Genomic DNA, 49,962 nt, shown 5'->3' on the forward strand with positions numbered 1-49,962 from the left:
ACCCGGGTCGGGGCCGCGATGGGGGCGACGGGCGCCGGCGCCGCGCCGATGACACGGCGCTTCACCGTCTCGACCACGACCTGCTTCGAGCGGCCATGGGAGAAGCTCTGGCGCACGGTCCCCTGTTCGATCGGACGCTTCAAGGAAAGCGGCTTCGCAGGGGTCTTGCTCAGAGTCTTGTCGCCCGGATTATTCGTGTCGCTCATTCAGCCTGAACCCTGAGGGTTTCCATCGTCGCGTGAACCGGCAACCCGCGGAGCGCCGGCCTGATCCGTCACGGCATCGTCTTGCAGAGGGGGAGCATCCCCGCCGTATCCGGCGGATCCGCGCTCCTCGATCGCCGCGGCGACGCCCTCGAAGGAGCGTAGCCGACGCCAACGCGCCAGGCAGCCGGCGGCCCCGACTCCTGCGACGAGCGCAGCGTGTATCACATGATCCCGACCTAAGGCCATGTCCAATTCGTCTTCGGACAAGTCGTCAACGATCGGTATGCGGGATATGGCATCGCCGTGGCGCCTGTGCAATGCCGCCGCGATCTTGCGGCGGCCGTCGGCGGCGGCGTCGGACGCATGGATCACGGCCGCGACCCGCGGCTGCGCGCCGATCGCGGCCTCGACCTTGGTGAAGCCGGTGACGATGCAGCCGGCCTTGTTGGCCAGAGCGATCGCCTGCCGCAGGTCGGCCCGCAGGCCTTCGGTGATCCGGTCAGGGAGGTCGGCGGCGGCGGTCGCGCCTTGCGTCTTGAACGCCCGGTTGAACGCCCGCTTCTTCACGGCCGTCGCGACGTCCTCGCGGCGCGCGCTGACCCAGGCGCCGCGGCCGGGAAGGCGCGCGCGCAGGTCCGGCACGACGGCGCCGTCCGGCCCGAGGACGAACCGGATCATCGCGTCCGGCGCCTGCGCGGTCCGGGTGACGATGCAGGTGCGCAGCGTACCCTGACGGCCGCGATTCGGCCCGGCGTCGAGGGCGATCTCATCGACGCCCTCGTCAGCCGTCGGCTGCGCGGCCTGGATCATGTCGCCGGACGCGGCCTGGATCATGTCGCCGGACCTCGCGCCTTCAGTTCGCTTCGGCCTCGGCGGGCTCCGCCTCGCCTTCGGCCGTCTCGGGCTCGGGCAGGGCGTCGATCCAGCCGGCATGCAGGCGCGCGGCCATAATCATGCCTTCCGCCTCGGTGCGGGAGACCTCGAAGCCGTCGAGGTAGCCGGCGTGGCGCTTGGCCTCCGGGCCGCGGCCTTCGGTGTAGCCGACGAGGTCGTCGGTGGCGCAGCCGGCCAAGTCCTCGATCGTCTTCACGTCGTTCTCGCCGAGCGAGACCAGCATCGGCGTGGTCAGGCCGTCGATCTCGCGCAGCTCGTCCTGGACGCCGAGCTCGATGCGGCGGTCGTCGTGCTCCTGCTCAATGCGGGCGAGGTGGTCCTGCGCGCGCGCCTGGATTTCGGCGCCGGTCTCCTCGTCGAGGCCTTGGATCGAGGACAGCTCCTGGATGTCGACGTAGGCGATCTCTTCCACGTTGCGGAAGCCTTCCGCGGCCAGCAGCTGGCCCACGGTCTCGTCCACATCCAGCGCCCCCATGAACACGGTGGTGCGCTCGGCGAACTCCTTCTGGCGGCGCTCGCTCTCCTCGGCCTCGGTGAGGATGTCGATGTCCCAGCCGGTCAGCTGCGAGGCCAGGCGCACGTTCTGGCCGCGGCGGCCGATGGCCAGCGAAAGCTGGTCGTCGGGTACCACCACCTCGATGCGGTCGGCCTCCTCGTCGAGCACCACCTTGACGACTTCCGCCGGCTGCAGCGCGTTGACGATGAAGGTGGCCTGGTCCTCCGACCACGGGATGATGTCGATCTTCTCGCCCTGGAGCTCGCCGACCACCGCCTGGACGCGGGAGCCGCGCATGCCGACGCAGGCGCCGACCGGGTCGATCGAGCCGTCGCGCGAGATCACCGCGATCTTGGCGCGCGAGCCCGGGTCGCGGGCGACCGCCTTCACCTCGACGATGCCGTCGTAGATCTCCGGCACTTCCTGGCCGAAGAGCTTTGCCATGAACTGCGGGTGCGAGCGCGAGAGGAAGATCTGCGGCCCGCGCACCTCGCGGCGCACGTCGAACAGGTAGGAGCGGATGCGGTCGCCGGGGCGGAAGGTCTCGCGCGGGATCATCTCGTCGCGCCGGACGATGCCCTCGCCGCGGCCGAGGTCGACGATGACGTTGCCGTACTCGACGCGCTTGACGAGGCCGTTCACGATCTCGCCAATGCGGTCCTTGTACTCGTCGAACTGGCGGTCGCGCTCGGCGTCGCGGACCTTCTGGACGATGACCTGCTTGGCCGACTGCGCGGCGACGCGCCCGAAGTCGAAGGGCGGCAGGGTGTCGGAGATCACGTCGCCGACGAGCGCGCCCGGATTGTAGCGCCGGGCCTGGTCTAGGGTGATCTCGCGGGCGTCGTTCTCGACAAGGTCGACCACGAGCAGGTGGCGGGAGAGCCGCAGCGCCCCGGTCTTGTTGTCGATCTCGGCGTGCACGTCGGTCTCGGCGCCGTAGCGGGAGCGCGCGGCCTTGGCGATCGCCTCCTCCATCGCGTCGATGACGATGGAGCGATCGATCACCTTCTCGCGGGCGACCGCGTCGGCGATCTGCAGGAGTTCGAGCCGGTTGGCGCTGACGACGGCCATCTGTGTCGGTCCTTCTCTTGGGGTGCCGCTCCGGCGCGCCGCTTTGCGGGCGGGCTGGGCTGCGATGCTCTAGTGAAGCGAGTCGCGGTCCTTGAGGCGGGCCGCCTTGGTGGTCACGGGCTTCTTCGGCGCGTCCGAGGCTGGCTTCGCCTTGACCGGCTTGGCGGCCTTCGGCTTGGCGGAGGCCTTCTGCCGCTTCGGGAACGGGGCGGGCGGCAGGGGCGCCTCCTCCCCGTCGTCCGCGTCGGACTCGCCGTCGAAATCCGCGTCGAGATCTTCCGGGGTTCCGCCGCCGCGCCGGAGCGATTCCCGGATCAGGTCGTCGGTCAGGACGAGGTGCGCCTCGGACAGGTCGCGCAGAGGCACCGAGACCCGGCTCGGAAAACCTTCCTTCACGTCGGGCAGGTCGACCGGAACGGTGAGGGTCGCCGCATCCGGCTCGCCGATGATCCCGCGGAAGCGCTTGCGCCCGTCGAGGGGCACGGACAGCTCGATCTTGGCCTCGTAGCCGGCCCACCGGGCGAAGTCCGAGACCCGGACCAGGGGCCGGTCGATGCCGGGAGAGGACATCTCGAGGTAGTAGGCGATGCCCACGGGGTCATCGAGGTCGAGGATCGGCGAGATCGCGCGGCTCACGGTCTCGCAGTCGTCGATGGACATCGAGCCGTCCGGGCGCTCGGCCATGATCTGCACGGTGCAGCCGTTGGCGCTCGACACCTTGACCCGCACGAGACGGAATCCAAGGCCCTCGATCGGCCCCTCGATCACCTGCGCCACGCGCGCGGCGACGCCGGTCTCGCGGACGAGACGCTTCTCGGTCGGCTCGGGCGAGGGGACGGCGGACGGCTCGGACATGACTGCGCTCAGGGTCGGGCTCGCTGACGGGGCGGCGTTCCGGCCGGGGGCGACCAAGGCTTGCGGCAATAAAAAAGAGCGGACCCGGTGGGGCCCACTCCCGAACCGCAGCCTCACGACTGCAACCAGAACTGATAACGAACGCTCTAGCGGGTGAACGCGCAGAATTCAAGCGTCTTCATGCTCCGCATCGCCTCGGCCCGACGCAGGCGGACGCCCCGAGAACGAGCCACGGAGCGATCCCGGACCGCAGATGGGCGCCTGCGGGGTCGGATCGACGGTCGCTCAGGTCAGCCCCTGCTCGATGGGAAAAGGCGTCGGCTCCCACCAGCGCTCGACATCGTGGAAGCGCGCCGCCTCGGCCTCCCAGCGGTGGAGGATCGCCGCGATGGCCACGCGGTCGTCGGCGCGCAGCGGTTCGACGATCTCGAGGATGCGGCGGCGGCGGCGCCGGTAGTCGGTGCAGCGGCCGGCCTTCTCCCAAGCCTCGATGGCGCGCTGCGTGCGCGCGCCGCGCTTGGGATAGTCGAGGACCTCCGGCGGCTCGTAATCACCGTAGGTGTCGCTCTCGTACCACCGCCAGATCCGGGCGAGGTATTCGCGCGCCTCGTCCAGTGCGCCCGCCGCGAGGGCGATCGCCATGCGCTGCTGGTCGTAAAGGCCGAGGCTCGGGACGATATGGCTGCGATAGAAGTCGAGGTAGGCATGGTGGTCCAAGGCCATCGGGCACAGCAGCGGTAGGACCTGCTCCTCGACCGCACGCGTGAAGATGCGGCCGATCTCGGGATCGGCCCACGCGAAGTCCCCGACCGTGGCCGCCCACGCGGCGAGCTTGGGAAATTCCGGCCTCTGCTGGTAATCGGGCTGGAGAAAGTAGTCCCGCGTGAAGGGGGCCGGTCGGGGCTCGCGTCGAAATCCCTCGGAAAAACTTCCGATATCCCAATCCCAGGTCGCGCCACCCCAGTACAAGGGCGTGATACTGTACCTGGGCCAAAACACATCCGCAGAGCTGCTGCGATGGATGAAGATCTGTGCGATGGCATGACGGATCGGGCGGATCCAGATCGCATGCGGGTTCACTTGGACGAAATCCGGATTGTGCTTCACCACGTCCCGGAAAAGCCGAGCCAACTGCTTCTTGGTCGTCATCGCGACTCCCGCATCTGTATGACGATGATCCGCTGCGTTGCCGGAAAATACGTCTTCGATCTGGTGGCGTAGCGCACCCAATCGGACCAGCTGAGGCCGCGAAGTCCCGTCTTATAGTCATAGACGCAGGCGACGTTCGGCTGAGGAAGATGGTACTGGTCGAGGCGGCTCGTGCCGGATTGACCATACGTGCCTTCCTTTCCATTTTTAAGGATCGATAGCTCCGATTTGAAATTTTCGATGTCTTGGGCTTTTGCCCAACGATCCATCCGCACGTGAATCGCGGTGCCGACGGCTTGCGGCGTTCGATACGCACCACTTTGTCGAACCGCCGCGGCGACCGCGTCGAGCTGGGTCTGGATCTCACCGGTCTTCGGGCAAGCGGCGTCGAGGGATGCCTGGTCGAGCGGGCCGACCCAGATCGCCGGCATGTGCTCGAAGTCTTCGGCGCCACGGAACTCGTGCGCCGTGGTGCCGAGGACGGTGCCGTAGCGACCCCGCTGCGCCGAAAGCGTCGCGAAGAGCGTACCGGCGAGTTCGAGCGTCCGCAGGACCCGAATGGCCGCCAGGGCGAGCGGAACCGCCGGCAGGAAGGCGGGCTGCACCGTCGCGTCCGGCTCGACCCCGTTTGCCGTGAAGGTGCTGCGGCCCAGGATCTCGCCGGAGACGCCGTCGCGGATCGTCTGCGTCGCGCCGAGGGTCTCGAAGACCCGGCTCTCGCCGTCCGGCGCGGTGACCGTATGCTGCTCGTCGAAGTCGCGCCGGCCCGCGCGGATGCGGATCGAGAGGACGCGGGTGCCGTCGTCCAAACGGGTGTCTTCGCGGCTCTGAGCGGGCTCGGCCACGGGCATCTGCGCCCATTGCGGCCTAACCAGCCGCAGCACGTCCGGATCGACGGTACCGCCACTTCCGCCGCCGTCGCCGACCCATTGCCCGCCGTTCGGTTGCCCGGCCGGCGCGCGTGGCTGCTCGGACCAGTCCTTCCGCCGCAAAACCTGCTCCAGGCGGAGCAGCTTCGTGTCGAGGGACAGCCCGGCCAGAAGCCCCTTCAGCTGCTGGACCTCGTCACCAATCCTCGGTTGTCTCGCCATGGCATCGATCCGAATCGGCTACGATTAGGAACAATTACCAGAACAAAACAGGTTTTTCCATCTTATTTTCCTATCCATTGCGTGCCTTGAGACGCCGTGCCGCGAACGGAACGGCGTTCGAAGTGCGCACCCGAAAGCCGGTGCGGGCCGGACGCCGACCCGGCTTTCGCGCGAGCCTCTCATGTCGCCGCGATGCGACCAAAGGCATTTGGCGCCCGAATCGGAAGCCGGTCGGCGCGAACTCCATGGGCGTCGTCTCAGCGCGAGGCCGCCGCGTAGGATACCACCGGTGGGGTCGGCGAGGGCGCGCGCTCGGTTCGCGCGACGGCGACCGCCCAGGCCACCAGCACGATCGCGACCGCGACGTCGCGCGGACGCGGCGGACGGGGTGCGCTTGGCGAATCAGGCATCGGATCGAGGCTCCTCGAAGGGGAGCGGCATCCTGCAACGGGGATGTTGCCGGATTATGTGGGAAATTCACCCACGAACTGCGGCGACGGCCGCATCAGCGCTCGGGCAGGGCGAAGACGGTCAGCTGGCCGCCGAGCGCAGTGTAGTCCGAGAGCGCCGCATAGCCACCGACCGCGCCAGCCCCGTCCGCCGGGTCGGTGAGGCCGGCGGCCAGGCCGATGCCGGCCCAGCCGCCGACGCCGGAGAGCACCGCCACGTATTGGCGGCCGCGATGGCGGTAGGTCATCACGTTGCCGACGACGCCGGACGGGGTCTTGAACCGGTAGAGTTCCCGGCCGGTCGCCGCGTCGACCGCCTTCAGGTAGCCCTCGAGCGTGCCGTAGAAGACCACGCCGCCGGCGGTGGCGAGCGCGCCCGACCAGACCGAGAACGGCTCGGGGTTCGACCAAGCGATCCGACCCGCGACGCCGTCCCAGGCGACGAACGCGCCGGTGCGGGTCTCGCCCGGCGGCGGCTGCAGCCCGACGGTGGCGCCGACGAAGGGCACGCCGGTCGTGTAGGTGACGTGGAACGGCTCGTAGCTCATGCAGATGTGGTTGGTCGGCACGTAGAACAGCCGCGTCTCGTGCGAATAGGCCGCCGGCTGCTGGTTCTTCGCCCCGATCGCGCCGGGACAGATGCCGGCGGTGGTCTCGTCCTCGCCGGTCCGCTCGGGCGAGTAGGCCTCGGCGACCAGCGGCCGGCCGTAGGTCTTGGAGCCCTTGTCCATGTCGACTTTGGAGGCCCAATTGACGACCGGGTCGAACTTCTCGGCGACGAGGAGTTCGCCGGTGGCGCGGTTCAGGGTGTAGCCGAAGCCGTTACGGTCGAAGTGGGTCAGCAGCGGGGTGTCCTTGCCGCCGACCTTCTGGTCGGTGAGGATCATCTCGTTGATGCCGTCGTAGTCCCACTCGTCGTGCGGGGTCATCTGGTAGACCCACTTGGCCACGCCGGTGTCGGGGTTACGCGCCCACACCGTCATCGACCAGCGGTTGTCGCCCGGGCGCTGCTTGGGGTTCCAGGTCGAGGGGTTGCCCGAGCCGTAGTACATCAGGTCGAGCTTGGGGTCGTAGGAGAACCAGCCCCAGGTGCAACCGCCGCCGGTCTTCCACTGGTCGCCTTCCCAGGTCTTGGTCGAGCTATCCTTGCCGACCGGCTTGCCGAGGTGGGTGGTCTTCTCCGGGTCGACCAGCATCTGGTCGTCCGGGCCGATCGAGTAGCCGCGCCAGACCTTCTTGCCGGTCTTGGCGTCGTAGGCGGTCACGTGGCACTGCACGCCGAACTCGCCGCCCGAGATGCCGACGATGATCTTGTCCTTCACCGGCAGGACCGTGGCGGTGTTGGTCTCGCCCTTCTTCGGGTCGCCGTTCACCACCGACCAGTTCACCTTGCCGGACTTCGCGTCGAGCGACACGACCGTGGTGTCGGCCTGGTGCAGGATGATGGCGTTGTCGGAGTAGGCCAGGCCACGGTTGACCGTGTCGCAGCACATCACCGGGATCACCGACGGGTCCTGCTTGGGCTCGTACTTCCACACGATCTTGGCCTCGTGGTCGAGGTCGAGCGCGTAGACGATGTTCGGGAACGGCGTGTGGACGTACATCATGTTGCCGACGACGAGCGGCGAGCCCTCGTGGCCGCGCAGCACGCCGGTCGAGAAGGTCCAGGCGACCTGGAGGTTCTTGACGTTGCCGGCGTTGATCTGGTCGAGCTTGGAATAGCGCGTGTTGGCGTAGTCGACCGTCTGAAGAACCTGCTCGGCGGGGTTCGCCAGATGCGTCATCAGGTCTTCAGCCAAGGCCGGGGTGGCAACCGCCAGACCAGCGCCGAGTGCGAGTAGATGGATTTTCATCGGGCTCGTTCTATCGATCGGATCGCGTGGCGGCAGCCCCCCCTCTGTCGACGGGCAAAGGCCATGATCTGTCGGCCACGAAAAAGCGCAGCCTCCCTGCGGAGACTGCGCTCGATCGAACAGCGATACAGCGACGCGTGAAGAAGCCCTCAGGCCGCCTTCTTGTCCCGCCCGATCAGCTTGCGGTTGATCAGGAGCTCGGCGATCTGGACCGTGTTCAGGGCGGCGCCCTTGCGCAGGTTGTCCGAGACGCACCAAAAGTTCAGGCCGTTCTCCACAGTCGCGTCCTCGCGGATGCGGGAGATGTAGGTGGCGTCCTCGCCCGCCGCCTCGTGTGGGGTCATGTAGCCGCCGTTCTCGCGCTTATCGATCACCAGGATGCCGGGCGCCGAGCGCAGAATCGCGGTCGCCTCTTCGGGCGAAATCGGGCGCTCGAACTCGACGTTGACGGCTTCCGCGTGGCCGATGAACACAGGCACGCGCACGGCGGTGGCCGTGAGCTTGATCTTGGGATCGAGCATCTTCTTGGTCTCTGCGACCAGCTTCCACTCTTCCTTGGTGTAGCCGTCCTCCATGAACACGTCGATGTGCGGGATGACGTTGAAGGCGATGCGCTTGGTGAACTTCTCCTGCTTCACCTCGCCGGCCGTGAACACGGCGCGGGTCTGGTTGAACAGCTCGTCCATCGCGTCCTTGCCGGCTCCGGAGACCGACTGGTAGGTCGAGATCACCACCCGCTTGATCGTCGCCGCGTCGTGCAGCGGCTTCAGGGCCACGACGAGCTGGGCCGTCGAGCAGTTCGGGTTTGCGATGATGTTGCGCTTGGAAAAGCCGACCACCGCGTCGGCGTTCACCTCGGGCACGATCAGCGGTACGTCCGAATCGTAGCGGAACGCCGAGGAATTATCGATCACGACGCAGCCCTGCGCGCCGATGCGGGGCGACCACTCCTTCGAGGTCTCGCCGCCGGCCGACATCAGGCAGATGTCGGTGTCGGAGAAGTCGTAGGTGTCGAGCGCTTTGACCTTGAGGATCTTGTCGCCGAAGGAGACCTCCTGGCCCTGGCTGCGGCGCGAGGCCAGCGCCACGACCTCGTCGGCGGGGAAGGCCCGCTCGGCGAGGATGTCCAGCATCTCGCGGCCCACGTTGCCCGTGGCGCCGACGATGGCGACCTTGTAACCCATCTCGAAGACTCCGCTTGCCGTGCAGCGATCCCGGCCTCCGCCGGCCGCATCGGCCCATGACCCGTAGGCCCCGCGACGTCGCAAGGCAGGACCTTCGGAAGGCAGGAGCAAGGCTCCGGGGTCGCGCGCCTGTCAAGGGCGGTCGCGTCATGCCTCGGCCCGTCCGCCATGCTTCTCCCTGCGCGACCAAGCCCGTCGGCCGCGACAAGGATCGATTCACCGCGTGACGAGAAACGCCGCCGCGGAGGCCGGCTTGGAAAGGTGGGGGGAGGGGATCGAGGCGGATGGTGCCGGCGCTTTCCCGAGGCGCGACCGCATCCGATGGCCCCAGACGAGACGTTCCCCGACCTCGCCCCCGCGGCACCCGCGCCGCGGCGGTGGCGGCTCGTCGCCTTCACCGGCCGGGCCGTCGGCGCCGTGCTCGTCATCGGCGCCTTGAGCCTGTTCTCGCGCGAGACCAAGCGGCCCGCCGATCCGCCCGCTCCGGCCCCGGCATCCGTCACGACGACCGATCTCGGCATCGCCTTCGTCCCGGCCATGACGCTGAACGCCCGCCCGGTCGCCCCGGCCGCCGGCACCGGGCGCCTGCGCCTCGACCGGGCCGGCGAGCCGGTCCGGATCGAACCGCCGCGCAACCCGCAGGAGCAGACGCTGGCAAGCGGCGACTTTTCGGCGATCGAGGAGACGCACCTGCGCCTCACCCTGACGCGGGACGCCGCCGAGCCGCAGCCCGGCCTGTTCGTGACGCTAGCCCGGCGCGCGGCGGAGGGTCCGAACCTCGCGGTGGTCCGCACTGGCGCCCGCGGGCGGGTCGCCACCAAGTTCGGCGCGGTCGAGACGCTGGAGGCGACCTTGTCCGGCGACCGGCGCCGGATCTGCACCGGCTTCGTCACCCTGGAGGCCCGGCCGGTTCGGGTGGACGGCTGGCTGTGCGCGCCTCTGGGACAACCGCCCGAGCCGCGCGCGCTCGCCTGCGCCCTCGACGGCCTCGCGCTGGACGGGCGCGCGGACCCCGCCATCGACGCCGTCTTCACTGAGGCCGAGGCGCGTCGCGATCCGGCCTGCGATCCGATCCGGGCGCTCTCGGCGCAGGACCTGGCGGGTCGCACCGGCTCGATCGCGCCGCGCCGCACGACGCCTCCGCCGAAGCGGCCCCGTGCGTGATTGGGGCAACATTGCGGCAAAACACGTAAGCTCGGCCGTTTTTCCGGAACCACGGCCGCGCTCGGGCGTCTACTGCGCAACAGGCACCGGATTCTTAATCTCTCGGCGCCATACCAGACCCGCATTCAAACAAGGTGCGTCATGCGCTCGATCAAGATCGCCCTGCTGGGCGCCCTCGCCGTCACCAGCCTCGGCTTCACCGCTCCGGCCCAGGCGCAGGACGGGTTCGGCCCAGGCTACCGCGTCAGTCGCCCGCTGCCGATCCGCATCCGCCCGCGCAGCTGGCTCGACGCCGGCAACGTGGTCGAGCCCGGCAACGGCTCGGTGAGCAACCCGGCCACCAACCCGGTGCTGATCGCACAGTCGAACCAGCTTAACCCGGTCTACGGCCGCAACGACGGCTACGGCGGTGGCATCCTGCCCGATCCGATCACCAACGGCCCGTTCATCGGCGCCCGGTCGAGCGCGATCCGCAACGTCGACTTCTCGGCCGTCGACGCGATCGATCCGACCTCCTACGTCTCGCGCTACGGCAACCCGTACTAAGCCGGGCCGAAACTCACCTGTACCGATCGGGGGCGCGCAGCGAGGGCTGCGCGCCCTTTCTCGTTCTTATCCGCTTGCGTTCTTGGCTACTCAGGCCGCGCGGGTGCGAAGCTCAGCCGCGATCGTCTCGGCCATGGCGCGCGTGCCGAGGACCTTCGACCCCTCGCCGGCGATGTCGGCCGTGCGCGCGCCGCCGGCGAGCGCCGCGGTGATCGCGCCGTCCACGAGGTCGGCCGCCTCGCCGAGGCCGAACGAGTAGCGCAGGCACATGGCGAGCGAGCCGATCATCGCGATCGGGTTCGCCTTGTCCTGTCCGGCGATGTCGGGGGCGGAGCCGTGCACCGGCTCGTACAGCGCCTTGCGGGTGCCGCGGGCGTCCACCGCGCCGAGCGAGGCCGAGGGCAGCATCCCGAGGGAGCCGGTCAGCATCGCCGCGACGTCCGAGAGCACGTCGCCGAACAGGTTGTCGGTCACCAGCACGTCGAACTGCTTCGGGCGCCGCACCAGCTGCATCGCGCAGTTGTCGGCGAGCACGTGCTCGAGCTCGATGCCGGCGTGGTGGCGGGCATGCACCTCGGTGACGACCTCCTTCCACAGGACGCCGGACTTCATCACGTTGTGCTTCTCCGCCGACGCGACGCGCCCAGAGCGCTTGGCCGCCAGGTCGAAGGCGACGTGGGCGATCCGCTCGATCTCGGCCGTGGTGTAGACCTGCGTGTCCACCGCCCGCTTCGAGCCGTCGGGCAGGGTGGTGATCTCTTTCGGCTCGCCGAAATACACGCCGCCGGTCAATTCGCGGACGATCATGATGTCGAGGCCCTCGACCAGCTCGCGCTTGAGCGCCGAGGCGTCGGCGAGCGCCGGGTAGCAGATCGCCGGGCGCAGGTTCGCGAAGAGGCCGAGATCCTTGCGCAGGCGCAGCAGGCCGGCCTCGGGGCGGATCTCGTAGGCCACGCCGTTCCATTTCGGGCCGCCGACGGCCCCGAGCAGGATCGCGTCGGCCGCATCCGCCTTGGCCAGCGTCGCGTCCGAAAGCGGCTTGCCGTGGGCGTCGATGGCGCAGCCGCCGACGAGGTCGGCCTCGGTCTCGAAGTGGGCGAGCCCGGTCTCGGCGAGCGCCGCCAGCACCGTCTGGACGCCGGCCATCACCTCGGGGCCGATCCCGTCGCCGGGCAGGAGCAGGAGCTTGTAGGTGGCCATGATCTGATCGTTCCGGAGGGCGGAGGGTCGGCGGGGTGTAGCGAGGGGTCGCGGCGCTTGGCAAGGTTTCGGGCCGAGCGCCTCGGACACCGCCCGCGGCCTGATCTGATACGACAGCAAGAAACGGGGTGCGGGGCGAGCACCAATCGCGTCCGGTAGGGGCCTAAGGAGCCCCCGATGAAAGCCTTCCGCTGTATCCCGATGAAGACTGAGACCGCGGAGCGCTTCCGATGCTCAGGTCATGACGACTTCGGCAACGCGCTGCACCGGGTGGTTGCCGAGCCTCACAAGGGATTCCCATGCCGGCACTGCCTGCGCCTCGCCGAACCCGGCGAAACCATGCTGCTCGGCTCTTAGAGCTAGGGACAAAACCGTTTGGCCTGAGTTCGGCAGATGAGGGCGCAGGCGAGGGTGGTGAAGGCGAGGTGGAGGTCAGCGCGTCGCTCGTAGCGGATGGTCAGCCGGCGGAAGCGAGCCAACCACGCCAGCGTGCGTTCGACGATCCAATGATAGCGGCCGAGGTGCTGGCTGCTCTCGATGCCGCGCCGGGCGATGCGCGGCGTGATGCTGCGCGCCCGGCACTCACCTCGACACCGGCGATGATCGTAGCCCTTGTCAGCGTGCAACTTGTCCGGTCTGCGCCGAGGGCGACCCCGACGCCCTGTGCGCACGCCCGGCACCGCATCAAGGGTGGCGGCCAGCATGCGGCTGTCGTGGCAGTTGGCTCCGGTGAGCGTCAGGCCGAGCGGCGTGCCGTTGGCGTCCACGACGAGGTGGCGCTTCGTCCCCGGCTTGCCTCGATCCGTCGGGTTCGGCCCCGTCGCAGAGCCCCTTTTTTCGCCGGCAGGCTCGCACTGTCGAGGGCGGCCCGTGACCAATCGAGCGCGTCTGCATCCTGAAGCTGCTCCAGCATCACGCGATGCAGAGCGGCCCAGACGCCAGCTGCCTGCCACACGCCCAGCCGCCGCCAACTCGTCTTGCCGCTGCAGCCGACATCGGAGCGCGGCAGATGCTTCCACTGCATGCCCGTGCGCAGAACTAGAATGATGCCCGCCAGTGCCGCCCGATCCGAAGAGCGCGGCCGACCACCCTTCGGCTTCTCCGGCTCGGATGGAAGAAGCGGCTCGATCACCGCCCAGAGGTCGTCCGGTACAAGAGCGTCCATGCCCGCCTAACCCGCTCAACGCGGTTTTGTCCCGCGCTCTTATGCGCTGCCGCAGCCGCGGGGCATCTACTGGACGCCGAGCCCGATCTTCCTGCACGCCGACGCCTGTCCGCACTTCGCAGCCGACGATACGCTCGCGCCGACGGTCGCCGCGAACCCGCTCGTCTCGGTGCGGGCCTACGATGCCGAGGATTTCTGCCTGTACGATCTCGGCCACGTCTGCGCGGGCGCCGAGGTCGAGGGACCTTTGCGACGCGCGCTCGCCGATCCGCGCAGCGTTTTCGTCAACATCCATACGGCCAAGCCCGGCTGCTGGCTGGCCCGTGTCGAGCGCGCGGCGTGAGGCTTCGCCTCAGGCCTTCCGCGCCACCGTGAACCGCGCCGCCTCGCGCAGCGTCTGCGCCCGGTCGCCCCAGCGCGAGACCGCCTCCTCGCAGACGCCGACCAGCCGGTCGCATTCGGCCCGCGCGCCGTCGAGGCCGAGGCGGTCGACCAGCGTCGCCTTGCCGGCGTCCTTGTCCTTGCCCGTGGCCTTGCCCATCGCTTCCGGCGAGGCCTCGCGGTCGAGGATGTCGTCGGCGATCTGGAAGGCCTGGCCGAGCGCGAGGCCGTAGCGCAAGAGCGCGGCGCGCTCGTCCGTCGTGGCGCCGCCGACCATCGCGCCGGCCTCCACCGAGAAGGCGAGGATCGCGCCGGTCTTCATCGCCTGCATCCGCAAGGTGTCGTCCACGTCGAGGGAGACCGGGCCGAAACGGCCTTCCGCGGTCAGGTCGAGGAGCTGGCCGCCGACCATGCCGCCGAGGCCCGAGGCGCGGGCGAGGCCGAGCACGAGGTCGGCACGGATCGACGCGTCCGGCTGCCAGGTCGGGTCGGCCACGATCTCGAAGGCTAGGGTCTGCAGCGCGTCGCCGACCAGGATCGCGGTCGCCTCGTCGTAGGCCTTGTGCACGGTGGGCTTGCCGCGGCGCATGTCGTCGTCGTCCATCGCCGGCATGTCGTCGTGGACCAGCGAATAGCAGTGCACCAGCTCGACGCCGGCGCCGGCGGCCAGCGCCGCCGCCTCCGCGCCGCCGAGCATCCGCGCGGTCTCGACCGCGAGGAAGGGGCGCAGGCGCTTGCCGCCGCCGAGCACCGCGTGGCGCATCGCCTCCATCAGGCGCGGCGGGCGCGCGATCTCGCCGGGGCCGACCTCGGGGCCGAGGCGCTCGACCAGGAAGGTCTCGACCGTGTCGGCCACGCGGGCGAGCTTGTGGGAAAACCCGTCGTCGGCGGCATGCTCGGTACCTTGCGACTTGACCGGAGCGGGGTGAGCCTGCGTTGAGGTCATCGGGAACGGGCCTTGGCGGGAGTGGGACGCGACACGGTGCGGGCGGACGATAGCAAAGCGGCGCCGGGTCGCGACGCGCAGAGTACCGAGGCGCGGGACCTGAGGTCGCTGGGACGCCCGCAGCCGCCGGCTCCGTCACGGCGGGTCCGGAAGCTCGTCGGGCGCATCCTGCTCGTCCCGGCCGTCGGGCTCGTCCTCATGCTCGCGCTGGCGCTGCTCTATAGCGCGGTGACGCCGCCCTCAACCCTGATGCTCGGGCGATGGTTGACGCTCCAGCCGGTGGCCCGCGAGGCGGTGCCGCTCTCCGCCATCGCGCCGGCCCTGGTCCAGGCGGTCCTCGCCTCCGAGGACCAGCGCTTCTGCCTCGACCACGGCGTCGACGTCGACGCGCTGCGCGACGTGGTCGACGACGAGGACGGGCCGAGCCGCGGCGCCTCGACCATCGCGATGCAGACCGTGAAGAACGTCTTCCTCTGGCCCGGCCGCTCCTACGTCCGCAAGGCGCTCGAGATTCCGCTCGCCTTCCTGATGGATACGCTCTGGGGCAAGCGGCGGATGATGGAGATCTATCTCAACGTCGCCGAATGGGGCGAGGGGATCTACGGCGCCCAGGCCGCCGCCCGGCACTGGTTCGGCAAGAACGCCCGCGACCTCAGCCGCGGGGAAGCCGCCCTGCTGGCCGCGACCCTGCCGAACCCGATCCTGCGCAGCGCCGGCAAGCCCTCCCGCGGGGTGCGGTCCCTGGCCGGCCGCATCCAGGGCCGGATGGGGCAGGTCGAGGGCCTGATGGGGTGCCTCAAGGGATAGGCTTTTGCGCGGGCCCCGGGTTCGCAGGCCGCCCGGATGCGGTTAGGGAGCGTGATCCAAGCGAGAACGGACGTCATGGCCGGCACCACAGAGATCACCCTGGAGCGGATCGCCCTGATCCGCCGCCTCGTCGTCGGCTGGAACCCGGACGGGGCCGGCGCGCCGATGATCCATCCGGACGCTCCCTACGGCTCGACCTCGCGGGACGACGACATCGCCAACGTCACCGGCGACGACGAGGGCGCCGACGCGGAGCACAGAGCGGTGGGCGCGGCGTTCGCCACCTTCGTCCGGCACGCGGTGCTCAAGCCCGGCCGCTACCAGTACCACAACCCCCTGGCCAAGCTCGATCCGGGCCGGGCCGGCGACGTGTTCCGCGACGCCGACGGCGCCACGCCCGAGCACATCACATTCGACGTCACCGAGGCGCATCTCGCGCTGATCCCGCACCTGGCGGTCCGCTGGGACGACGCCCTCGACGTGCCCTGCGTCGACGCCCAGGCGCCCTACGGCGCGACGCCGGTGCCGGACGCAGCCTTGCACCACGAGATGCAACCGGCGTTGCAGATCTTCCTGCGCTACGCCGACATCGCGCCGGGCGATTACGACTGAAGGCTGCGGTCGCCGGCGCTTCTCCCTCCCCCCCTCTGCGGGGGAGGGAGAGAAGGCGTTTCTCAGGCGTCCCGCTTCTTCCGCTGCGCCAGCGTCCGCAGCCGCAGCGCGTTGAGCTTGATGAAGCCCGCCGCATCGCGGTGGTCGTAGGCGACGGCGCCTTCCTCGAAGGTGACGAGGTCCTGGTCGTAGAGCGAGTGCGGGCTCGTGCGGCCGATGACGTGGACGCCGCCCTTGTAGAGCTTGAGCCGCACCTCACCGGTGACCAGCTCCTGGCTCTTGTCGATCAGCGCCTGCAGCATCTCGCGCTCGGGCGAGAACCAGAAGCCGTTGTAGATCAGTTCCGCGTATTGCGGCATGATCTGGTCCTTGAGGTGCGCCGCGCCGCGGTCCAGCGTGATCGACTCGATGGCGCGGTGGGCCGGCAGCAGGATGGTGCCGCCGGGCGTCTCGTACATGCCGCGGCTCTTCATGCCGACGAAGCGGTTCTCGACGAGGTCGAGCCGGCCGATGCCGTTGTCGTGGCCGAGTTGGTTGAGCTTGGCCAGCAGCGAGGCCGGAGACAGCTTTTCGCCGTCGATCGAGACCGCGTCACCCTTCTCGAAGCCGATGGTGACGATCGTGGGCGTGTCCGGCGCCTCCTCGGGCGAGATCGTGCGCGAGAAGACGTAATCCGGCACCTCGTCGGCCGGGTCCTCCAGCACTTTGCCCTCGGAGGAGGCGTGCAGGAGGTTGGCGTCCACCGAGAACGGGCTCTCGCCGCGCTTGTCCTTGGCGATCGGGATCTGGTGCTGCTCAGCGAAGGCGATCAGCTGCTCGCGGCTCTTCAGGTCCCATTCGCGCCAGGGCGCGATGACCGTCACGTCGGGCTTGAGGGCGTAGTAGCCGAGCTCGAACCGGACCTGGTCGTTGCCCTTTCCGGTGGCGCCGTGGCAGACCGCGTCGGCGCCCAGCCGCTCGGCGATCTCGATCTGCTTCTTGGCGATGAGCGGCCGGGCGATCGAGGTGCCGAGCAGGTAGACGCCCTCGTAGACCGCGTTGGCGCGAAACATCGGAAACACGTAGTCCCGCACGAATTCCTCGCGCAGGTCCTCGATGAAGATGTTCTCGGGCTTGATGCCGAGCAGCTCCGCCTTGCGGCGGGCCGGCTCCAGTTCCTCGCCCTGGCCGAGGTCGGCGGTGAAGGTGATCACCTCGCAGCCGTAGGTCGTCTGCAGCCACTTGAGGATGATCGAGGTGTCGAGGCCGCCGGAATAGGCGAGCACGACCTTGTTCACGGGCTTCTTGTCGGGCTCGGACATGCGGACCTTCGGGTGTTCGCGGACGTTAGGCGAGGGGGTTGCGGCGGCTTATCGCGCCGTCCGGCGCCCTGCAACCGGAACGGCCTGCAACCGGCATGCCGGGCCGGACGTTCGCTCAAGCGCGCGGGGCGTCGCCAATGCCCCGTCGCGCGCCCCAACCTGCCTCGCTCCCGACATCGACGGGTGTGAGATTTGCGTGCCGACACCTGAGACCCGGAGAAGCGATCACCATGGCGCGCCAGCCGACCCTCGAGTTCTGGTACGAGTTCGCTTCGACCTATTCCTACCTCGCCGCCGCCCGGATCGAGGGTCTGGCCGCGGCGGCCGGCGTGGCGGTGCGCTGGCGCCCGTTCCTGCTCGGGCCGATCTTCGCCTCGCAGGGCTGGACGAGCTCGCCCTTCAACCTCTACCCGGCCAAGGGCCGCAACATGTGGCGCGACATGGAGCGCGAGGCCGCCCGCTGCGGCCTGCCGCCGGTGCGGCGCCCCGATCCGTTCCCGCAGAACAGCCTCAGCGCAACCCGCGCCGCCATCCTCGGGCAGGACCAGGATTGGCTGGTGCCGTTCTCGAAGGCGGTGTTCGAATCCTGCTTCGCGCACGGCCGCTCGATCGCCGAGCCCGCGGCGGTGGTCGAGATCCTGAACGGGCTCGGCCTCGACGGGACGCAGCAGCTCAAGGCGGCGGCGAGCGAAGCGAACAAGACCAAGCTCCGCGTCGTCGGCGAGGAGGCGCGCTCGCGCGGCATCTACGGCGCCCCGACCTTCCTGACGGATGACGGTGAGCTGTTCTGGGGCAACGACCGCCTGGAACAGGCGCTGGCCTGGGCCGCCGGCGAGCGCCCGGGCGACATGCGCTGACGCCATCGCGCGACGAGACTCTCCGACGCGAAGGCCCCGACATCGCCTGAATTGCCGGGCTGATGCGCGGGCTCGACACCGCCGCTCGGACGCCAGCATGCCCTTCACCCGCCGCCACCTCATCGCGACCTCGGCCGCCGCCGTCGCCCTCACCGGGGCGGCGCGCGCCCAATCGTATGGTCAGCGCGTCTCGGTGACGAGCGACGAGGGCAGGCCGGTCGCCAACTCCGTGCTCCCAGGCGAGATCACCGGCCAGCTCGCGTCCCTGCGGGGAATCACCTACGTCGGCCCGCGCGAGGCCGAGACGACGCTGTACGAGTTCTTCGACTTCAACTGCCCCTACTGCCGCAAGGCCGCCGCCGACGTGATCGCCCTGCACGCCGCCGACCCGGCGTTGCGCATCGGCCTTGTCCAGAATCCGATTCTGTCGCCGCAATCGGCCCAGGCCGCCAAGGTGGCGCTGGCCGTCCAGCGCAAGCTCGGCTCCGAGGCGGCCTGGGACTTCTACGGCCGGTTGCTCGGCAAGCCCGGCAAGATCGACGGCCCCGGCGCGCTCGCCGCCGGCACGGCGCTTGGGATCGCCGGACCGGAGCTGGAGAGCATCGCCGACAGCGACGAGGTCCGCGAAGCGCTCAAGAGCCAGATGCGGATCGCGGCCGACCTCGGCCTCTACGCGACCCCGTCCTACGTGCTGGGCAACGCCGGCATCCTCGGGCATCCGGGCGCCCGCTCCATGGCGAAGATGATCGCCGCCACCCGCCGTTGCGACCGCCTCGCCTGCTGATTTCCCCTGTCGGATCGATCACCCGGCACAAGCTCGGCCGGGCCGCCGCCGCCGGCCGATCGCCTTGCGCGGCTCCGGTTGCCATGCTAGGCGGTCGCCGCGCCGGCCGAGGGATCTTCGTGGGTCCCGGACAAGCCCGGCACAATCCCATTTCCCGACGGTCTCCGGCCCGGCGCCCTGATTACGGCGCAGCCCGGTCGGAACCGAAGGGCCAAGGAACAAGAGAGAGCGACGGGTGGCGCAGAACGGTTCCGAGGGTTCCCTGGTCGGCGGCGTGTCGGGTCGATACGCCTCCGCCCTGTTCGATCTCGCCCGTGACGAGCGCCAGATCGATGCGACGGCCGAGGGCCTGGAGCGCTTCGACGCCTTGCTCGAGGAGAGCGCGGATCTCCGCCGTCTCGTCCGTAGCCCGGTCTTCTCGGGTGAGGAGCAGGCCGTCGCAATCGGCGCGATCCTCGAGAAGGCCGGCATCACCGGCCTCGCTGCCAACTTCATCCGCCTGTCGGCCGCCAACCGCCGCCTGTTCGCCCTGCCCGGCATGATCGCCGCCTTCCGCAGCCTGGTTCGCGAATCGAAGGGCATCGTCCGCGCCGAGGTTCGCGTGGCCGAGCGGCCCTCCGATGCGGTGCTGGAGGAGATCAAGGCCAGCCTGCGCGACGTCGCGAAGTCCGAGGTCGACCTCGACCTGCACGTCGACCCGAGCCTGATCGGCGGCCTCATCGTCAAGATGGGCTCGCGCATGGTCGACGCCTCGCTCCGGACCAAGCTGAACGGCATTCGTCTCGCGATGCGGGAAGCCCGTTAGGCCGTCCGTCGAGGACGCCCCGGCTCTCGCCATCACACCTGAACACCTGACAAGAACGAACTGAAGGGCCCGACGATGGACATCCGCGCCGCCGAGATCTCCGCGATCCTGAAAGACCAGATCAAGAACTTCGGCGAGGAAGCCGAAGTCTCCGAGGTCGGCCAGGTCCTGTCCGTCGGCGACGGCATCGCCCGCGCCTACGGCCTCGACAACGTCCAGGCCGGCGAGATGGTCGAGTTCGAGTCCGGCGTGCGCGGCATGGCGCTTAACCTCGAGCAGGATAACGTCGGCATCGTGATCTTCGGCTCCGACCGCGAGATCAAGGAAGGCCAGACCGTCAAGCGCACCGGTGCCATCGTGGACGTCCCGGTCGGCAAGGGCCTGCTCGGCCGCGTGGTCGACGGCCTCGGCAACCCGATCGACGGCAAGGGTCCGATCGAGTCGACCGAGCGTCGACGCGTCGACGTGAAGGCGCCGGGCATCATCCCGCGCAAGTCCGTGCACGAGCCGATGGCGACGGGCCTCAAGGCCGTCGACGCCCTGATCCCGGTCGGCCGCGGCCAGCGCGAGCTGATCATCGGCGATCGCCAGACCGGCAAGACCGCGATCGTGCTCGACACGATCCTCAACCAGAAGCCCGGCCACGCCGCCGGCGGCGACGAGAAGTCGAAGCTCTACTGCATCTACGTCGCCATCGGCCAGAAGCGCTCGACGGTCGCCCAGTTCGTGAAGGTCCTCGAGGATCAGGGCGCGATGGAGTACTCGATCGTCGTCGCCGCCACCGCCTCGGACGCCGCGCCGATGCAGTTCATCGCGCCGTTCGCCGGCTGCGCCATGGGCGAGTACTTCCGCGACAACGGCATGCACGCCGTGATCTCGTACGACGACCTGTCCAAGCAGGCCGTGGCCTACCGCCAGATGTCGCTGCTGCTGCGCCGCCCGCCGGGCCGCGAGGCCTATCCCGGCGACGTGTTCTACCTGCACTCGCGCCTGCTCGAGCGCGCCGCCAAGATGGGCGACGCCGCCGGCAACGGCTCGCTGACCGCGCTGCCGGTCATCGAGACCCAGGCCAACGACGTGTCGGCCTACATCCCGACCAACGTGATCTCGATCACCGACGGCCAGATCTTCCTCGAGACCGACCTGTTCTACCAGGGCATCCGCCCGGCGGTGAACGTCGGCCTTTCGGTCTCGCGGGTGGGCTCCTCGGCCCAGACCAAGGCGATGAAGAAGGTCGCCGGCAAGATCAAGGGCGAGCTGGCGCAGTACCGCGAGATGGCGGCCTTCGCGCAGTTCGGCTCGGACCTCGACGCCTCGACCCAGCAGCTGCTCAACCGCGGCTCGCGCCTCACCGAGCTCCTGAAGCAGCCGCAGTTCTCGCCGCTGAAGATGGAGGAGCAGGTCGCGGTGATCTACGCCGGCGTCAACGGCTACCTCGACAAGATGCCGGTCGCGAAGGTCCGCCCGTTCGAGGACGCGCTGCTGTCGACGCTCCGCACCAAGCACGCCGACCTGCTCTCCGCGATCCGCGACTCGAAGGACCTGTCGGACGACAGCGCCGCCAAGCTCAAGAGCGTGGTCGAGAGCGTGGCGAAGTCGCTCGCGAACTAGACGAACCCGCCTCATCGGGCGCCCGGCGACGGGCGCCTGGTCGTGAACAGGCCCTGAGAGACCGGACCACCCGATGGCGAGTTTGAAGGATCTGCGCAACCGCATCACTTCGGTGAAGGCGACGCAGAAGATCACCAAGGCGATGCAGATGGTCGCCGCCGCCAAGCTGCGGCGCGCACAGACGGCTGCCGAAAGCGGCCGTCCCTATGCCGAGAAGATGGCGGCGGTGCTCGGCAACCTCGCCGGGAACCTCGTCGGCGGCGTCGGCGCGCCGAAGCTGCTGGCCGGCACCGGCAAGGACCAGACCCACCTGCTGATCGTCTGCACCGGCGACCGCGGCTTGTGCGGCGCTTTCAACTCGTCGATCGCGCGCCTGGCGCGGGCGCATGCCGACAAGCTCGCGACCGAGGGCAAGACCGTCAAGATGATGACGGTCGGCAAGAAGGGTCTGGACCAGCTTCGTCGCCAGTTCCGCGAGCAGATCGTCGAGTCGCAGGACATCCGCGGCAACCGCCCGGTCGACTACCCCTTCGCCGCCGAGATCGCCGACAAGATCCTGACCCGCTACGAGGCCGGCGAGTTCGACGTCGCGACGCTGTTCTTCTCCGAGTTCCGCTCGGTGATCTCGCAGATCCCGACGGCGCAGCGCCTGATCCCGGCGGAGCTGCCCGAGGGCGGCGCCAGCAGCACCGGTGCGCCGGCGGATTCGGCGATGGAATTCGAGCCCTCTGAGGAGGCGATCCTCGAGACGCTGCTGCCGAAGAACCTCACGGTTCAGGTCTACCGGGCGCTCCTCGAGAACGCCGCATCCGAGCAGGGTGCACGCATGAGTGCCATGGATTCCGCGACCCGCAACGCGGGCGAGATGATCAAGAAGCAGACGCTGATCTACAACCGCACGCGTCAGGCGATGATCACCAAGGAACTCATCGAAATCATTTCGGGCGCCGAAGCCCTCTAAGCGCCTTCGCCGGCGCACCGACCGCATACCTTTCAAGGGCACGCAATCATGGCAAACACCGTTTCCCCCGGCGCCGGCTCCAACAAGGTCGGCAAGATCGTCCAGGTCATCGGCCCCGTCGTCGACGTGCAGTTCGACGGCCACCTGCCGGAGATCCTGAACGCGCTCGAGACCAAGAACAACGGCAACCGCCTTGTGCTGGAAGTCGCCGCGCAGCTCGGCGAGAGCACCGTGCGCTGCATCGCGATGGACACCTCCGAGGGCCTGACCCGGGGCCAGGAGTGCACCGACACCGGCTCGCCGATCATGGTCCCAGTCGGCCACAACACGCTCGGCCGCATCATGAACGTCATCGGCGAGCCGATCGACGAGGCCGGCCCGATCCAGTCGGACTCGCTCCGCGCCATCCACCAGCCCGCGCCCCCCTATACCGACCAGTCGACGGAGTCGCAGATCCTCGTCACCGGCATCAAGGTGGTCGACCTGCTCGCCCCCTACGCCAAGGGCGGCAAGATCGGCCTGTTCGGCGGCGCCGGCGTCGGCAAGACCGTGCTGATCATGGAGCTGATCAACAACATCGCCAAGGTGCACTCGGGCTACTCGGTCTTCGCCGGCGTCGGCGAGCGCACCCGCGAGGGCAACGACCTCTACCACGAGATGATCGAGTCCAAGGTGAACATGGACCCGAAGGAGAACGGCGGCTCGGCCGAGGGCTCCAAGTGCGCGCTGGTCTACGGCCAGATGAACGAGTCTCCCGGCGCCCGCTCGCGCGTCGCGCTCACCGGCCTCACCATCGCCGAGGACTTCCGCGACCAGGGCCAGGACGTGCTGTTCTTCGTGGACAACATCTTCCGCTTCACTCAGGCCGGCTCGGAAGTGTCGGCGCTGCTCGGCCGCATCCCCTCGGCCGTGGGCTACCAGCCGACGCTCGCCACGGACATGGGCGCCCTGCAGGAGCGCATCACCACCACGAACAAGGGCTCGATCACCTCGGTGCAGGCGATCTACGTGCCGGCCGACGACCTGACCGACCCGGCGCCCGCCGCCTCGTTCGCCCACTTGGACGCGACCACGACGCTGTCGCGCTCGATCGCCGAGAAGGGCATCTATCCGGCGGTGGACCCGCTCGACTCGACCTCGCGCATGCTGTCTCCGGCGATCCTCGGCGAGGAGCACTACGATGTCGCCCGCAAGGTCCAGCAGACGCTGCAGCGCTACAAGTCGCTCCAGGACATCATCGCCATCCTCGGGATGGACGAGCTGTCGGAAGAGGACAAGCTGACGGTCGCGCGCGCCCGCAAGATCGAGCGCTTCTTCTCGCAGCCCTTCTCGGTGGCCGAGATCTTCACCGGTTCCCCGGGCATCCAGGTGCCGCTGGAAGACACGATCAAGGGCTTCAAGGGCCTCGTCGAGGGCAAGTACGACGACTTGCCGGAAGCGGCCTTCTACATGGTCGGCACCATCGAGGACGCCCAGGCCAAGGCGAAGAAGCTGAAGGCGGCCTGAGGCCTTGAACGCCAAGATCGTCCTGTTGGTCGTCGGCCTCCTGGCCGGCGGCCTCATCGGCTACGTGACGCGGCCCGAGGCGGCCGAGATCAAGATCGGCCCGCTCTCCGTCGAAGTGCAGGGCGACCGCCCGGCCGGCACCCGCGGCGGCGAGCTGACCAGCGGGCAGACACAGCACGTCGCCCTGTTCGCGGGCATCGGTGCTCTGATCGGTTTCGGCCTCGGCTTCGCCACGGACCGGCGCAGGGCCTAACTCTCAAGGCCGGCACGTAGCCCTCGGGTGGCCGCGCGCCGGGAATGACAAACGTCGGGATTCCGAGCGCATGGCCACCTTCCACTTCGATTTCGTCGGCCCCGAGCGGTCGCTGTATTCCGGCGAGGTCGAGTCGGTGCAGCTTCCCGGCACCGAGGGCGAGATGACGGTGCTCGCCGGCCACGCCCCGGTGCTCACCTCGCTTCGCGTGGGCGTGATCGTGGTCACCGAGCGCGCCAACAGCGGCAAGCGCATCTACGTCCGCGGTGGCTTCGCCGACATCGGGCCGACCGGCGTGACGGTGTTGGCCGAGCGCGCCGCCCCGATCGAGGAGCTGACGCCGGAATCCCTCGACCGGGACATCGAGGCGGCCGAGCTGCAGCGCGACGCCACCGAGGACCTGCAGAAGCGCGAGGAGCTGAACGGCCAGATCGTCCAGCTCCAAGAGACGAAGAACCTCCTCAAGCTCTGAGGCCTTCGCACCAATCACCAATCCGACCGAAGCCCGTTCGAACCGCCGTCACCGGCGCGGTTCGGCGGGCTTTTTCGTGTCTTGTGCCGACGCATCCTGGGCTAGCGCGTAGGCGATCAGCGCCTCGGCCGCGTCCGTCCCGACGGGACAGCCTGCTTCGAGCCAGCGTCGGCGCAGAGCCGCGAGGGCGACCCCGATCCTCGGCCCGGCCGGGATGCCGCGAGCGACGAGGGCCGCCCCGGTCACCGGCAGGACCGGAGCGGGTTCATCCTTCAGGTCGCGCCAGGCGTTTGCAGCGTCCGGGCCGATCACTGGGCGCGGCTCGCCGGCGGTCGCGTCCATCGCCGCTTGAAGGGCTGCAGGCCCGTGCTCGGCCACGAGCGCACGGAGCGCCGGCCGGTCGATCGCGGCGGGGGTCTTCAGCGCGGCGAGGGCGCGGGCGTAGGCGTCGAGGGTAGCGTGCTCGGCCTTCGAAAGCCGCAAACCCTCCGCGAGGCGCTCGGCCTCGGCTCGCGTGGTCACGGACAGCGCGGCGAGCCGCTGGATCGTGCCGGCGCCGGCCTCGATCGCGCGCGCGAGCCTGCCTCGCTCGGCGACGCCGCCGGTGATGCGAGCGAGAAGGCCGGTCTCGTCGAGGATGGCGACGGCGCCCGGCGCACCGGGGGCGGCCAAGAGCTTCAGGAACTCCATGCGGGCGCGCTCCCGCGACAGGCTCGCCAGGGCCGCTCGCGCGGCGACGCAGGCGGCGAGCGCCGGAGCATCGGGCTCTCCTCCACCGAACCGGGCGTGAAAGCGGAAGAACCGCAGGATGCGCAGGGCGTCCTCGCGGATCCGCGTCGCGGGGTCTCCGATGAAGCGGATGCGGGCCTCCGCGAGGTCGGCGCGGCCGCCGGTGGTGTCGTGGAGCGTGTCGTCGGCGCCGAGCGAGAGCGCGTTCACCGTGAAGTCCCGCCGCTCCGCGTCGCGCGTGAAGTCCCGGCCGAACCGCACGATCGCGTGCCGCCCGTCGGTCTCGACGTCCTCGCGCAGGGTCGTCACCTCGACCGGCCGCCCGGCGACGACCAGCGTCACGGTGCCGTGCTCGATCCCGGTCGGCACGGCCTTCAGGCCCGCCGCCCGCGCCCGATCGATCACGGCGTTCGGCAGGAGCGTCGTGGCGAGGTCGATGTCGGCGGCGTCGACCCCGAGGAGCGCGTCGCGCACGCAGCCGCCGACGAGCCGGGTCTCCTCGCCAGGTGCATCGAGGCCGGCGAGGACGGCGCGGACCTCGGGCCGGGCGAGCAGCCGCGCCGGGCCGTCGGGGTCGAGGCGCCGCATCAGCGGAACTCGCCTGGCACCAGCCGGCCGTTCTCCATGTGGGTCGGCACGAAGCCGGTGGCGTGGCGCTCGGAGAACAGGCCCGAGGCCACCAGCGAGGCGATCACCACGGCCAAGCCGGCCAGGACGAGGCGAAAGGCCTGGGCGTCCCAGTGCGCCCGCTGCAGCGGGTTGCGGCCGACGAGCAGCAGGTAGGTGAAGAACAGCCCGAAGGGCAGCAGGAAGAGCCCGAACTCCTCCACGAGGCGACGCAGCATGGCATCCGATCGATGGGCGCGGGCGATTCCCGCTCGGCTCAGAGGTGGGACTTCGGTGGCCCGAATTCGAGCCGTTCGGCGAGGTTGTGCAGGATGCCCGCCGTCACACCCCAGATCAGGCGCTCGCCGTAGGGCAGGGCGTAGAAGCGCCGGTCGCGGCCTTGCCACACCCGCATCCGCAGCTCGTAGCGCGACCGGTCGGCGATCACCGCCAGGGGGACCTCGAAGATCGCGTCCACCTCGGCCGGGTTCGGCGCGAGGCGCGCCTCCCGGTCGACGAGGCCGATCACAGGCGCCACCAGGAAGCCGGTGCCGGACAGGTAGGGATCGAGGTAGCCGAGCATCCGCACGTGACGCGGCGACAGGCCGACCTCCTCCTCGGCCTCGCGCAGGGCCGCCGCCATCGGGCTTGCGTCGGTCGGGTCGATCTTGCCGCCGGGCAGCGCGACCTGGCCGGAATGGTCGCGCAGGTGGGCGGCGCGCTGCGTCAGCACGATCGCGAGGCCGGATTCGCGCGCGACGACCGGCACCAGAACGGCCGCCCGCCGGTGCGGCGGCGGCGGGATTACGGCGCTGCCGTCGGGCTCCAGGCTGTGGTCGCCGCGCGGGTTCGAGGTCGGGTCGTCCGGCCCGGGCGGGTCGCGGGCGAGCCGCGCCTCGGCGCGGGCGAGGAAGTCGGCGAGGTCCGCGTCGCGCGTCGGGCTGTCCACGGCGCTCACGCGGCGTCGGCCGGGGCGATGCGGTGGAAGCGGCCGCCTGCGGCGATGCCGAGCCACGGCACGCCCTCGATCTCGCGCTCCTCGGCGAGCGCCACGAGATCGTAGGTCAGCGCCCGCGTCACCAGCGCCCAGAGTCCGCGGCGGACGTGGAGGTAGGGCTTGAGGGCGCCGGCCTCGCCCTCCGCGAAACGTAAGCCGTGCTCGGAATCGACGGGCACAAGGTCGTCGACGTTGGTGCGGAAGCTGATGCGGCGCGCGTCGCCCTCGCCGTCGATCGCCATCTCGACGGCGACGAAGGCCGCATCCTCCACGGTGATCGAGACCTTCTCCACCGGCGTGACCAGCACCGTCGTACCGTCGGGCTCGCGCCGCAGGATCGAGGCGAACAGCTTCACCATCTTCGGGCGGCGGATCGGCGTGCCGTCGTGGAACCAGGTGCCGTCGGCGGCGATGCGGATGTCGATCGCGCCGCAATCGGGCGGATTCCACTTGTCCACCGGCGGCAGCCCGCGCTTGGGCAGCTCGGCCAGGGCCGCGCCGAGGCGGCTCAGGGTCGGATCGTCGGAGGCGGTCATGCGCCCTCAGATAGCGCGCCGGACGGGCCGGGAACCGGGGGCGCCTCCGGGCGCCGGCGCAGGATCTTCCAGACGCCCGAGGCGACGCCGACCACGCGCGCCGCGTGGCGCAGCTCGCAACGCAGGAAGACGAGCGAGCCGGTGCGCTTGATGATCTCGGGCGCCAGGGTGATCCAGTCGCCGAGCCGCGCGGTGTCGACGAACTGCATCTCCATTTGGATCGTCACACAATTCGCCCCGTCGGCCGCCCGCATCGCGGTCTCGCCCAGCGCCCGGTCGGCGAAGCTCATCAGCATGCCGCCGTGGACCACGCCGATCAGGTTGGCGTGCTTGTCGGCGGCACGGAACGCGTAGGCGCCGTCGCGGACGTAGACCGGCCCGACATGGGCGATGAAGCCGGTGTCGTGGATCGGCGTCCAGCCGTCGCCCTCGTGGGGCTCGGCCTCGGGCGTTCGCAGTTCGCTGGGCGTCATGGGGGCGGGATCTCGATCGCGCGGCGGGCGCATGCGCAGGGTTTTGTGGCACGGTCGCATCGCGACCGCCGGCTGTCACGCGAAGTTCGGGGCACTTCAGGCTTTGGCTCACCTCACCCGCTTACGTGCCCCGCGGCTTGGCGCGGCGGGTGGGTGGCGCCTCCAGCGGATTCTCCGGCCAGGGATGGCGCGGATAGCGGCCGCGCATCTCGGTGCGCACGGCGCTCCAGGAGCCGCGCCAGAAGCCGGGGAGGTCGCGGGTGATCTGCACCGGGCGGTGGCCGGGCGAGAGCAGGTGGAGGACGAGCGGCACCCGGCCCACAGTCGGATGCGTCGCCAGCCCGAACAGCTCCTGCACCCGCACGGCCAGGACCGGCCCGCCCTCGGCCTCGTAGTCGACCGGGATGCGCGAGCCGGTCGGAACCTCGACATGGGTCGGCGCCTGGGCGTCGAGTCGGGCGAGCAGCGGCCACGGCAACAGCTCATGCAACGCCTCGCCGAGGTCGGCGGCGGAGACGGCGTCGAGGCCGAGGCGGCCGACGAGGGCTGACGCGAGCCAGTCCTCGATGGTCTCCAAGAGGGTGGCGTCGGCGAGGTCGGGCCAGTCACCGCCCTCCGCCGCGCGCAGGAAGGCGATGCGGGCGCGCCACTGCGTCAGCGCCGGGGTCCAGGGCAGCCGTTCGAGGCCGAGGCTGGCGATGCCGCGGGCCAGCACCCTGGCCGAGTCGAGGTCGGCGGGCACGGGGCGCGTGCGCTCGCCGAGGGTGATGGCGCCGAGCCGGCGCAGGCTGCGGGCCCGCAGCGCCCGCGCCGCGCCGTCGAAGATCACCTGCGTCACGCCCTCGATGCGGTCGGCGAAGGCTGCCTCGATCGCGTCGAGGTCGATCGCGGCGGCGGCGAGGATGCGGGCGTTGCCGGCGGCGCCGACGACGTCGGCCACCACGAGGAAGGGCTCGCGGGCGAGCGGCGAGGCGGGGTCGAGGCGCCCGGCCCGCCCGTTGGCCATCACGAACTCGCCGTCGCGCCCGCGCGCCTTCGCGACCCGGTCGGGGTAGGCCAGCGCCAGGAGGGCACCCGCCGCCGGGTCCGAGGTCGCGCGAGTCCCGGACGGGGAAGCCGAGCGCGCCCAGCCCTGGGCCATGCGGCGCATGTCGGCGGCGCGTTGCCCGCGGTCGCGCCGATAGCGCTCGACCCGGTCGGCGAGGTCCACCGCGTCGCCGCCGAGGCCACGCTCGACCAGGACGGCGGCGAAGTCGGCGGCGGCGGTCGCGGCGCCGAGGTCGGCGGCGGCGACCACCATGCGGGCGAGCCGCGGCGGCAGGGGGAGGGCGCGCAGGCGCCGCCCGGTCTCGGTGAGCCGCCCGTCAGCGTCGATCGCATCGAGGTCGCGCAGCATCGCGCGCGCCTCCTTCAGGGCTGGGGCCGGCGGGGGATCGAGGAAGGCGAGGGTGCCGGGATCGGTCACGCCCCACTCGGCGCAGTCGAGCACGAGCCCGGCGAGGTCCGCCGAGACGATCTCGGGCCGGGTGAACGGTTCGAGCGCGCTGGTTCCGGCCTCGGCCCAGAGGCGCCAGCACACGCCGGGCTCGGTCCGGCCGGCGCGGCCGCGGCGCTGGTCCACCGAGGCGCGGGAAGCCCGCGCGGTCACGAGCCGGGTGAGCCCGAGGCCGGGCTCGTAGACCGGCACCCGGGCGAGGCCGGAATCGACCACGATGCGCACGCCCTCGATTGTCAGCGAGGTCTCGGCGATGCTGGTGGCCAGCACCACCTTGCGCGCGCCCGGCCCGGCCGGCGCCACCGCCCGGTCCTGCTCGGCCGGCGTCAGCGCGCCGTAGAGCGGCGCGATCGCGACTTCCGGCCCGACGCGGCCCTCCAGCGAGGTGGCGACGCGGCGGATCTCGCCCTGGCCCGGCAGGAAGGCCAGGACCGAGCCCGGATCGGCCCGCAGCGCACGCAGGATCGCGTCCGCCATCGCATCCTCGATCCGGCGGTTGGGATCGCGGTCGGCGTAGCGGGTCTCGACGGGGAAGGCACGCCCCTCCGAGGCGACGACGGGGGCGTCGCCGAGCAGACGCGCGACGCGGGCGCCGTCGAGGGTGGCCGACATCACCAGGATGCGCAGGTCGTCGCGCAAGGCCGCCTGCGCGTCGAGGGCGAGCGCGAGGCCGAAGTCGGCGTCGAGCGAGCGCTCGTGGAACTCGTCGAACAGCACCGCCCCGACGCCGGAGAGTTCCGGGTCGTCCAGGATCATCCGGCCGAAGACGCCCTCGGTCACGACCTCGATGCGGGTGCGGCTCGAGATCTTGGAGCCGAGGCGGACGCGCAGGCCGATGGTGTCGCCGACGCGCTCGCCGAGCGTGCCGGCCATGCGCTCGGCCGCAGCGCGGGCGGCGAGGCGGCGCGGCTCGAGCAGAATGATCTTGGCCGTTCCGAGCCAGGACGCCTGCAGGAGGTCGAGCGGCACCCGCGTGGTCTTGCCGGCGCCCGGCGGCGCGACGAGGACGGCCGCGTTCGATCGGGCCAGCGCCGCTCGCAGGTCGGGCAGCGCCGCATCGATCGGCAAGGAGCTGTGGGGCAATGGGCTGCGCGCGAGGGCGTCGTTCGGGCGGGGCGCGGAGGATGGGGTCGCCGCCGCCGCGACGGTCTCAGCGGGGCGCTCGGACGCCATGACGATTCAACTCCTCGAACAATCCCGACTCCGGCAAGAAATAAATCCCCCGCCGACGGCATGATTTCACAGCCGGTGGCCGGAACCACGCGCCGTCCATGAACTTGTAGGCCCGCAGCGCACGAGCGCGGAACTGGAGAATCCTTGGATGACGCGTCTTTCTTTGACCCTCGCGACCGGCCTGCTCCTCGGCGGCCTCGGGCTCGGGTCGATCTCGGCCTCCGCCGCACCCGCGATGCCGCAGGCCGGCGTCGTCGCCGAGAGCACGAAGGACGCCGTCGCCTACCGTCACCACTACCGCCACCACCACTCCACGAAGGCCGAGCGCATGATGCGCCGCCGCAACACCATGCGCCACGGCAATCCGAACGCACGCAACCCGGCGATGCGTGGCTACCAGCAGAACCTCGGCGACACCGTCGGCGGCCCGCGCTACTGATCCGTCGCACGTCCCGACCACTCGACCTGAAGCCGGCGCCGCGTGGCGCCGGCTTTTTCGTGCCGCGAATTGGGGTACGCGCACGCGTGCCTTCTCCCCAGCGATCGGAGGAGCCCGCGCTGATCAAACACGGGCGGGTCTGCTAAGAGCGCTGCCATGGCCCGCAGCTCCGCCCGAAACCTCGCCGACGCCGCCGGATCCGGCACCGCGGAGGTCGCAGGCCCGACGCCGATGATGGCGCAGTACATCGAGATCAAGGCCGCCAACCCGGACTGCCTGCTGTTCTACCGGATGGGCGACTTCTACGAGCTGTTCTTTTCCGACGCCGAGACGGCCTCGCGGGCGCTCGGCATCGTCCTGACCAAGCGCGGAAAGCACGGCGGCGCCGACATCCCGATGTGCGGCGTGCCGGTGGACCGCGCCGACGACTACCTCAGCCGCCTGATCGGGCTCGGCCACCGCGTCGCGGTCTGCGAGCAGACCGAGGACCCTGCCGAGGCCAAGCGGCGGGGGCCGAAATCCGTGGTCCGCCGCGAGGTCGTGCGGCTGGTCACCCCCGGCACCATCACAGAGGACCGTCTTCTCGATCCCGGCAGCGCCAACCTGCTGCTGGCGATCGGCCGTCGCAAGGTCTCGGACGCGGCCTTCGCATACGGGCTCGCGGCGATCGACATCTCCACCGGGCGGTTCGCCCTGAGCGAGGTTCCGGGCGCCGACCTCGCCGGCGCGATCGCCCGCCACGACCCGCGCGAGATCGTGCTGTCGGACGCGATTCACACCGACCCGGCGCTCGCCCGCCTTTGGGCGGAGACGCGGGCGGCCGTGGTCCCCCTGGCCCAGGCGGAGCTGGAGCCGGCCTCGGCCGAGCGCCGCCTCCGCGAGCAGTACGGCGTCGCGACGCTCGACGGCTTCGGCACCTTCACCCGCGCCGAGATCGCCGCCGCCGGCGCAGCCCTGCTCTACGTCGCGCGAACCCAGCTCGCCGCCCGCGCTCCGCTCTGCGTGCCGACCCGCGAGGAGGCCGGGACCACGCTGGCGATCGACGCGGCGACGCGGGCCAACCTCGAACTCACCCGAACGCTCTCGGGCGAGCGGGTCGGCAGCCTCCTCGACGCGATCGACCGGACCGTCTCGGCCAACGGCGCGCGGCTGCTGGCCGAGCACCTCGCCGGACCGCTCACCGAGCTGGCCGCGATCGCGCGGCGGCACGATGCGGTGGCGCGGCTCGTGGAGGACCGCGCCCTGCGCGCCGCCCTGCGCGACGCGCTCGCCCGCGCCCCCGACCTCGCCCGCGCGCTTTCGCGCACCGGCCTCGGACGGGCCGGCCCGCGCGACCTCGCCGCGATCCGCGACGGGCTCGACGTGGCGCTGGCGCTCGGCGCACGCCTCGCGGACGGGACGGACCTGCCGGACGACCTGGCGCGGCTGGCGAAGATCCTCGCCCGCGCCGACCGCGACCTCGTCGAGACGCTGCGCGCCAGCTTGGCCGACGAGCTGCCGCTGAACCGGCGCGACGGCGGCTACGTCCGCGTCGGCTACCATCCGGAGATCGACGAGGCGCGCCTCCTCGGCAGCGACTCGCGCAAGGTCGTGGCGGCGCTCCAGGCGCGCTATGCCGAGGAGACCGGCTGCCGCACCCTGCGGATCAAGCATAACGGCCTGCTCGGCTACTTCATCGAGGTGCCGCAATCGGTCGGCGAGGCCTGCCTGAAGGGGCTGATGCGCGACTTCGTGCATCGACAGACCATGGTCGACGCCATGCGCTTCACCAGCGTCGAGCTCGGCGCGCTGGAGCAGAAGATTTTTGGGGCGGCCGACCGCGCGCTCGCACTGGAAGCGTCGGTGTTCGACGACCTCTCGGCCCGCACCGTCGCGCAAGCGGAGGCGATCGGCGGCATCGCCGAGGCGTTGGCTGCGCTCGACGTGGCCGCGAGCCACGCCGAGCTCGCGGTCGAGCTGGACTGGTGCCGGCCCCAGGTCGACGCGTCGCTGAGCTTCGTCATCGCGGAGGGCCGTCACCCGGTGGTCGAGGCGGCCCTGCGCAAGTCCGGGACAGCCTTCATCGCCAACGATTGCGACCTCTCGGGGGAGGGGCGCGGCCGCATCCGGCTGATCACCGGCCCGAACATGGGCGGCAAGTCGACCTATCTCCGCCAGAACGCCCTGATCGTGGTGCTCGCGCAGGTCGGCGCCTTCGTACCGGCGCGCGAGGCCCGGATCGGCCGCGTCGACCGGCTGTTCTCCCGCGTCGGCGCCGCCGACGACCTCGCCCGCGGGCAGTCGACCTTCATGGTCGAGATGGTCGAGACCGCCGCGATCCTCAACCAGGCGACACGGCACTCTTTGGTGATCCTGGACGAGATCGGGCGAGGGACCGCGACCTATGACGGGCTCTCGATCGCCTGGGCCTGCCTCGAGCACCTGCACGAGGCGAACGCCTGCCGCGCGCTGTTCGCCACGCATTTCCACGAGCTGACCGCCCTCGGCCAGCGCCTGGCGCGGCTCGACAACGCCACCTTGAAGGTCGCCGAGCACCGCGACGGCGTCGTGTTCCTGCACGAGGTCGTCCCGGGGGTGGCCGAGCGCAGCTACGGGCTGCAGGTGGCGCGCATCGCCGGCCTCCCAAGCGCCGTCGTCGCGCGGGCCGGCGCGATCCTGAAGGGGCTGGAGAAGGCCGAGCGCGAGCGTCCGAGCCGCCCGCGCATCGACGACCTGCCGTTATTCGCGAGCCTTGCGCCGCCGCCGCTTCCGGAACCGGCGATCGAGGCGGACGACAGGCTCGGCCTCCTGCTCGATGCGATCGACCCGGATGCGTTGACGCCGCGGGAGGCGATGGAGGCGCTCTATAGGCTCAAGCGCGAACGCGCGGCCGGCTGAGGCGCACTTACTCGGGTGCGCGACAGAAACCGTCCGGGCAGGGCGGGGCAGGGACACGCCCGGCGCGGCAGCCGGCGACATAGTCGAGGGTGCTCGCTACGACCCGCTCGGAATAGGGCTTGGCGATCACACCGAAGGCGCCGGCGAAATCGTCGGGGATACGCTTGGCGTTGGCGGTCATGAACACCACCGTCGTGCGCGGGTCGGCGCTGAGCGCCCGGGCGACGTCGACGCCGGTCGGCCCGTCGACGAGATGGATGTCCACCAGCGCCACGTCCGGCGCGGTAGACAGACCCAGCGCGATCGCCTCGGCTGAGCTCGCCGCGATCCCGACCGTGACGTAGCCGAGGTCGTCGAGCAAAAATTCCAGTTCGAGGGCGATCAGCGCCTCGTCCTCGACCACGAGGATGCGCAGGGCCGGTTCGATCACGCGTCCTCCGCCAGCGGAATCGCGATCTCGACCACGGTGCCGGGTCCGCGGTCGCGCCACGTGATCGTGCCGCGCAGCTGCCGCACCACCATCTCGACGAGGTTCCGGCCGAAGCCTGCCGGGTTGACCGGGCCGGCGTCGATCCCGACGCCGTCATCCTCGATCATCAGGTGCATGCCGGTCTCGGTGCGTCGCGCGGTGATACCGATGCGGCCGACCCGGTTCTGCGGGAACGCGTGCCGGACGGCGTTGCTCGCCAACTCGTGGATCATCAGCGCGAGCGGCGCGGCCATGGCGGCGGAGACCGCGATCGAATCGATCCGCGCCTCGACCTTGGTGCGCTCGGCATCGAGCCCGGCGTTGAAGTCCGACAGGAAGTCGTCGGTGAAGTCCGACAGGTTGAATTTGGTGACGTCGCCGGCCGAGTAGAGCATCCGGTGCGCGGTCGAGAGCGCGCCGATGCGCTCGGCCATGCCGGAGAGCGCATCGCGCGCCTCGCCCTCGGGCGTGCGCCGTGCCTTCAGCAGCATCAAGGACGAAATAACCTGGAGGTTGTTCTTGACCCGGTGATCGACCTCGTGAAGCAGCGCGGTCTTTTGCTCGAGGGCGGCCTGCAGGTCGGCAGTACGCTGTCCGACCTGGCGCTCCAACTCGTCGTTGGTGCCGCGCATCGCCTGCTCGACCGACCGCTTGTCGGTCATGTCGGCCTGCGCGGCGAAGAAGAATGTCACCCGCCCGTCGGCGTTCCGCACCGGGTTGACGGTCATGCTGTTCCAGAAGGCCGTGCCGTCCTTGCGATAGTTCAGCAGCTCGCACTCGATCGGCTCCGCCGCATCGAGCGCGGCGCGCAGGCGCGCGACCTCGGAGCGGTCGGTGCCCGCTCCCTGCAGCATCCGGCAATTGCGCCCCAGCAGCTCGTCGCGGCCGTACCCGGTGAGATTTAGGAACGCCTCGTTGACCCAGACGATCGGATTGTTGTCGTGGGCCGCGTTCGTGAGCAGCATCGGTGTCGGGCTCGAATCGAACGCCCGCGCGAACGTCGCCGGAGCGAGCGGGTAATCCGCCTGGTCGCTGGTCTCCATCATCCTGTAACCGATCGGTACGCGAGGAGCCTTGATGCATCGAGAGCCGCCGCGCTGGGCCCGCGCGGACGGACGGTGCAAGGAGAGCGGCTACGCTCGCCTCATCCGAACAGACCCGCGGGAGCAAGGTTCCCGATCGCCCGCGCTTGTACCCAAGCAAATGTGCGATGTCGCGTTAAGCCGACATCGACCATGATCCGTCCGCCGCCCCGCGCCCGGACGTTCCGCGACGCGTGGGCCGGCGCAAGGCTGCCACGATTCTTGCGGATCAAGGCTCACTGGCGTCAAGGAGTTCCCATCGCATGGCCACGGACACCGCACCGGACAAGCCCGCGCGACGGCTGCGGGTCCGCGACCTGGTCGAGGATCGGCGCATCGTCCTCATGCTGGCGCTCGGGTTCTCCTCCGGGCTGCCGCTGCTCCTGGTGCTCGGAACCTTCACCCTGCGGCTCGCCTTCTCGGACATCGACGTCAAGGCGATCGGCCTGTTCAGCTACGTGGCGCTGCCGTACTCCTTGAAGTTCCTCTGGGCGCCGCTGATCGACCGGATCGACGTGCCGGTGCTGAGCGCCCGCCTCGGCCGCCGCCGCGCCTGGATGGTGACGACCCAGGTGGCGGTGGCGATCTGCCTCGTGCTGATGGCCTTCACCGACCCGAAGACGAGCCTCGCGCTGCTCGGGCTCGGCGCCTTCCTCGTCGCCTTCTGCGCCGCGACCCAGGACGTGGTCATCGACGGCTGGCGCATCGACGCCGCCGGCACCGACTTCCAGGGCATCCTCGCGGCGACCTCGAACCTCGGCTACCGCCTCGGCCTGATCACGGCGGGCGCCGGCGCCCTCTTCCTCGCCTCCGACAAGGGCTGGACCTTCGCCTACCTGACGATGGCGGCGCTGATGCTCGTCGGCCTGGTCGCAGCCCTCCTCGCCCCCGCCTTCGACCGCGGCCGGCCAGAGGCCGCGACCGTCGATGCCGCGGCGACCGCCGCGACGCCGAAGGCGGACGGGACGCGGCTGTGGTCGGTCCGCCAGGCCGTCCTAGAGCCCCTGGTCGAGCTCCGCGAACGGATGGGGCCGGCCCTGTGGGGCGTGCTGGTCCTGGTGGCGCTCTACCGCATGCCGGATTTCGTCTCCGGCGTGATGGCGAGCCCGCTGTACCGGACGCTGGGGTTCGACCTGAAGGAGATCGCCACCGTCACCAAGCTCTACGGCATCTGGGTCGGCATCGCCGGCGGCTTCGCGGGCGGTTGGGCGATGGCGCGGTTCGGGATGTTCCCAACGCTGCTCGCCGGCGCCTTCCTCGCCGCCGCCTCGCACCTCTCCTTCGCCTGGCTGTCGACCGGCGGGCCGGAGGTCTGGCGGCTGACGGTGGCGATCTCGATCGAGAACTTCTGCGGCTCCTTCGCCGGCATCGCGCTGATCGCCTACATGTCGAGCCTGACCACCCCGGGCTACGCGGCGACGCAGTACGCGCTGTTCTCGTCCCTCTACGCGCTGCCGGGCAAGCTCGTCGCGGGCACCGCGGGCTACATCGTCGCCGCGTTCGGCTACCCGACCTTCTTCGTCATGACCTCGGCTGTCGGCATCCCGGTGGTGCTGCTCTGCCTCGCCGTCGGCCGGACCCCGAGCCGGCGGCCTGCACCCGTCGTTCCCAACAGTGCGGCGACACCCGCCGCGGCGGGGGACGGGAACCCTCCGGTCTCCGTCCCGCTTCCTACCGGTTCGCCGGGGGTGCCCTTGAGAACCCGGTCGTGAGGAGGAAAGCATGAGCGACATCGCGCTGACCGGTGAGGTCCTTCCGGCCGCCACCGAGTCCATCGAGCGTCCCTTGAGCGAGGCGGACCTCGCGGCGTTGCGCCGGTCCGTTCGCGCACTGGAGCAGCCGGGCCTCGCCGCGAGGCTCTCGGCCGCGGCCGGCGCCCCCCTCGACATGATCGGCCGCTCGCTCCCGGCCCCCGTGACCGAGGCCGTCGGACGCTCGACCGAGGCCGCGATGCGGGGCGCCCTGCGGGTCGCCCTGAAGACGCTGCCGAAGGTCGCGGTCGCGCCGGCCGCCGGCACCGCGGTCGAGGGCGTCGCCGCGAAGGCCGAGGGGGGCCTCGGCGGGCTGCTCGGCAGCCTGACCGGATCGAGCACCTTCAACCACAAGGCCCTGGCGGCGCTGTCGGGGGCGTTCGGCGGCGCCTTCGGCCTCGCGACGCTCGCCGTCGAGCTGCCGGTCTCGACCACCCTGATGCTGCGCTCGATCGCGGAGATCGCGCGGGAGGAGGGCGAGGACCTCGACGACCCGGAGGGCGCGCTCGCCTGCGTCCAGGTCTTCGCACTCGGCGGAAAGACCGATGCGGCGGCCGGGGGCGCGGGCGCCGACGGCACGGGGCTGGTCGAGAGCGGCTACTTCGCCGTGCGCGCCGCCCTCGCCAAGACGATGGCCGAGGCCGTGCGCTACGCCGGGAGCAAGACCCTGCTCGACCAGTCCGCCCCGGCGCTGATCCGCTTCACCGCCCAGATCGCGGCGCGCTTCGGCATCGTGGTCTCGCAGAAGGTCGCCGCGCAGGCGGTGCCGCTGCTGGGCGCGTTCGGAGGGGCAGCGGTCAACACCGCCTTCATGGGCCATTTCCAGTCGATGGCGCGTGCCCACTTCACCGTCCGGCGCCTGGAGCGCACCTACGGGCCGGCGACCGTGCGCGCAGCCTACGAGGTGGAGAAGGTCACGCTCGGCGTCGCATGACGCGCCGGACGCGCCTATTCTTCACCGCGGATCGCTGAGGACCAGGGAGGCGAACGCTGCTCGGGAACGCGGAGATGATCGGCCGCCTGGCGCTGGCGGCCCTGCTCGGCAGCGTGATCGGGCTCGAGCGCGAGCGCCTGCTCTGGGCGGCGGGCCTGCGCACGCACATGCTGGTCTGCGTCGGATCCTGTCTGATCATGCTGGTCTCGAACTACGGCTTCGCCGATGCGCTCGGGGCGAAGAACGTCGTCCTCGATCCCTCGCGCGTCGCGGCGCAGGTCGTCTCCGGCATCGGATTCCTCGGTGCGGGCACGATCCTGCTACGCGGCGAGGTGGTGAAGGGTCTGACCACCGCCGCGAGCCTGTGGGCGGTGGCGGCGATCGGCCTCGCCATCGGCGGCGGGCTCTACGTCCCGGCGGTGGCGACCACGACCTTCGTCATCGCGATCCTGGCGGGGGTGAAACCGCTGGAGGAGCGCTGGCGCGACCGGATGCAGACGCGGACGCTTCGCATCGTCGCCAAGCGGGGGACGCTTTCAATCGACACCCTTCACGTCGCGACCGGGGAACGTGCCTCGCGGGTGCGCCAGTTCACGGCGCGCACCGCCGAAGACCCCGCCCTCGACGAGATCGAGGTGGCGTTCGTGCGCCTGTCGGCCACCAGCGTCGAGGCGATCGCCGTGACGCTGCGGGCGAACCCCGACGTCGTCAGCGTCGAGACGGTGCAGCGCTAAAGCATTTTCAAGCGCGGTGGATGCCGGCTCGCGCGAAGAAGATGCGACCACACAGCAGGTTGGGCCGATTTTCGTGATCCAGAGATCACGGAAAACGGCCCAGGCGGTCGCCGTCACGCCTTCCTGAGGCCGAACCAGCCGGCGAGGCCTGATTTGGGCGCCGGCTCGCCGTCGAGGAACATCCGGTAGGCCGGGTTGTCGGTCTCGTCGAAGCAGGGGAAGCCGAGCGCCCCGACCGCAGCGTCGAATTTTTCGCGCGCGCCTGGCGGCACGGCGATGCCCGCCAGCACCCGGCCGTAGTCGGCGCCGTGGTTGCGGTAGTGGAACAGGGTGATGTTGAAGCCCTCGCCCAGCGCATCGAGGAACTTCAGCAGCGCGCCCGGCCGCTCCGGGAACTGGAAGCGGTAGAGCCGCTCATGCGCGAGGCCCGAGGCGCGGCCGCCGACCATGTAGCGGACATGGACCTTGGCCATCTCGTTGTCGCTCATGTCGTGGACATCGTAGCCGTCGGCGACGAGCCCGGCGATCAAGTCGCGCTTCTCGGGCCGTCCGCCCGGCAGGTTGATGCCCACGAAGATGCGCGCCTGCGCGCCCGGCGCGTAGCGGTAGTTGAACTCGGTGATCGCCCGCGGCCCTAGGGCCGTGATGAAGGCCCGGTAGGCGCCGGGCTTCTCCGGGATGGTGACGCCGAGCAGGACCTCCCGCTCCTCGCCAAGCTCGGCCCGCTCGGCGATATGGCGCAGCCGGTCGAAGTTCAGGTTCGCCCCCGACGAGATCGCCACAAGCGCGCCGTCCGAGCCGTCACCCTTCGCCGTGCGCTCGGCGTAGAGCTTGGCGCCCGCGAGCGCGAGGGCGCCCGACGGCTCGGAGACCGCGCGGGTGTCGTCGAAGATGTCCTTGACCGCCGCGCACATGGCGTCGGTGTCGACGGTGATGACCTCGTCGAGGTGCTGGCGGCACAGGCGGAACGTCTCGGCACCGGCCTGGCGCACGGCGACGCCGTCGGCGAACAGGCCGACCGTCGGCAGCAGGACGAGCTCGCCGGCCTTCAGGGCCGCCGCCATGCAGGCGGCGTCGTCCGGCTCGACGCCGATCACCTTGGTCTCGGGCCGCAGGTACTTCACGAAGGTCGCGATCCCGGCCGCCAAGCCGCCACCGCCGACGGGCACGAAGATCGCCTCGATCGGCCCGGTATGCTGCTGCAGGATTTCCATGCCGATCGTGCCCTGTCCGGCGATCACGTCCGGGTCGTCGAAGGGGTGGAGGAAGGTGAGATCCTGCTCGGTCTCGATGCGCCGCGCCTCGGTCAAAGCCTCGTCGAAAGCGTCGCCGTGCAGGATCACCTCGGCACCCCGCGCCCGGCAGGCGTCGACCTTGATCGCCGGCGTCGTGCGCGGCATCACGATCACCGCCCGCACCTTCAGGCGCGCGGCCGCCAGCGCCACGCCCTGAGCGTGGTTGCCGGCCGAGGCGCAGACCACGCCGCGGGCGAGCTGCTCGGGCGAGAGCGCCGACATCTTGTTGTAGGCGCCGCGCAGCTTGAACGAGAAGACCGGCTGCAGGTCCTCGCGCTTCAGCAGCACCGGCCGCCCGAGACGCGCGGTGAGCCGCGGCATCGGATCGAGCGGGCTCTCGATCGCCACGTCGTAGACGCGCGCCGTGAGGATCTTGCGGATGTAGTCGGGCGCCGGTTCGGCCGGGTGCGGGGCTGGTTTCACGGTGTCGGACATGCTGCCGGCAATAGCGGCTTGCGGCGCAAGATGCGAGCGGGCGAAGGCGCGCGGCTCGGCCGAGGCCCGCGATGCCCGACCGGCCTACGGCCCCCATGCGAGCGTGAAAGCCTACGCGACCGTCAGAGCACGAGGCCCTCGTCGAGGAGGTCGGGATCGAGCGGGCTGAGGAAGTAGGCGCCGATTCCGTTGCGGAAGCTGTGCGCCACCACCGCCTCGGTGGCGCCGAGGCGGACCTTGACGCCGACCGCGACCGGGGCCGCGAGGTAGACGTCCGCCCGCGCGATGGAGACCTCGGCGAGCCGGCCCTTGAGGACGGTGCCGTCGGCCAGGGCCACCGCCACCTCGGTGCGTCGCGGGACGATCCGCGGTGAGGTTCCGTGGCGGTCGAGCCGGCGGCTCTGGCGTCCCGCGAGCTCGACGAGGGTGCGGGCGATGGCGGTGTTGTGCTGCCGCCCAGGAGCCGGCTTCACCGTGAAGGCCCGCTCGGCTGTGTGGGCGACGCGGACTTCGAGGGTACCGACGAGGCCGATGCTGCAGGTCAGGTGCTCGCCCGGGTTCGGGACGATCGCGGAGCGGAAGCGGATGCCGTCGGCCCCGAGGCGACAGGTCACCGCGTAGAAATCCGGACGGGTCCGGCTCCAGAACAGCGACGGCAGGATCACCGCGTGCCGGCAGGATTGTTTTCTTGCGTGGGCAAGCGAGGCTTTCATGCAGTCTCGGGATAAGACGGCGGTCTTTACGGGAGTGCTGCGGAAATCCTATCAAATCGCGCGAATCGCGCGTTTCGGGAAAGGATGCCTGTGCGTGGGGCCAGCGCGTCAGAAGCGATCAAAGAGGGCCGCGATCCAGATCAGGGCGGCGAGCGCCTGCGCCGAGAACGTCCCGGCCGAGGCGAGGTCCTTCACGATGCCGATGCGCGGGTGCCGGCCGGGGTGGAGGTGGTCGCACAGCTTCTCGATCGCGGTGTTCAGGAACTCCGCCGCGAGCATCAGCAGGAGCGTCGCCATCAGGGCGACGCGGACCCAGAGGTTCGTGCCGAGCGCCAGCGCCGCCGGCACGCCCACGACGAGCAGCGCGAGCTCGAGCCGCACGGCGCGCTCGGTGCGGGCGCCGTGGACGAGCCCGCGCCATGAATTCAGGAACGCGAGCCAGAGCGCGTGCATTCACGCCGCCTCATCCATTCACGCGGGTTCCTGCGGCACCGCGCGGGCGATCCACTTGGCGAGCAGCGGGCCGGTGATCAGCACCACGAACAGCCGCAGCGTCTGCACCGCGAGCACGAACGACACGTCGACCTTCGAGCCGACCGCGATGATCGCCACCGAATCGAGGCCCCCGGGGCTGGTCGCGAGGAAGGCGGTGAGGAAGTCGATCGCCAGCAGGTGCGTCAGCCCGAGCGCCCAGCCGGCACAGAGCAGGATGACGGCGAGCGTCGCCACCAGGATGCCGGGCAGCGCGTGCAGCGTCGCGCGCAGGGTCTCGCGGGTGAAGCGCAGGCCGACGTACCAGCCGATCGTCGCGTAGGCGAGTTCCAGGATCGGCAGCGGCAGGGTGATGCTGGCGACACCGGTGGCATGGAGGGCGGCGCCGAGCAGCATCGGCCCGATCAAGGCGCCCGCGGGCAGGCGCAGCCAGAGACCGACGCCGGCGCCGACGGCCGCGACCGCGAGGGTGACCAGCACCGGCAGGAATGTCGCCGCCTCGGCGGCGGCCGGCGGCCCGGCCGTCGCCGAATCGGTGAGCAGCCGCGCCACGAGGGAGGCCGAGAGCACGACGGCGGCGACGCGCACGTATTGCATGAAGGCGACGAGGCGCGGATCGGAGCCGTATTCCTCGGCCATCGCCACCATCGCCGCCGCCCCGCCCGGCGAGGAGCCCCAGGCGGCGGTGGTCCCGGGCAGCACCCGCAGGCGCGTCAGGATCAGCCCGACGAGCGCGCCGGCCAGCACCGTGACGCCGACCACGAGCAGGATCAGGGGGCCGTCGGCGATCAGGGTCTTGGTGATCTCCGCGGTGATGGCGTGGGCCACCATGCAGCCGATCATCGCCTGGGCGGCCTGGAAGGCGGGCTTCGGCATCCGCAGCGGCGCCCCGCGCACCCCGAAAACGATCGCGGCGACCATAGGCCCGAGCAGGAGCGCGGCCGGGAACTGCGCCAGCTTCAGGCCGAAGCCGAGCAGAGCCGAGGCGGCGATCAGCGCCGCCCAGAGGGCGATGGTCCGTGTGGGAAAAGGCAAGGCGATGCGTCGGTTCAATCGATCGCATGGCGGAGACGCGACCCTGGCGCCGCGCTACACCCTGCCGTCCACCCTGTCACGCGGGCCGACGCACAACCCAGCCCTGTGCGAGTCGCCCTCGTCCGGGTGCCGTCACCCGGCGTCGATGGTCGCGTCGCGGCAGGCGGCGGTGCCGGCCGGAGCCTGGGCGCGGAAGAAGGCGGCCAGCGCGGCGAGGCCCGGCGCCCGCGGGTCGCTCGCCCGCCAGGCGAGCGCGATGGTCCGGCCCGGCCCGTCGGTGTCGAAGCCGCGGATCACGGTGAGCCCGCTCGGATCGGGGCCGGAGGGGACCGCCAGCGCCGGAAGCAGGGTGTAGCCGGCGCCCGCCGCCACCATCGAGCGCAGCGTCTCCAGGCTGGTGGCGTGGCGCCCGGCGGCGCTGCCGGCACCGCAGGCGGCGATCGCCTGGTCGCGCAGGCAGTTGCCCTCGTCCAGCAGCAGCAGGTCCGGCCCGGCGATGTCGGCTGCGCGCAGCGCCCCCCCTTGCGCCAGCGCGTGGTCGGCCGGGCAGGCGAGGCGGAACGGCTCGACGAAGAGCGGCGAGACGGTGAGCCCCGAGGCGGGCAGGGGCAGCGACACCAGCGCGGCGTCGACCCGCCCGTCGCGCAGGGAGGCGAGGATGTCGGCGGTGCGGCCCTCGCTGAGGGCGAGCGTCAGCATCGGGAATTCCTGGCGCAACATGCGCAGCACCAGCGGGAAGAGATACGGCCCCAGCGTCTGGATCGCCGCGAGGACGAGGCGGCCGGTGAGGGGCGCGCCGCGGCCCTCGCTCGCCAGCGCGAGCAGGCGTTGCGCCTCGGCCAACACAGCGCGGGCCTGCCGCACGATGATCTGGCCCGGCGCCGTCATCAGCACGCGGCGGTTGGAGCGCTCGAACAGGACCAGGCCGAGCGCACCTTCGAGCTTGCGCACCTGCACGCTGAGCGTCGGCTGGCTGACGTTGCAGCGTTCCGCCGCCCGGCCGAAATGCCCCTCGTCGGCGATGGCGACGACATATTCGAGATCGCGGAGCGAGAGGCCGGCGATGTTCATAGGCTGCGTCTATCACAGCCTTTCAGACGATGCATTGGTCAACCGGTCGCAGGAGGCGCATAAGGGGAGCCCGGAACGATTTCAGGAAACGGCGCGCCCCTCGCTGAAGGGCGCCGGCGCCGGCCCTCGGACTTCGTCGCCACCACGGAGAGATCTTTCGCATGAGCGATCAACGCCCGATCCTGACGACCCGCCAGGGCCACCCGGTCCGCGACAACCAGAGCACCCGCACGGTGGGCGAGCGGGGTCCCGCGACGCTCGAGAACTACCAGTTCATCGAGAAGATCACCCATTTCGACCGCGAGCGGATCCCAGAGCGCGTGGTGCATGCCCGCGGCGCCGGCGCGCACGGGTACTTCGAGGCCTACGGCAAGATCGGTAACGAGCCGGCCTCCAAGTACACCCGCGCCCGCGTCCTCAACGAGACCGGCGTGAAGACGCCGATGTTCGTGCGCTTCTCCACCGTGGCCGGCGCCAAGGAGAGCCCTGAGACCGAGCGCGACCCGCGCGGCTTCGCGGTGAAGTTCAAGACCGTCGACGGCAACTGGGACCTCGTTGGCAACAACCTCAAGGTCTTCTTCATCCGCGACGCGATCAAGTTCCCCGACATGATCCACGCGTTCAAGCCGGACCCGGTGACGAACCGCCAGGAGGCGTGGCGCTTCTTCGACTTCGTGGCCCAACACTCCGAAGCCATCCACATGGTCACGCACCTGAAGTCGCCCTGGGGCATCCCTGCGAACTACCGTGAGATGGAAGGCTCGGGCGTCAACACCTACAAGCTGGTCAACGACCAGGGCGAGGCCGTGCTCTGCAAGTTCCACTGGGAGCCCAAGCAGGGCATCCGCAACCTGACCTCGGCCCAGGCGTCCGAGATCCAGGGCAAGGATGTCGGCCACGCGACGCGCGACCTCTACGACAACATCAAGGCCGGCAACTTCCCCGAGTGGGAGTTCTGCGTGCAGATCATGCCGGACGGCCCGAACGAGCACCTGTCGTTCGATCCGCTCGACGACACGAAGCTGTGGCCGGTCGAGGACTTCCCGCTGCTACCCGTCGGCCGGATGGTGCTGGACCGCGTGCCGGACAACTTCTTCGCCGAGGTCGAGCAGTCGGCCTTCGGCACGGGCGTGCTCGTCGACGGCATCGACTTCTCGGACGACAAGATGCTCCAGGGGCGTACGCTGTCGTACTCGGACACGCAGCGCTACCGCGTCGGCGCCAACTACCTGCAGCTGCCGATCAACGCGCCGCAGCCCGGCGTGAAGGTCTACTCGAACCAGCGCGACGGGCAGATGACCTACGGCGTCGACGGCACCGGCCCGAACAAGCACATCAACTACGAGCCCTCGACGCTCGCCGAGGGCCTGCGCGAGGCCCCGAAGCCCGCGAAGGACTACCACCAGCCGGTGCAGGGCAACCTCGGCCGCTACCAGACCTCACGCACCGAGGACGACTACACCCAGGCCGGCGTGCGCTACCGTTCGTTCCAGGATTGGGAGCGCGACGACCTGATCGCCAACCTCGTCGGCGACATGAAGCAGTGCCCGGAAGCCATCCAGCTGCGGATGGTCTGGCACTTCTCGCATGCCGACGCCGATTACGGCCGCCGGGTCGCGGAAGGCGCCGGGATCGACCTCGCCAAGGCGCTGGCGCTGCCGCCGCTGCCGGGGCGCGCCGCCCCGGGCAAGCGCCTGACGCCCGAGACCTACACCGACGGTTCGCAGGCCCACCAGATCGCGGCCGAGTAAGCCGACCGCGGGCGCGATCCCGACGGCACCATCAACCCCGCGCGGTCGAAGGACCGCGCGGGGTTCTTTATTGGATAGGGCGCCCGGCCGGCGCCGCGGCGTTCCCTCCACCCGCGAAACGGTCTAAACGGCCGCTCCCGCGCCCCACGCGGTTCGGCCCTCGATCGCTTACCTGCCGCGTACGCAGGAGTGAGCCCGGAGATTTCCAGCGATGCCCATCCTCACGTTCCCCGACGGCAACACCCGCGCCTACGACGAGGCCGTGACCGGACGGGCCGTCGTCGAGGGCATCGCGAAATCGCTGGCCAAGCGCACCGTGGCGATGGCGCTCGACGGCGTCGTCTCCGACCTCTCCGACACGATCGAGCGTGACGCGCGCATCGAGTTCCTCGACCGCACCGACCCGCGGGCGCTGGAGCTGATCCGCCACGACTGCGCCCACGTGCTGGCGGAGGCGGTGCAGGCGCTGTGGCCGGGCACGCAGGTCACGATCGGCCCCGTGATCGAGAACGGCTTCTACTACGACTTCTCCCGCGACACGCCGTTCACGCCGGAGGACTTCCCGGCGATCGAGGCGAAGATGCGCGAGATCATGGGCCGGGACGCGCCCTTCACCAAGGAGGTCTGGAAGCGCGACGACATCCGCAAGGTGTTCGCTGACCGCGGCGAGGCCTACAAGGTCGAGCTGGTCGATGCGATCCCGCCCGGCGAAGACCTGAAGGTCTACCGGCAGGGCGACTGGTTCGACCTGTGCCGCGGCCCGCACATGACCTCGACGGGCAAGGTCGGCACCGCCTTCAAGCTGATGAAGGTCGCCGGCGCCTACTGGCGCGGCAATTCCGACAACCCGATGCTGACCCGCATCTACGGTACCGCCTGGGCCACGAAGGAAGACCTCGACGCCTACCTGCACCGGCTGGAGGAGGCCGAACGCCGCGACCACCGCCGGCTCGGCCGGGAGATGGACCTGTTCCACTTCCAGGAGGAGGGGCCGGGCGTGGTGTTCTGGCACGCCAAGGGCTGGACGATCTTCCAAGAGCTGATCGCCTACATGCGCCGCCGCCTCAAGGGCGACTACAGCGAGGTGAACGCGCCGCAGATCCTCGACAAGGCCCTGTGGGAGACCTCCGGCCATTGGGGCTGGTACCGGGAGAACATGTTCGCGGCCCAATCCGCCGGCGACGAGGCCGAGGACAAGCGCTGGTTCGCGCTCAAGCCCATGAACTGCCCGGGCCACGTCCAGATCTTCAAGCACGGCCTGAAGAGCTACCGCGACCTGCCTCTGCGCATGGCGGAATTCGGCGTGGTCCATCGCTACGAGCCGTCCGGCGCGATGCACGGCCTGATGCGGGTGCGCGGCTTCACCCAGGACGACGCGCACATCTTCTGCACCGAGGACCAGCTCGCCGACGAGTGCCTGACGATCAACGACCTGATCCTCTCGACCTACGCCGACTTCGGCTTCGACCAGATCGTGGTGAAGCTCTCGACCCGGCCCGAGAAGCGCGTCGGCTCGGACGCCCTGTGGGACCATGCGGAAGAGGTGATGACCCGTGTGCTGGCGCAGATCGAGGCGCAATCGGGCGGCCGCATCCGCACCGAGGTGAACCCGGGCGAGGGAGCCTTCTACGGGCCGAAGTTCGAGTACGTGCTGCGCGACGCCATCGGCCGCGACTGGCAGTGCGGCACCACGCAGGTGGACTTCAACTTGCCCGAGCGCTTCGGGGCGTTCTACGTCGACGCCGAGAGCCAGAAGGTGCCGCCGGTGATGGTGCACCGGGCGATCTGCGGCTCGATGGAGCGCTTCACCGGGATCCTGATCGAACACTTCGCCGGCCATTTCCCGCTCTGGCTCAGCCCCGTCCAGGTGGTGGTCGCCACCATCACCGGGGAGGCGGACGCTTACGCGCGCGACGTGGTGCGGGCGCTGACGCGCGCCGGCCTTCGGGTGGAGGCGGACCTGCGCAACGAGAAGATCAACTACAAGGTCCGCGAGCATTCGCTCGCCAAGGTGCCGGTGATCCTGGCGCTCGGGCGCCGCGAGGCCGAGGAGCGCACGGTCTCGATCCGCCGCCTCGGCAGCCAGCAGACCCGGACGCTGCCGCTCGGCGAGGCCGTGGCGAGCTTCGTCGCCGAGGCGACCTCGCCCGACCTCCGCCGGGCGGAGGCCGTCGCCGAGAGCGTGCCGAGCACCGATGCGGTGCTCGACGGGCAGCATCCGGTCGAGCCCGCCCCCTGATCGTGGAAACGAGGCCGCCTGCAAGCGGCCTCGTCTTCCTGTAAAGGCTATGACAGGATCGGCCCATGCGTGAGACCGCGATTCCTTCCGAGTCCACATCGCGAAGCCTGATCGGGACTTGGCGTCGGTTCGGGCCGACCGGTCCCGCCTACGAGGTGGTTGCGACCGGGTCCGTCACGGCCACGGGCGACCAGCTGATGCGCGTGCATGTCCTGGAGACGGGCGAGGAGCTGGATTACCCCCTGCGCGACATCCTCCACGATCACGACGAGGCGTGATGTTCGCCATCGCGTTCGACCTGAGCGTCGCGGAGGTGCAGGCGACCCATCCGAAAGGTGTCTCTCAGGCCTACGCCGACATCCGCTCGACACTCGCCGGGCATGGCTTCGACTGGGTTCAGGGCAGCCCCTACGTCAGCCGGATCGAGGACATGGCCGTCCTGTTCACGGCGATCATGGCCCTGAAGTCATTGCCCTGGTTCGCGCCTTCGGTCCGGGACATCCGCGCGTTCCGGGTCGAGCAGTGGTCGGACTTCACCGAGGTCGTGAAGGCCTAGCAGGCTGCTGCAGAAGTCTGTGGCGGTGTGGCCTTGGAGATGATTCACTCTGCCTGAGCGAGAGGCGGGGTTTGATTGATGCGCGGACGTGAGGCGGCCTCGACCAACCTGTTCAGCTACGTTCGGCTTGAGGAGCGTGTGCCGTCCGATCACCCGCTGCGGCCGATCCGGGCCTTGGCCGACGAAGTTCTGGCTGGGCTGAACGCGCGCTTCGAGCACCTGTACTCGGGCCTGGGCCGGCCTTCGATCCCGCCGGAGATGCTGCTTCGGGCGACACTGCTGCAGGCGTTCTTCTCGGTGCGCTCCGAGCGGATGCTGATGGAGCAGATCGATTATAACCTGCTGTTCCGGTGGTTCGTGGGGTTGGAGATCGATGCCGCGGTCTGGCACCCGACTGTGTTCACGCACAACCGCGACCGTCTGCTGGAGACGGAGGTGGCGCACGCCTTCCTGTCGGGTCTGCTGGCGCTCAAGCCGGTCAAGCGGCTGTTGTCGAGCGACCATTTCTCGGTCGACGGCACGATGATCGAGGCCTGGGCCTCGATGAAGAGCTTTCGGCCCAAGGACGGCTCGGGCGAACCGCCAGGCCCGGGCCGCAACGGCGAGCGTGACTTCCGCCGCGAGAAGCGCTCGAACGCGACCCATGCCTCGACTACCGACCCGGACGCCCGGCTCTACCGGAAGGCGGACGGCCAGGAGAGCCGGCTGTGCTACCTCGGCCACACGCTGATGGAGAACCGCAACGGCTTGGTGGTGGACGCCAGCCTCAACCACGCCACCGGCACGGCCGAGCGCGAGGCGGCCCTCCTCATGCTCGACCGCCGACCCCGCCGGCACCGGATTACGCTGGGTGCGGACAAGCTGTTCGACGTGGAAGCCTTCGTCGGCGACCTGCGGGCGCGGCGGGTGAGCCCGCACATCGCCATCAACGGGGCGGTCTCGAAGACCGGCAAGGTGCGCAAGACCGCCCTCGACGGCCGCACCACCCGCCATCCCGGCTACGCAATCAGCCTGCGCTGCCGCAAGCGGATCGAGGAGGTCTTCGGCTGGATCAAGGCTCAGGCCGGGCTGAGGAAGGTCAAGCTGCGCGGCCGAGCCAAGGTCGAGGCGCTGTTCACCTTCGCGGCCGCCGCCTACAACCTCGTGCGCCTGCCCAAGCTGCTGGCCGAGGCTCGCGCATGAAGAGCGGCCCAGGCCGGGCCGAGACGCAGCCCGCGACCTGGAGTACCATCGAAGCTGGCGGATCGAGCCGCGTCGAGGTGGGCTGATCTCGAAAAACAGCCCTGACGATCCAAATCGAGCGCCACGCCAGACTTCTGCAGCAGCCTGCTAGATGTTTGATCCCAGGGTTTGATGGTGCAGTCTTCACGTCGGAGTGGAGGGATGAGCTATGGGCCAAGTTCTTCACGGCAGCGCCACGACGACTGAGGCGATCCGTCGAGCGATCCAGCATAGTCAAGC

Annotated in this window: 50 protein-coding genes; 24 read left to right on the forward strand and 26 right to left on the reverse strand. The window is 70.2% G+C overall.

What is annotated here, in order from left to right; genetic code table 11:
* The 9 genes from FV226_RS14010 to FV226_RS14045 all read right to left on the reverse strand — a co-directional run.
* Nucleotides 1-206, reverse strand: a 206-nt coding sequence (locus tag FV226_RS14010) for a translation initiation factor IF-2 associated domain-containing protein (RefSeq protein ID WP_147763388.1), incomplete at its 3' end; no start/stop codon positions are given.
* Nucleotides 207-1,016, reverse strand: coding sequence for an RNA-binding protein (locus FV226_RS14015; RefSeq protein ID WP_147763418.1), 810 nt, complete (start codon nt 1,014-1,016; stop codon nt 207-209).
* Between the two features lie 43 nt (nt 1,017-1,059).
* Nucleotides 1,060-2,667 carry a transcription termination factor NusA gene (gene nusA / locus FV226_RS14020; RefSeq protein ID WP_147754269.1) on the reverse strand — a complete coding sequence of 536 codons (1,608 nt, stop codon included), beginning with the start codon at nt 2,665-2,667 and terminating at the stop codon, nt 1,060-1,062.
* A gap of 69 nt (nt 2,668-2,736) precedes the next feature.
* The gene (gene rimP / locus FV226_RS14025; protein ID WP_147763389.1) at nt 2,737-3,522 is read right to left on the reverse strand and encodes a ribosome maturation factor RimP; all 786 of its coding nucleotides are present in this window, start codon (nt 3,520-3,522) and stop codon (nt 2,737-2,739) included.
* 285 nt (nt 3,523-3,807) lie between these two features.
* The gene (locus FV226_RS14030; protein ID WP_147763390.1) at nt 3,808-4,671 is read right to left on the reverse strand and encodes a hypothetical protein; all 864 of its coding nucleotides are present in this window, start codon (nt 4,669-4,671) and stop codon (nt 3,808-3,810) included.
* A complete protein-coding gene (locus FV226_RS14035) occupies nt 4,668-5,762 on the reverse strand; it encodes a hypothetical protein (RefSeq protein WP_147763391.1) in 1,095 nt (364 codons plus the stop codon). The genes FV226_RS14030 and FV226_RS14035 overlap by 4 nt, the downstream gene beginning before the upstream one ends.
* A 257-nt stretch (nt 5,763-6,019) precedes the next feature.
* Nucleotides 6,020-6,172, reverse strand: coding sequence for a hypothetical protein (locus FV226_RS27995; RefSeq protein WP_187277344.1), 153 nt, complete (start codon nt 6,170-6,172; stop codon nt 6,020-6,022).
* Nucleotides 6,173-6,267: 95 nt separating this feature from the next.
* On the reverse strand, nt 6,268-8,064 hold the full coding sequence (locus FV226_RS14040; protein ID WP_147763392.1) for a methanol/ethanol family PQQ-dependent dehydrogenase: 1,797 nt from the start codon (nt 8,062-8,064) through the stop codon (nt 6,268-6,270).
* Nucleotides 8,065-8,213: 149 nt separating this feature from the next.
* Nucleotides 8,214-9,248: an aspartate-semialdehyde dehydrogenase gene (locus tag FV226_RS14045; protein WP_147752713.1), complete on the reverse strand. Its 1,035-nt coding sequence runs from the start codon at nt 9,246-9,248 to the stop codon at nt 8,214-8,216.
* Between the two features lie 321 nt (nt 9,249-9,569).
* Here FV226_RS14045 and FV226_RS14050 point away from each other — a divergent pair, with 321 nt between their 5' ends.
* Nucleotides 9,570-10,412 carry a hypothetical protein gene (locus FV226_RS14050; RefSeq protein WP_147763393.1) on the forward strand — a complete coding sequence of 281 codons (843 nt, stop codon included), beginning with the start codon at nt 9,570-9,572 and terminating at the stop codon, nt 10,410-10,412.
* 141 nt (nt 10,413-10,553) lie between these two features.
* Nucleotides 10,554-10,958, forward strand: coding sequence for a hypothetical protein (locus FV226_RS14055; protein ID WP_147763394.1), 405 nt, complete (start codon nt 10,554-10,556; stop codon nt 10,956-10,958).
* Between the two features lie 90 nt (nt 10,959-11,048).
* Here the strand turns inward: FV226_RS14055 and leuB are convergent, their stop codons facing one another.
* Nucleotides 11,049-12,158 (reverse strand): 3-isopropylmalate dehydrogenase, encoded by a 1,110-nt coding sequence (gene leuB / locus FV226_RS14060; protein WP_147763395.1) that lies wholly within the window; start codon nt 12,156-12,158, stop codon nt 11,049-11,051.
* 177 nt (nt 12,159-12,335) lie between these two features.
* Between leuB and FV226_RS14065 the strand changes: the two genes are divergently transcribed.
* A complete protein-coding gene (locus FV226_RS14065; RefSeq protein ID WP_147763396.1) occupies nt 12,336-12,515 on the forward strand; it encodes a DUF1203 domain-containing protein in 180 nt (59 codons plus the stop codon).
* Nucleotides 12,516-12,517: 2 nt separating this feature from the next.
* Here the strand turns inward: FV226_RS14065 and FV226_RS14070 are convergent.
* Nucleotides 12,518-13,323, reverse strand: a protein-coding gene (locus tag FV226_RS14070; protein ID WP_147763397.1) for an IS5 family transposase whose coding sequence is annotated in 2 segments (ribosomal slippage) — nt 12,518-12,996 and nt 12,996-13,323 — 807 coding nt in all. Because the reading frame shifts where the segments join, the coding sequence is not laid out codon by codon here.
* A gap of 46 nt (nt 13,324-13,369) precedes the next feature.
* On the opposite strand from FV226_RS14070, the gene FV226_RS14075 reads away from it, so the two are divergent.
* Nucleotides 13,370-13,666: a DUF1203 domain-containing protein gene (locus FV226_RS14075; RefSeq protein ID WP_147763398.1), complete on the forward strand. Its 297-nt coding sequence runs from the start codon at nt 13,370-13,372 to the stop codon at nt 13,664-13,666.
* A gap of 9 nt (nt 13,667-13,675) precedes the next feature.
* On the opposite strand, the gene FV226_RS14080 is transcribed toward FV226_RS14075, so the two are convergent.
* A complete protein-coding gene (locus FV226_RS14080; protein ID WP_147763399.1) occupies nt 13,676-14,650 on the reverse strand; it encodes a polyprenyl synthetase family protein in 975 nt (324 codons plus the stop codon).
* Between the two features lie 198 nt (nt 14,651-14,848).
* Between FV226_RS14080 and mtgA the strand changes: the two genes are divergently transcribed.
* Together mtgA and FV226_RS14090 are read left to right on the forward strand one after the other, a co-directional pair.
* Nucleotides 14,849-15,457, forward strand: coding sequence for a monofunctional biosynthetic peptidoglycan transglycosylase (mtgA, locus tag FV226_RS14085; protein ID WP_246685390.1), 609 nt, complete (start codon nt 14,849-14,851; stop codon nt 15,455-15,457).
* 75 nt (nt 15,458-15,532) lie between these two features.
* On the forward strand, nt 15,533-16,069 hold the full coding sequence (locus tag FV226_RS14090) for a hypothetical protein (protein ID WP_147763400.1): 537 nt from the start codon (nt 15,533-15,535) through the stop codon (nt 16,067-16,069).
* 62 nt (nt 16,070-16,131) lie between these two features.
* On the opposite strand, the gene FV226_RS14095 is transcribed toward FV226_RS14090, so the two are convergent.
* Nucleotides 16,132-17,370 (reverse strand): argininosuccinate synthase, encoded by a 1,239-nt coding sequence (locus FV226_RS14095; RefSeq protein WP_147752721.1) that lies wholly within the window; start codon nt 17,368-17,370, stop codon nt 16,132-16,134.
* 230 nt (nt 17,371-17,600) lie between these two features.
* Between FV226_RS14095 and FV226_RS14100 the strand changes: the two genes are divergently transcribed.
* The 8 genes from FV226_RS14100 (at nt 17,601) to FV226_RS14135 (ending at nt 24,619) form a co-directional block, all read left to right on the forward strand.
* Nucleotides 17,601-18,227: a 2-hydroxychromene-2-carboxylate isomerase gene (locus FV226_RS14100; RefSeq protein ID WP_147763401.1), complete on the forward strand. Its 627-nt coding sequence runs from the start codon at nt 17,601-17,603 to the stop codon at nt 18,225-18,227.
* Nucleotides 18,228-18,324: 97 nt separating this feature from the next.
* The gene (locus FV226_RS14105) at nt 18,325-19,011 is read left to right on the forward strand and encodes a DsbA family protein (RefSeq protein WP_147763402.1); all 687 of its coding nucleotides are present in this window, start codon (nt 18,325-18,327) and stop codon (nt 19,009-19,011) included.
* 235 nt (nt 19,012-19,246) lie between these two features.
* On the forward strand, nt 19,247-19,816 hold the full coding sequence (locus tag FV226_RS14110) for a F0F1 ATP synthase subunit delta (protein WP_147763403.1): 570 nt from the start codon (nt 19,247-19,249) through the stop codon (nt 19,814-19,816).
* A gap of 75 nt (nt 19,817-19,891) precedes the next feature.
* Nucleotides 19,892-21,427, forward strand: a complete 1,536-nt coding sequence (gene atpA, locus FV226_RS14115) for a F0F1 ATP synthase subunit alpha (RefSeq protein ID WP_147752725.1) — start codon at nt 19,892-19,894, stop codon at nt 21,425-21,427.
* Nucleotides 21,428-21,500: 73 nt separating this feature from the next.
* Nucleotides 21,501-22,388, forward strand: a complete 888-nt coding sequence (locus FV226_RS14120) for a F0F1 ATP synthase subunit gamma (RefSeq protein ID WP_147752726.1) — start codon at nt 21,501-21,503, stop codon at nt 22,386-22,388.
* Nucleotides 22,389-22,436: 48 nt separating this feature from the next.
* Nucleotides 22,437-23,894 carry a F0F1 ATP synthase subunit beta gene (gene atpD / locus FV226_RS14125; RefSeq protein ID WP_147763404.1) on the forward strand — a complete coding sequence of 486 codons (1,458 nt, stop codon included), beginning with the start codon at nt 22,437-22,439 and terminating at the stop codon, nt 23,892-23,894.
* 4 nt (nt 23,895-23,898) lie between these two features.
* A complete protein-coding gene (locus FV226_RS14130) occupies nt 23,899-24,147 on the forward strand; it encodes a hypothetical protein (protein ID WP_147763405.1) in 249 nt (82 codons plus the stop codon).
* 70 nt (nt 24,148-24,217) lie between these two features.
* On the forward strand, nt 24,218-24,619 hold the full coding sequence (locus tag FV226_RS14135; RefSeq protein WP_147728188.1) for a F0F1 ATP synthase subunit epsilon: 402 nt from the start codon (nt 24,218-24,220) through the stop codon (nt 24,617-24,619).
* 48 nt (nt 24,620-24,667) lie between these two features.
* Here the strand turns inward: FV226_RS14135 and FV226_RS14140 are convergent, their stop codons facing one another.
* The 6 genes from FV226_RS14140 to hrpB all read right to left on the reverse strand — a co-directional run bounded on the left by FV226_RS14140 (nt 24,668) and on the right by hrpB (nt 30,628).
* A complete protein-coding gene (locus tag FV226_RS14140) occupies nt 24,668-25,936 on the reverse strand; it encodes a CCA tRNA nucleotidyltransferase (protein ID WP_147763406.1) in 1,269 nt (422 codons plus the stop codon).
* Nucleotides 25,936-26,193 carry a DUF6111 family protein gene (locus FV226_RS14145; protein ID WP_147752731.1) on the reverse strand — a complete coding sequence of 86 codons (258 nt, stop codon included), beginning with the start codon at nt 26,191-26,193 and terminating at the stop codon, nt 25,936-25,938. Before FV226_RS14145 ends, FV226_RS14140 begins: the two co-directional genes overlap by 1 nt.
* A 38-nt stretch (nt 26,194-26,231) precedes the next feature.
* Nucleotides 26,232-26,912, reverse strand: coding sequence for a CoA pyrophosphatase (locus FV226_RS14150; protein ID WP_246688206.1), 681 nt, complete (start codon nt 26,910-26,912; stop codon nt 26,232-26,234).
* Nucleotides 26,909-27,487: a DUF1285 domain-containing protein gene (locus FV226_RS14155; RefSeq protein ID WP_147752732.1), complete on the reverse strand. Its 579-nt coding sequence runs from the start codon at nt 27,485-27,487 to the stop codon at nt 26,909-26,911. Before FV226_RS14155 ends, FV226_RS14150 begins: the two co-directional genes overlap by 4 nt.
* Nucleotides 27,484-27,960 carry a PaaI family thioesterase gene (locus tag FV226_RS14160; protein WP_147763407.1) on the reverse strand — a complete coding sequence of 159 codons (477 nt, stop codon included), beginning with the start codon at nt 27,958-27,960 and terminating at the stop codon, nt 27,484-27,486. The genes FV226_RS14155 and FV226_RS14160 overlap by 4 nt, the downstream gene beginning before the upstream one ends.
* 121 nt (nt 27,961-28,081) lie before the next feature.
* Nucleotides 28,082-30,628, reverse strand: a complete 2,547-nt coding sequence (gene hrpB / locus FV226_RS14165; protein ID WP_147763408.1) for an ATP-dependent helicase HrpB — start codon at nt 30,626-30,628, stop codon at nt 28,082-28,084.
* Nucleotides 30,629-30,776: 148 nt separating this feature from the next.
* Between hrpB and FV226_RS14170 the strand changes: the two genes are divergently transcribed.
* Both FV226_RS14170 and mutS read left to right on the forward strand, forming a co-directional pair.
* The gene (locus FV226_RS14170; RefSeq protein ID WP_147763409.1) at nt 30,777-31,067 is read left to right on the forward strand and encodes a hypothetical protein; all 291 of its coding nucleotides are present in this window, start codon (nt 30,777-30,779) and stop codon (nt 31,065-31,067) included.
* 156 nt (nt 31,068-31,223) lie between these two features.
* Nucleotides 31,224-33,944, forward strand: coding sequence for a DNA mismatch repair protein MutS (gene mutS / locus FV226_RS14175; RefSeq protein WP_147763410.1), 2,721 nt, complete (start codon nt 31,224-31,226; stop codon nt 33,942-33,944).
* A 7-nt stretch (nt 33,945-33,951) separates the two neighbouring features.
* Here the strand turns inward: mutS and FV226_RS14180 are convergent, their stop codons facing one another.
* Both FV226_RS14180 and FV226_RS14185 read right to left on the reverse strand, forming a co-directional pair.
* Nucleotides 33,952-34,374, reverse strand: a complete 423-nt coding sequence (locus FV226_RS14180) for a response regulator (RefSeq protein ID WP_210246520.1) — start codon at nt 34,372-34,374, stop codon at nt 33,952-33,954.
* Nucleotides 34,371-35,459 (reverse strand): PAS domain-containing protein, encoded by a 1,089-nt coding sequence (locus FV226_RS14185; RefSeq protein WP_147754375.1) that lies wholly within the window; start codon nt 35,457-35,459, stop codon nt 34,371-34,373. The genes FV226_RS14180 and FV226_RS14185 overlap by 4 nt, the downstream gene beginning before the upstream one ends.
* Nucleotides 35,460-35,758: 299 nt before the next feature.
* Between FV226_RS14185 and FV226_RS14190 the strand changes: the two genes are divergently transcribed.
* From FV226_RS14190 to FV226_RS14200, 3 genes are all read left to right on the forward strand, one after another.
* Nucleotides 35,759-37,207, forward strand: a complete 1,449-nt coding sequence (locus FV226_RS14190; RefSeq protein WP_147763411.1) for an AmpG family muropeptide MFS transporter — start codon at nt 35,759-35,761, stop codon at nt 37,205-37,207.
* A 10-nt stretch (nt 37,208-37,217) separates the two neighbouring features.
* Entirely contained in the window at nt 37,218-38,180 is a 963-nt protein-coding gene (locus FV226_RS14195; protein WP_147763412.1) for an EcsC family protein, read from the forward strand.
* A 74-nt stretch (nt 38,181-38,254) separates the two neighbouring features.
* On the forward strand, nt 38,255-38,914 hold the full coding sequence (locus FV226_RS14200; RefSeq protein ID WP_147754372.1) for an MgtC/SapB family protein: 660 nt from the start codon (nt 38,255-38,257) through the stop codon (nt 38,912-38,914).
* 113 nt (nt 38,915-39,027) lie between these two features.
* Here FV226_RS14200 and ilvA read toward each other — a convergent pair whose 3' ends face one another.
* The 5 genes from ilvA to FV226_RS14225 all read right to left on the reverse strand — a co-directional run bounded on the left by ilvA (nt 39,028) and on the right by FV226_RS14225 (nt 43,955).
* On the reverse strand, nt 39,028-40,644 hold the full coding sequence (gene ilvA / locus FV226_RS14205) for a threonine ammonia-lyase, biosynthetic (RefSeq protein WP_147753083.1): 1,617 nt from the start codon (nt 40,642-40,644) through the stop codon (nt 39,028-39,030).
* Nucleotides 40,645-40,766: 122 nt separating this feature from the next.
* A complete protein-coding gene (locus FV226_RS14210; RefSeq protein WP_147763413.1) occupies nt 40,767-41,357 on the reverse strand; it encodes a PilZ domain-containing protein in 591 nt (196 codons plus the stop codon).
* A 108-nt stretch (nt 41,358-41,465) separates the two neighbouring features.
* Complete coding sequence (locus FV226_RS14215) at nt 41,466-41,810, reverse strand: diacylglycerol kinase (RefSeq protein ID WP_147753081.1); 345 nt, start codon at nt 41,808-41,810, stop codon at nt 41,466-41,468.
* Between the two features lie 18 nt (nt 41,811-41,828).
* Complete coding sequence (locus FV226_RS14220; RefSeq protein ID WP_147763414.1) at nt 41,829-42,884, reverse strand: AbrB family transcriptional regulator; 1,056 nt, start codon at nt 42,882-42,884, stop codon at nt 41,829-41,831.
* A gap of 132 nt (nt 42,885-43,016) precedes the next feature.
* Nucleotides 43,017-43,955: a LysR substrate-binding domain-containing protein gene (locus tag FV226_RS14225; RefSeq protein WP_147753079.1), complete on the reverse strand. Its 939-nt coding sequence runs from the start codon at nt 43,953-43,955 to the stop codon at nt 43,017-43,019.
* Nucleotides 43,956-44,116: 161 nt separating this feature from the next.
* Here FV226_RS14225 and FV226_RS14230 point away from each other — a divergent pair, with 161 nt between their 5' ends.
* The 5 genes from FV226_RS14230 (at nt 44,117) to FV226_RS14250 (ending at nt 49,683) form a co-directional block, all read left to right on the forward strand.
* Complete coding sequence (locus FV226_RS14230; protein ID WP_147763415.1) at nt 44,117-45,706, forward strand: catalase; 1,590 nt, start codon at nt 44,117-44,119, stop codon at nt 45,704-45,706.
* A gap of 211 nt (nt 45,707-45,917) precedes the next feature.
* Complete coding sequence (gene thrS / locus FV226_RS14235) at nt 45,918-47,945, forward strand: threonine--tRNA ligase (RefSeq protein WP_147753077.1); 2,028 nt, start codon at nt 45,918-45,920, stop codon at nt 47,943-47,945.
* A gap of 65 nt (nt 47,946-48,010) precedes the next feature.
* Complete coding sequence (locus FV226_RS14240) at nt 48,011-48,223, forward strand: DUF5397 family protein (RefSeq protein WP_147753076.1); 213 nt, start codon at nt 48,011-48,013, stop codon at nt 48,221-48,223.
* A complete protein-coding gene (locus FV226_RS14245) occupies nt 48,223-48,501 on the forward strand; it encodes a virulence factor (RefSeq protein WP_147763416.1) in 279 nt (92 codons plus the stop codon). The genes FV226_RS14240 and FV226_RS14245 overlap by 1 nt, the downstream gene beginning before the upstream one ends.
* Nucleotides 48,502-48,579: 78 nt before the next feature.
* Nucleotides 48,580-49,683: an IS5 family transposase gene (locus FV226_RS14250; protein ID WP_147763417.1), complete on the forward strand. Its 1,104-nt coding sequence runs from the start codon at nt 48,580-48,582 to the stop codon at nt 49,681-49,683.
* The last annotated feature ends 279 nt before the right edge of the window (nt 49,684-49,962 follow it).

Source organism: Methylobacterium sp. WL12 (assembly GCF_008039475.1).
Lineage (GTDB): Bacteria > Pseudomonadota > Alphaproteobacteria > Rhizobiales > Beijerinckiaceae > Methylobacterium > Methylobacterium cerastii.

Excerpts from the sequence above, each read along its gene's own strand:
- FV226_RS14210 (WP_147763413.1), bottom strand. The coding sequence starts at position 41,357 with ATGAAAGCCTCGCTTGCCCACGCAAGAAAACAATCCTGCCGGCACGCG.
- FV226_RS14015 (WP_147763418.1), bottom strand. The coding sequence starts at position 1,016 with ATGATCCAGGCCGCGCAGCCGACGGCTGACGAGGGCGTCGATGAGATC.
- FV226_RS14240 (WP_147753076.1), top strand. The coding sequence starts at position 48,011 with ATGCGTGAGACCGCGATTCCTTCCGAGTCCACATCGCGAAGCCTGATC.
- FV226_RS14090 (WP_147763400.1), top strand. The coding sequence starts at position 15,533 with ATGGCCGGCACCACAGAGATCACCCTGGAGCGGATCGCCCTGATCCGC.
- leuB (WP_147763395.1), bottom strand. The coding sequence starts at position 12,158 with ATGGCCACCTACAAGCTCCTGCTCCTGCCCGGCGACGGGATCGGCCCC.
- FV226_RS14160 (WP_147763407.1), bottom strand. The coding sequence starts at position 27,960 with ATGACGCCCAGCGAACTGCGAACGCCCGAGGCCGAGCCCCACGAGGGC.
- FV226_RS27995 (WP_187277344.1), bottom strand. The coding sequence starts at position 6,172 with ATGCCTGATTCGCCAAGCGCACCCCGTCCGCCGCGTCCGCGCGACGTC.
- FV226_RS14225 (WP_147753079.1), bottom strand. The coding sequence starts at position 43,955 with ATGAACATCGCCGGCCTCTCGCTCCGCGATCTCGAATATGTCGTCGCC.
- FV226_RS14050 (WP_147763393.1), top strand. The coding sequence starts at position 9,570 with ATGGCCCCAGACGAGACGTTCCCCGACCTCGCCCCCGCGGCACCCGCG.
- FV226_RS14045 (WP_147752713.1), bottom strand. The coding sequence starts at position 9,248 with ATGGGTTACAAGGTCGCCATCGTCGGCGCCACGGGCAACGTGGGCCGC.
- FV226_RS14140 (WP_147763406.1), bottom strand. The coding sequence starts at position 25,936 with ATGCGGCGCCTCGACCCCGACGGCCCGGCGCGGCTGCTCGCCCGGCCC.
- FV226_RS14040 (WP_147763392.1), bottom strand. The coding sequence starts at position 8,064 with ATGAAAATCCATCTACTCGCACTCGGCGCTGGTCTGGCGGTTGCCACC.
- FV226_RS14190 (WP_147763411.1), top strand. The coding sequence starts at position 35,759 with ATGGCCACGGACACCGCACCGGACAAGCCCGCGCGACGGCTGCGGGTC.
- mtgA (WP_246685390.1), top strand. The coding sequence starts at position 14,849 with ATGCTCGCGCTGGCGCTGCTCTATAGCGCGGTGACGCCGCCCTCAACC.
- FV226_RS14185 (WP_147754375.1), bottom strand. The coding sequence starts at position 35,459 with ATGATGGAGACCAGCGACCAGGCGGATTACCCGCTCGCTCCGGCGACG.
- FV226_RS14145 (WP_147752731.1), bottom strand. The coding sequence starts at position 26,193 with ATGCTGCGTCGCCTCGTGGAGGAGTTCGGGCTCTTCCTGCTGCCCTTC.
- FV226_RS14215 (WP_147753081.1), bottom strand. The coding sequence starts at position 41,810 with ATGCACGCGCTCTGGCTCGCGTTCCTGAATTCATGGCGCGGGCTCGTC.
- atpD (WP_147763404.1), top strand. The coding sequence starts at position 22,437 with ATGGCAAACACCGTTTCCCCCGGCGCCGGCTCCAACAAGGTCGGCAAG.
- nusA (WP_147754269.1), bottom strand. The coding sequence starts at position 2,667 with ATGGCCGTCGTCAGCGCCAACCGGCTCGAACTCCTGCAGATCGCCGAC.
- FV226_RS14200 (WP_147754372.1), top strand. The coding sequence starts at position 38,255 with ATGATCGGCCGCCTGGCGCTGGCGGCCCTGCTCGGCAGCGTGATCGGG.
- rimP (WP_147763389.1), bottom strand. The coding sequence starts at position 3,522 with ATGTCCGAGCCGTCCGCCGTCCCCTCGCCCGAGCCGACCGAGAAGCGT.
- FV226_RS14065 (WP_147763396.1), top strand. The coding sequence starts at position 12,336 with ATGAAAGCCTTCCGCTGTATCCCGATGAAGACTGAGACCGCGGAGCGC.
- FV226_RS14100 (WP_147763401.1), top strand. The coding sequence starts at position 17,601 with ATGGCGCGCCAGCCGACCCTCGAGTTCTGGTACGAGTTCGCTTCGACC.
- FV226_RS14080 (WP_147763399.1), bottom strand. The coding sequence starts at position 14,650 with ATGACCTCAACGCAGGCTCACCCCGCTCCGGTCAAGTCGCAAGGTACC.
- atpA (WP_147752725.1), top strand. The coding sequence starts at position 19,892 with ATGGACATCCGCGCCGCCGAGATCTCCGCGATCCTGAAAGACCAGATC.
- FV226_RS14105 (WP_147763402.1), top strand. The coding sequence starts at position 18,325 with ATGCCCTTCACCCGCCGCCACCTCATCGCGACCTCGGCCGCCGCCGTC.
- FV226_RS14120 (WP_147752726.1), top strand. The coding sequence starts at position 21,501 with ATGGCGAGTTTGAAGGATCTGCGCAACCGCATCACTTCGGTGAAGGCG.
- FV226_RS14245 (WP_147763416.1), top strand. The coding sequence starts at position 48,223 with ATGTTCGCCATCGCGTTCGACCTGAGCGTCGCGGAGGTGCAGGCGACC.
- FV226_RS14170 (WP_147763409.1), top strand. The coding sequence starts at position 30,777 with ATGACGCGTCTTTCTTTGACCCTCGCGACCGGCCTGCTCCTCGGCGGC.
- FV226_RS14155 (WP_147752732.1), bottom strand. The coding sequence starts at position 27,487 with ATGACCGCCTCCGACGATCCGACCCTGAGCCGCCTCGGCGCGGCCCTG.
- FV226_RS14195 (WP_147763412.1), top strand. The coding sequence starts at position 37,218 with ATGAGCGACATCGCGCTGACCGGTGAGGTCCTTCCGGCCGCCACCGAG.
- FV226_RS14135 (WP_147728188.1), top strand. The coding sequence starts at position 24,218 with ATGGCCACCTTCCACTTCGATTTCGTCGGCCCCGAGCGGTCGCTGTAT.
- FV226_RS14095 (WP_147752721.1), bottom strand. The coding sequence starts at position 17,370 with ATGTCCGAGCCCGACAAGAAGCCCGTGAACAAGGTCGTGCTCGCCTAT.
- FV226_RS14055 (WP_147763394.1), top strand. The coding sequence starts at position 10,554 with ATGCGCTCGATCAAGATCGCCCTGCTGGGCGCCCTCGCCGTCACCAGC.
- mutS (WP_147763410.1), top strand. The coding sequence starts at position 31,224 with ATGGCCCGCAGCTCCGCCCGAAACCTCGCCGACGCCGCCGGATCCGGC.
- FV226_RS14035 (WP_147763391.1), bottom strand. The coding sequence starts at position 5,762 with ATGGCGAGACAACCGAGGATTGGTGACGAGGTCCAGCAGCTGAAGGGG.
- hrpB (WP_147763408.1), bottom strand. The coding sequence starts at position 30,628 with ATGGCGTCCGAGCGCCCCGCTGAGACCGTCGCGGCGGCGGCGACCCCA.
- FV226_RS14230 (WP_147763415.1), top strand. The coding sequence starts at position 44,117 with ATGAGCGATCAACGCCCGATCCTGACGACCCGCCAGGGCCACCCGGTC.
- FV226_RS14030 (WP_147763390.1), bottom strand. The coding sequence starts at position 4,671 with ATGACGACCAAGAAGCAGTTGGCTCGGCTTTTCCGGGACGTGGTGAAG.
- ilvA (WP_147753083.1), bottom strand. The coding sequence starts at position 40,644 with ATGTCCGACACCGTGAAACCAGCCCCGCACCCGGCCGAACCGGCGCCC.
- FV226_RS14250 (WP_147763417.1), top strand. The coding sequence starts at position 48,580 with ATGCGCGGACGTGAGGCGGCCTCGACCAACCTGTTCAGCTACGTTCGG.
- thrS (WP_147753077.1), top strand. The coding sequence starts at position 45,918 with ATGCCCATCCTCACGTTCCCCGACGGCAACACCCGCGCCTACGACGAG.